Source organism: Paraburkholderia sp. J41 (assembly GCF_905220235.1).
Lineage (GTDB): Bacteria > Pseudomonadota > Gammaproteobacteria > Burkholderiales > Burkholderiaceae > Paraburkholderia.
In genome coordinates, this window is sequence record NZ_CAJMZE010000004.1 from 226,428 (window position 1) to 283,228 (window position 56,801).

Annotated in this window: 49 protein-coding genes and 2 pseudogenes (1 of these 51 only partly in view); 23 read left to right on the top strand and 28 right to left on the bottom strand. The window is 66.7% G+C overall.

Translation table 11 applies throughout. From position 1 onward, the window contains the following. Nucleotides 1-267, top strand: partial view of an MFS transporter gene (locus U5805_RS06115; protein ID WP_322102553.1) — the 3' portion only. Its footprint begins 972 nt before the window's first position; only the last 267 of its 1,239 coding nucleotides appear in the window; its start codon lies off the left edge, out of view; its stop codon occupies nt 265-267. A gap of 99 nt (nt 268-366) precedes the next feature. On the opposite strand, the gene U5805_RS06120 is transcribed toward U5805_RS06115, so the two are convergent. After that, entirely contained in the window at nt 367-1,689 is a 1,323-nt protein-coding gene (locus U5805_RS06120; protein WP_322102554.1) for a diguanylate cyclase, read from the bottom strand. Between the two features lie 297 nt (nt 1,690-1,986). Then, the gene (gene alr / locus U5805_RS06125) at nt 1,987-3,105 is read right to left on the bottom strand and encodes an alanine racemase (RefSeq protein WP_322102555.1); all 1,119 of its coding nucleotides are present in this window, start codon (nt 3,103-3,105) and stop codon (nt 1,987-1,989) included. A gap of 49 nt (nt 3,106-3,154) precedes the next feature. On the opposite strand from alr, the gene U5805_RS06130 reads away from it, so the two are divergent. Further along, nucleotides 3,155-3,337 carry a hypothetical protein gene (locus tag U5805_RS06130; RefSeq protein ID WP_322102556.1) on the top strand — a complete coding sequence of 61 codons (183 nt, stop codon included), beginning with the start codon at nt 3,155-3,157 and terminating at the stop codon, nt 3,335-3,337. A gap of 9 nt (nt 3,338-3,346) precedes the next feature. Here the strand turns inward: U5805_RS06130 and U5805_RS06135 are convergent, their stop codons facing one another. After that, nucleotides 3,347-4,222, bottom strand: a complete 876-nt coding sequence (locus U5805_RS06135) for a LysR substrate-binding domain-containing protein (RefSeq protein WP_322102557.1) — start codon at nt 4,220-4,222, stop codon at nt 3,347-3,349. Between the two features lie 111 nt (nt 4,223-4,333). Between U5805_RS06135 and U5805_RS06140 the strand changes: the two genes are divergently transcribed. After that, nucleotides 4,334-4,759, top strand: a complete 426-nt coding sequence (locus U5805_RS06140) for a VOC family protein (protein WP_322102558.1) — start codon at nt 4,334-4,336, stop codon at nt 4,757-4,759. A 193-nt stretch (nt 4,760-4,952) separates the two neighbouring features. Beyond that, entirely contained in the window at nt 4,953-5,501 is a 549-nt protein-coding gene (locus tag U5805_RS06145; protein WP_322102559.1) for a hypothetical protein, read from the top strand. A 156-nt stretch (nt 5,502-5,657) separates the two neighbouring features. Here the strand turns inward: U5805_RS06145 and U5805_RS06150 are convergent, their stop codons facing one another. The 7 genes from U5805_RS06150 to U5805_RS06180 form a co-directional block, all read right to left on the bottom strand. Continuing rightward, nucleotides 5,658-6,323, bottom strand: a complete 666-nt coding sequence (locus U5805_RS06150; protein ID WP_322102560.1) for a DUF2278 family protein — start codon at nt 6,321-6,323, stop codon at nt 5,658-5,660. A 178-nt stretch (nt 6,324-6,501) separates the two neighbouring features. Continuing rightward, complete coding sequence (locus tag U5805_RS06155) at nt 6,502-6,837, bottom strand: DUF2322 family protein (RefSeq protein WP_322102633.1); 336 nt, start codon at nt 6,835-6,837, stop codon at nt 6,502-6,504. 97 nt (nt 6,838-6,934) lie between these two features. Next, nucleotides 6,935-8,314, bottom strand: a complete 1,380-nt coding sequence (locus tag U5805_RS06160) for an amidase (RefSeq protein WP_322102561.1) — start codon at nt 8,312-8,314, stop codon at nt 6,935-6,937. 39 nt (nt 8,315-8,353) lie between these two features. After that, complete coding sequence (locus U5805_RS06165) at nt 8,354-9,055, bottom strand: DUF2848 domain-containing protein (protein WP_322102562.1); 702 nt, start codon at nt 9,053-9,055, stop codon at nt 8,354-8,356. Between the two features lie 83 nt (nt 9,056-9,138). Then, nucleotides 9,139-10,449, bottom strand: coding sequence for an MFS transporter (locus tag U5805_RS06170; protein WP_415914540.1), 1,311 nt, complete (start codon nt 10,447-10,449; stop codon nt 9,139-9,141). A 68-nt stretch (nt 10,450-10,517) separates the two neighbouring features. Beyond that, the gene (locus tag U5805_RS06175; RefSeq protein ID WP_322102564.1) at nt 10,518-11,171 is read right to left on the bottom strand and encodes a DUF4286 family protein; all 654 of its coding nucleotides are present in this window, start codon (nt 11,169-11,171) and stop codon (nt 10,518-10,520) included. A gap of 108 nt (nt 11,172-11,279) precedes the next feature. Further along, complete coding sequence (locus tag U5805_RS06180) at nt 11,280-12,428, bottom strand: LysR family transcriptional regulator (protein ID WP_322102565.1); 1,149 nt, start codon at nt 12,426-12,428, stop codon at nt 11,280-11,282. A gap of 293 nt (nt 12,429-12,721) precedes the next feature. Here U5805_RS06180 and U5805_RS06185 point away from each other — a divergent pair, with 293 nt between their 5' ends. Further along, entirely contained in the window at nt 12,722-13,894 is a 1,173-nt protein-coding gene (locus U5805_RS06185; protein ID WP_322102566.1) for a porin, read from the top strand. 20 nt (nt 13,895-13,914) lie between these two features. Here the strand turns inward: U5805_RS06185 and U5805_RS06190 are convergent, their stop codons facing one another. Then, nucleotides 13,915-15,375, bottom strand: a complete 1,461-nt coding sequence (locus tag U5805_RS06190) for an MFS transporter (protein WP_322102567.1) — start codon at nt 15,373-15,375, stop codon at nt 13,915-13,917. Nucleotides 15,376-15,643: 268 nt separating this feature from the next. Between U5805_RS06190 and U5805_RS06195 the strand changes: the two genes are divergently transcribed. After that, a complete protein-coding gene (locus tag U5805_RS06195) occupies nt 15,644-17,275 on the top strand; it encodes an EAL domain-containing protein (protein ID WP_322102568.1) in 1,632 nt (543 codons plus the stop codon). 93 nt (nt 17,276-17,368) lie between these two features. Here U5805_RS06195 and U5805_RS06200 read toward each other — a convergent pair whose 3' ends face one another. Further along, nucleotides 17,369-17,860 carry a hypothetical protein gene (locus tag U5805_RS06200; protein WP_322102634.1) on the bottom strand — a complete coding sequence of 164 codons (492 nt, stop codon included), beginning with the start codon at nt 17,858-17,860 and terminating at the stop codon, nt 17,369-17,371. 379 nt (nt 17,861-18,239) lie between these two features. Beyond that, a complete protein-coding gene (locus U5805_RS06205) occupies nt 18,240-21,281 on the bottom strand; it encodes a PAS domain S-box protein (RefSeq protein ID WP_322102569.1) in 3,042 nt (1,013 codons plus the stop codon). Between the two features lie 355 nt (nt 21,282-21,636). On the opposite strand from U5805_RS06205, the gene U5805_RS06210 reads away from it, so the two are divergent. The 8 genes from U5805_RS06210 (at nt 21,637) to U5805_RS06245 (ending at nt 32,910) form a co-directional block, all read left to right on the top strand. Continuing rightward, a complete protein-coding gene (locus U5805_RS06210; RefSeq protein WP_322102570.1) occupies nt 21,637-22,503 on the top strand; it encodes a Ku protein in 867 nt (288 codons plus the stop codon). Between the two features lie 68 nt (nt 22,504-22,571). After that, nucleotides 22,572-25,364, top strand: a complete 2,793-nt coding sequence (gene ligD, locus U5805_RS06215; protein WP_322102571.1) for a DNA ligase D — start codon at nt 22,572-22,574, stop codon at nt 25,362-25,364. A gap of 504 nt (nt 25,365-25,868) precedes the next feature. Further along, nucleotides 25,869-26,897 (top strand): AraC family transcriptional regulator, encoded by a 1,029-nt coding sequence (locus tag U5805_RS06220; RefSeq protein WP_322102572.1) that lies wholly within the window; start codon nt 25,869-25,871, stop codon nt 26,895-26,897. Nucleotides 26,898-27,030: 133 nt separating this feature from the next. Further along, the gene (locus U5805_RS06225; protein WP_322102573.1) at nt 27,031-28,140 is read left to right on the top strand and encodes a sugar ABC transporter substrate-binding protein; all 1,110 of its coding nucleotides are present in this window, start codon (nt 27,031-27,033) and stop codon (nt 28,138-28,140) included. Nucleotides 28,141-28,222: 82 nt separating this feature from the next. Next, nucleotides 28,223-29,038 (top strand): ATP-binding cassette domain-containing protein, encoded by an 816-nt coding sequence (locus tag U5805_RS06230; RefSeq protein WP_322102574.1) that lies wholly within the window; start codon nt 28,223-28,225, stop codon nt 29,036-29,038. An 11-nt stretch (nt 29,039-29,049) separates the two neighbouring features. Next, nucleotides 29,050-30,381, top strand: coding sequence for an ABC transporter permease subunit (locus tag U5805_RS06235; RefSeq protein WP_322102575.1), 1,332 nt, complete (start codon nt 29,050-29,052; stop codon nt 30,379-30,381). Nucleotides 30,382-30,443: 62 nt separating this feature from the next. Then, nucleotides 30,444-31,172 (top strand): SDR family oxidoreductase, encoded by a 729-nt coding sequence (locus tag U5805_RS06240; protein WP_322102576.1) that lies wholly within the window; start codon nt 30,444-30,446, stop codon nt 31,170-31,172. A gap of 112 nt (nt 31,173-31,284) precedes the next feature. Beyond that, on the top strand, nt 31,285-32,910 hold the full coding sequence (locus U5805_RS06245; RefSeq protein WP_322102577.1) for an FGGY-family carbohydrate kinase: 1,626 nt from the start codon (nt 31,285-31,287) through the stop codon (nt 32,908-32,910). A 214-nt stretch (nt 32,911-33,124) separates the two neighbouring features. Here U5805_RS06245 and U5805_RS06250 read toward each other — a convergent pair whose 3' ends face one another. Next, the gene (locus tag U5805_RS06250) at nt 33,125-34,387 is read right to left on the bottom strand and encodes a multidrug effflux MFS transporter (protein ID WP_322102578.1); all 1,263 of its coding nucleotides are present in this window, start codon (nt 34,385-34,387) and stop codon (nt 33,125-33,127) included. Nucleotides 34,388-34,684: 297 nt separating this feature from the next. Here U5805_RS06250 and U5805_RS06255 point away from each other — a divergent pair, with 297 nt between their 5' ends. Beyond that, nucleotides 34,685-34,948, top strand: a complete 264-nt coding sequence (locus tag U5805_RS06255; RefSeq protein ID WP_322102579.1) for a DUF6723 family protein — start codon at nt 34,685-34,687, stop codon at nt 34,946-34,948. 148 nt (nt 34,949-35,096) lie between these two features. On the opposite strand, the gene U5805_RS06260 is transcribed toward U5805_RS06255, so the two are convergent. Then, nucleotides 35,097-35,489 (bottom strand): BON domain-containing protein, encoded by a 393-nt coding sequence (locus tag U5805_RS06260; RefSeq protein ID WP_322102580.1) that lies wholly within the window; start codon nt 35,487-35,489, stop codon nt 35,097-35,099. Nucleotides 35,490-35,732: 243 nt separating this feature from the next. Between U5805_RS06260 and U5805_RS06265 the strand changes: the two are divergent. Together U5805_RS06265 and U5805_RS06270 are read left to right on the top strand one after the other, a co-directional pair. Continuing rightward, a pseudogene (locus tag U5805_RS06265) lies at nt 35,733-36,890 on the top strand (cysteine desulfurase family protein); the annotation flags it as partial. A gap of 49 nt (nt 36,891-36,939) precedes the next feature. Beyond that, on the top strand, nt 36,940-37,746 hold the full coding sequence (locus tag U5805_RS06270; RefSeq protein WP_322102581.1) for a sulfite exporter TauE/SafE family protein: 807 nt from the start codon (nt 36,940-36,942) through the stop codon (nt 37,744-37,746). 39 nt (nt 37,747-37,785) lie between these two features. Here the strand turns inward: U5805_RS06270 and U5805_RS06275 are convergent. From U5805_RS06275 to U5805_RS06290, 4 genes and pseudogenes are all read right to left on the bottom strand, one after another. Beyond that, a pseudogene (locus U5805_RS06275) lies at nt 37,786-38,262 on the bottom strand (SDR family oxidoreductase). A gap of 9 nt (nt 38,263-38,271) precedes the next feature. Then, nucleotides 38,272-38,538, bottom strand: a complete 267-nt coding sequence (locus tag U5805_RS06280; protein ID WP_322102582.1) for a hypothetical protein — start codon at nt 38,536-38,538, stop codon at nt 38,272-38,274. A 41-nt stretch (nt 38,539-38,579) separates the two neighbouring features. Then, a complete protein-coding gene (locus tag U5805_RS06285) occupies nt 38,580-39,038 on the bottom strand; it encodes a PRC-barrel domain-containing protein (RefSeq protein ID WP_322102583.1) in 459 nt (152 codons plus the stop codon). A gap of 34 nt (nt 39,039-39,072) precedes the next feature. Beyond that, entirely contained in the window at nt 39,073-39,300 is a 228-nt protein-coding gene (locus U5805_RS06290) for a hypothetical protein (protein ID WP_322102584.1), read from the bottom strand. Here U5805_RS06290 and U5805_RS06295 point away from each other — a divergent pair. The 3 genes from U5805_RS06295 to U5805_RS06305 all read left to right on the top strand — a co-directional run bounded on the left by U5805_RS06295 (nt 39,295) and on the right by U5805_RS06305 (nt 40,556). After that, nucleotides 39,295-39,534 (top strand): hypothetical protein, encoded by a 240-nt coding sequence (locus U5805_RS06295; protein ID WP_322102585.1) that lies wholly within the window; start codon nt 39,295-39,297, stop codon nt 39,532-39,534. The genes U5805_RS06290 and U5805_RS06295 overlap by 6 nt on opposite strands. 47 nt (nt 39,535-39,581) lie before the next feature. Then, nucleotides 39,582-39,845: a DUF2934 domain-containing protein gene (locus U5805_RS06300; protein WP_322102586.1), complete on the top strand. Its 264-nt coding sequence runs from the start codon at nt 39,582-39,584 to the stop codon at nt 39,843-39,845. Between the two features lie 264 nt (nt 39,846-40,109). Further along, nucleotides 40,110-40,556 (top strand): hypothetical protein, encoded by a 447-nt coding sequence (locus U5805_RS06305; protein WP_322102587.1) that lies wholly within the window; start codon nt 40,110-40,112, stop codon nt 40,554-40,556. 135 nt (nt 40,557-40,691) lie between these two features. Here U5805_RS06305 and U5805_RS06310 read toward each other — a convergent pair whose 3' ends face one another. Next, nucleotides 40,692-41,651 carry a hypothetical protein gene (locus tag U5805_RS06310; RefSeq protein WP_322102588.1) on the bottom strand — a complete coding sequence of 320 codons (960 nt, stop codon included), beginning with the start codon at nt 41,649-41,651 and terminating at the stop codon, nt 40,692-40,694. 337 nt (nt 41,652-41,988) lie between these two features. Between U5805_RS06310 and U5805_RS06315 the strand changes: the two genes are divergently transcribed. After that, on the top strand, nt 41,989-42,663 hold the full coding sequence (locus U5805_RS06315) for a hypothetical protein (RefSeq protein ID WP_322102589.1): 675 nt from the start codon (nt 41,989-41,991) through the stop codon (nt 42,661-42,663). A gap of 15 nt (nt 42,664-42,678) precedes the next feature. Here U5805_RS06315 and U5805_RS06320 read toward each other — a convergent pair whose 3' ends face one another. The 5 genes from U5805_RS06320 to U5805_RS06340 form a co-directional block, all read right to left on the bottom strand. Beyond that, nucleotides 42,679-44,250, bottom strand: a complete 1,572-nt coding sequence (locus U5805_RS06320; protein WP_322102590.1) for a sulfite reductase flavoprotein subunit alpha — start codon at nt 44,248-44,250, stop codon at nt 42,679-42,681. Then, nucleotides 44,247-45,344, bottom strand: a complete 1,098-nt coding sequence (locus tag U5805_RS06325) for an FAD:protein FMN transferase (protein ID WP_322102635.1) — start codon at nt 45,342-45,344, stop codon at nt 44,247-44,249. Before U5805_RS06325 ends, U5805_RS06320 begins: the two co-directional genes overlap by 4 nt. A gap of 72 nt (nt 45,345-45,416) precedes the next feature. Continuing rightward, a complete protein-coding gene (locus U5805_RS06330; protein WP_322102591.1) occupies nt 45,417-46,229 on the bottom strand; it encodes a DUF4198 domain-containing protein in 813 nt (270 codons plus the stop codon). 89 nt (nt 46,230-46,318) lie between these two features. Continuing rightward, nucleotides 46,319-46,843, bottom strand: coding sequence for a DUF2271 domain-containing protein (locus tag U5805_RS06335; protein WP_322102592.1), 525 nt, complete (start codon nt 46,841-46,843; stop codon nt 46,319-46,321). 23 nt (nt 46,844-46,866) lie between these two features. Next, nucleotides 46,867-47,517: a PepSY-associated TM helix domain-containing protein gene (locus U5805_RS06340; RefSeq protein WP_322102593.1), complete on the bottom strand. Its 651-nt coding sequence runs from the start codon at nt 47,515-47,517 to the stop codon at nt 46,867-46,869. Between the two features lie 627 nt (nt 47,518-48,144). On the opposite strand from U5805_RS06340, the gene U5805_RS06345 reads away from it, so the two are divergent. Beyond that, nucleotides 48,145-50,499 (top strand): catecholate siderophore receptor Fiu, encoded by a 2,355-nt coding sequence (locus U5805_RS06345; RefSeq protein ID WP_322102594.1) that lies wholly within the window; start codon nt 48,145-48,147, stop codon nt 50,497-50,499. A gap of 104 nt (nt 50,500-50,603) precedes the next feature. Beyond that, nucleotides 50,604-51,290, top strand: a complete 687-nt coding sequence (locus U5805_RS06350) for a Fe2+-dependent dioxygenase (protein ID WP_322102595.1) — start codon at nt 50,604-50,606, stop codon at nt 51,288-51,290. Nucleotides 51,291-51,419: 129 nt separating this feature from the next. Here U5805_RS06350 and U5805_RS06355 read toward each other — a convergent pair whose 3' ends face one another. The 3 genes from U5805_RS06355 to U5805_RS06365 form a co-directional block, all read right to left on the bottom strand. Further along, on the bottom strand, nt 51,420-52,472 hold the full coding sequence (locus U5805_RS06355; RefSeq protein ID WP_322102596.1) for a porin: 1,053 nt from the start codon (nt 52,470-52,472) through the stop codon (nt 51,420-51,422). 123 nt (nt 52,473-52,595) lie between these two features. Next, nucleotides 52,596-55,253, bottom strand: coding sequence for a glucose/quinate/shikimate family membrane-bound PQQ-dependent dehydrogenase (locus tag U5805_RS06360; RefSeq protein ID WP_322102597.1), 2,658 nt, complete (start codon nt 55,251-55,253; stop codon nt 52,596-52,598). 108 nt (nt 55,254-55,361) lie between these two features. Continuing rightward, nucleotides 55,362-56,465, bottom strand: a complete 1,104-nt coding sequence (locus tag U5805_RS06365; protein ID WP_322102598.1) for a porin — start codon at nt 56,463-56,465, stop codon at nt 55,362-55,364. Between the last annotated feature and the right edge of the window lie 336 nt (nt 56,466-56,801).

The window sequence follows — 56,801 nt, forward strand, 5'->3', positions numbered from 1 at the left end:
GCGTCGCTCACGTTCATGACCGAAACCAGCAGCCTCATGCAGCTTTCGACGGAGCCCGGCATGCGCGGCCGCGTACTTGCGATCCGGCTTGCCGTGGCGTTGGGCGGCACGCCCATCGGCGCGCCCATCGTCGGCTGGATCGCCGATCATTGGGGGCCGCGCTGGGCCTTGCTGGTAGGCGCCGCGGCCGGCTTCGCGGCCGCCGCCGTCGCCATGCGCGCCGTCGCGCGGCGGGCCCATGTCGCGAACGCGAACGTCACGAAATAAGTCGCTAAACCAGCCCTTAAGCAAGCCCCTTAAGCAAGCCGTTAAACAAGCCGCCAAGGCGCAGCGAGCGCGCGCGTCGCCGTGCGTGCCCTCGTGCTCTTACCCGACCTCGACGCGATTGCGGCCCGATTCCTTCGCGCGGTAGAGCGCACGGTCGGCGCGCTTCATCAGCGCGCCCACGTCGCGGTCGTCGGCGTCGCGCGTGACTACGCCGATGCTCACCGTGAACGGGATGGGCTTCACGCGCCATGCGTGTTCGACGTCCTGCTTTTCGATGCGTCCGCGCAGCGTTTCCGCGATCGCTCGCGCGGTATCCGCATCCGCGCCGGGCAGCGCCGCGACGAATTCCTCGCCGCCCCAGCGCGCGAACAACGTGGGCGCATGCGGAATCGACATGCCGACGTTGCCCAGCATGCGCAGCACTTCGTCGCCCGCATCGTGGCCGTGCGTGTCGTTGATGTTCTTGAAGAAGTCGATGTCGAGAATGAACACGGACAGTACGGTGTTCGCGCCGAGCGCCTTGTCGACGAAATCGAGAAATTCGCGGCGATTCGGCAGTCCGGTGAGCGCATCGGTCACGGCCTGCTTCTTGAGCGCCTGCATGAGTTCCGCACGATCGGTGATGTCGCGCACGACCGCCGTGAACTCCGTTGCGCCGTTGACGTCGATCTTCGCGATGGCAATTTCAACGGGAATGATCGAGCCATTGCGATGCAGGCCGTACACGCTGTTGCTGCCGTCCATGCGCGGCGGCGTCATGCGCCGCACCCTGGTTTGCACCGTGTCCGCGAAGGTTTGCACGTTGTGCGGGTGCTTAGCGCGAAACTGCTCGGGCAACAGCATGACGATGGGTTGCCCGAGCACTTCCCCGGCCGTATAGCCGAACAGGTTTTCCGCCGCGTGATTGAAAAGCGTGATGTTGTGCTGCTGATCGATCGTCACGATGGCGTCGTAAGCCGAATCGACCACCGCGTGATAGCGCGCGGCGCTGGCGGCGTCGGGGTAAGGCGCGGCGGGATCGAGGCCGGTGACGAGCACCTGGGTGCCGTGCGCGTGCGGGATGGGGGTGAGCGAGACGCGCGCGCGGCGCGCGCCTTCGGCCGGTGCATCGGTTGACGCCTGGGCCAGATCGAGTTCCTGCGCCGCGCCGGACGCGAGGCACGCCGCGAGTTTGGCCGCGAACGCGGGCCGCACGGCAGCGGGCACCAGCGCGTCGAATGCAATTGGAAAGGCCGGAATTGCCGAAGTTGCCGAGGTTACCGAGGTTGCCGGGAGCGCGTTGCGCGCGCCGCCGGTCATGCGCAGAAAGGCGTCGTTGCAGGCCGTGATGACAAACTCGCCGCGAGCGTCGCGGCCGACGAGGGCCACGCCGGTCGCGGTGCCGTCCTCGACCTCGGGCGCTGGGTTGGGCCAATCGGACATAGTCTCACCTTGCGAGAATGCTCTAGCGTACCAGGCTAGATATCTTTTGAGCCATTGTTGCATAACCTTGCGCAGGTTTTATGCGCGAAGCGTTCGCAGGCGAATTAACGGCAGCAGATCGCGGCAGCAGAGCACGGCAGTAGAGCACGATGGCGTGAGGCCGCGCTCGTTGCGCGGGCAACCATCGGGGAGAGATCGAGGCGTAACGGCCGCGCCGCAAGACGCAACCGTTAGCGTTATTGATAGATCAATGTAGGGCTTGTGAAAGCTCGTGCCGGGCAGGCGCGCGCCATGAAGTTACGCGGGCGAAACGGCGCGCTCGCCGGATTCGGCGGCCACGTGCGCCACTTCTACCGGCACGCGCCGCGCGAGCGCACACATCAACTCGTAGCCGATGGTGCCGGCGGCCTCGGCCACTTCGTCCACGCGAACCTGGTCGCCCCACAGTTCGACGCTCGATCCGACGCCGGCGTGCGGGCACGGCGTGAGATCGACGGTGAGCATGTCCATCGAAACGCGGCCCACCACGCGCGTGCGCACGCCGTCGACGGCAATGGGCGTGCCGCTTTTTGCATGACGCGGATAGCCGTCGGCGTAACCGCACGCGACCACGCCGATACGCATCGGTTGCTCGACCGCGAAGGTGCGTCCATAACCGATGGTTTCGTGCGGCGCAAGCGTTTGCACGCCGATGATGCGGCTCGTGAGCGTCATGGCCGCGCGCAGGCCCACGCCCTCGATATGGCGCGCCACGCCCGTGGGCGAGGCGCCGTAGAGGATCGTGCCCGGCCGCACCCAGTCGCGGTGCGCGCGCGGATGCCAGAGCACGCCCGCCGAGTTCGATACCGAATGCTCGCCGGGCAAATCGCGCACGGCCGCATCGAACGTATCGAGCTGCCAGTCGACATGCCCGTCGTCGGCGTTCGCGAAGTGCGTCATGAGACCGATCTCGCCGATCGACGCGATTGAACGCGCGCGTTCCCACGCGGCGCGATAAGCATGCGGCCGAAAGCCGAGCCGGTTCATGCCGGAGTTCATCTTGAGCTGGATGTCGAGCGGCCGCTGGTTGCGTTCGAGGCGCGCCGCCGCGAGCAGGTCGAGCTGTTCGTCGCAATGCACGGCCACCGTGAGCCGGTGCGCGACGGCGAGCGCGACGTCGGCGGGCTCGAAAATGCCTTCGAGCAGCAGCAGCGGGCGAGTCCAGCCGAGTTCGCGCACGCGCACGGCTTCGTCGAGATCGAGCAGCGCGATGCCGTCGGCGTTTGCCAGCGCGGGATAAATCCGTTCGATGCCGTGCCCGTACGCGTTGGCCTTGATGACCGCGAACGCGCGCGAGTGCGCCGCGCACTGCTTCGCGAGATGCAGGTTGTGACGGATGGCTTCGGGATGAATGCGGGCTAGGATGGGGCGCGGCATAAACGGGTTGGGGCAGGTTGGGTCGCCTTGGGCGGTTCTGGAAAGAGCGTTGCGTGATATTGGCGATGCAAGGCAAGCCAGTGAATTCCGCAATCGTATTGATTTTTGTCCAGTTATTTTTAATGTATTTTTTGCCGATTTTGGTTGTTTCGACCTTGTTTCGACCAACAAGCCGCGCTCGATCCTTCTCCCGGAAGCCTCTGCGCGGGCACGCACGCGCCCGGCGGCGTGACGAACCCGCTCATGCGGCCGGCAGCGCATGGCTTTCGAGCACTTGCACGAGCATGCGCGCCGGTTCGTTCAATGTGCCGGGCGCACGATGCACGAGGCCGATGTCGCGATGAAACGTGTGCGGCCCGAGGTCGATCGCGCGCACTTTCGCGGGCCAGCGCCGCCATGCCGAGGTTTGCGGCACGAGCGCGACGCCCACGCCGTTGGCCACGAGCTTGACGATGGCGTCCAGTTCGTCGAGTTCGCAGAGATCGCGCACGGCGCCGTGCATGCGGCGCAGAAAGCGGTCCACCTGACGCCCGCCGAACGAAGCGCGGTCATAGCGGATAAACGGCTCGCGCGCGAGCAGCGCGGCCCAGTCGTCGCTCTTGATGTCGCGCGGCACGATCAGCCGGAACGGCTCGCGCGCGAGCGTGGTCCAGCGCAAATCGCTTTGGAGTGCGAACGGCGGGCGAATGATCGCGGCCACGTCGATATCGCCGGCATCGACGAGATTCAGCAGATCCATCGAAAGCCCCGGAATCACGCGCGTGCGGCACGCGGGACAGCGCCGGTAAAACGCGGCGAGCGCATCGGGCAGCAGCGAACGCTGCACCGACGCGATCGCGCCCACCGTCACGCGCCCCGATGCGGCCGGTCCGGCGGCGCTCGTGCTGAGGTTTTCATACAGCCGGATCACTTCCTGCGCCTGCGCGAGAATCTGTTCGCCCATGGCGTTGAGGCGCGCGGCGCGGCCTTCGCGATCGAACAGCGCGAAACCGAGTTCCGTTTCGAGGCGCTGCATTTGCGCGCTCACGGCCGCCTGCGTGAGGCCGATTTTTTGCCCCGCGGCGGCGAACGTGCCTTCTTGCGCCACGGCCACCAGCGTTCTCAGCTCGCGTATCATTGATCAATTTTGTTTGTGAATCGGAAAATTATATATTGGTTTTATTTTTGATTCGCCGCGACTAAGATGGCGCGATAGTTCGACCCTTCCCCACGATTCAGGACCACGAAAATGGCGCTTTCACCGTTTCATCTGGCAATTCCCGTCTACGACCTTGCGGCCGCGCGCGACTTTTACGGTCGCGTTTTCGGTCTCGCCGAAGGACGGTCGAGCACGCAATGGGTGGACTTCGACTTCTACGGCCATCAACTCGTGATTCACGAGCATCCGAAAACGGCGTCGCAGGATCATGCGCACACGAATCCTGTCGATGGCCACGACGTGCCGGTGCCGCACTTCGGCATCGTGCTCGGCTGGGATCAGTGGGAAGCGCTGGCCGAACGCCTGCGCGGCTTCGGCGTGCAGTTCGTGATCGAACCGTATGTGCGCTTCAAGGGGCAAGTGGGCGAACAGGCCACGATGTTTCTGCTCGATCCTTGCGGCAACGCGTTGGAATTCAAGGCGTTCAAGGACATCGGGCAACTGTTCGCGAAGTAAGCCGTCGGTGCGGTTCGGTGCGGGTCGGTGCGTCATCGGCGCCGCGTCGATGTGCGATCAGCGCGGCGCGCGAACGTGGCCGCCGCCGTGCGTCGCGAAAGGGCGTTTTTAAGCGACCTTTAAGACTTGCGCGACATATTGATGGATGCCTTCGCGCAGATCGCGCGCGAAGACTCGATCAACGGAGGATGAAATGCGTTTTCGCACTGCTATCGCGGCGGCCGCGCTGGTCATTGCGCCGGCCGTCGCACTGGCGGCCCAGCCGCTGTTCGTCAACGTGGATGGCCACACGGTGCCGGCTCAAGGGGAAACCCGGGTGGTCCAGACCTCGGCGGGACCGGTGAAAGTCAGTACGTGGAGCTGGCATAGCCCGAACGGCGCGAGCCGCGTCGTGGTGCAGTCGAGCAACGGCGGGCCGCCGCCCGACTGGGCGCTCGCGCAAATGCGCGCGATGAACGCGCAGATGCAGGCCATGCAGATCCAGATGCAGCAGTTCCAGCAGGCGGCGTTCAATGGCTCGCTCGCGATGCCCGCGCCAATGCCGGTCTTGCTCGCCGTGCCCGCGTGGGCGATGCCGCAGCCGGTGATCGTCGTGTATCCGGGACCGGCGCGCGGCCGCGCGGCCACGCCCGCGGCGGCGCCCCAGCGCGTGCCGGGCGCTGTGCCCGAAATCGCTCCCGGAATCGCCCCCGAAATCGCTCCCCAAGCGGCCCCGCCGCGCGCGCCGGGCGTTCACGTTTAATGACGTGCGAGTTGGCGTTCGCCGATGCGTAGCAACGCGTGCTCGCAGGTTCTCGCAGGTGCGCAATACGCTCCGGTAAGCGCCGACTCGCGCCATCGCTTCGAAATGAAACCCCCGGTTTGCCGGGTCCGCGCTTGAAACGCGCCGCGCGCCAGGTCACGAAATCGGCTTCGAATCCGCCGTGGGATTGCCCAGATCGTCGGTGGGCAGATACTGCTGGTCGAACGCCGCCGCATACAGCACCCACTGCGGCTGACCGATATCGACGAGCAGCGCGCCGTCTTGCCAGATGTCGTTGTGATCGTTCTTGTCGTTGCCTTGGCGGTGAACGAATTCGCCCTTCGAGCCCTGATTCATGTGAACGTCGTGCAGGCCGTCGCCTTCGCTGTAGAAGCGGCCGAACACGTACACGTCGAACGACGAGTGCTGCGCGTTCAGCAAAAGGCGTTGCAGCGACGAAACCGGTTGCACCGCGTCCGAGCCGTCCATCACGTCGCTGTCGCGCCACGCGCCCGTATTCGCGAGAAAGTCGCTGCGCTGGAAGTCGAGCGCGGGCAGCGCCTGCGTGCCGGTAAGCGTGGTCGAGCCCGCGGGCGCGGCCTTGAGCTGCTCGACGACGGGATGGCGGAAGTCGTAGACGAGCTTGTACTTGAGCAAGTCGTCGGCGTCGGTCGTGCCCACGTTCACGGCGATATCCCACTGCGCGCCGCTCACGCTCACGCCGAAGTGCAGATGGTATTGAACTTCGTGCGGCCGGCGCGTGGACTTGAGTTGCGGCGCGCTCACGATCTTCGTCTTGACGAAACCATACGGCAGGGCCATGCGTAACTCCTCGCGAGGGGGGATCGACGCATTGTGACGCATCCACATGACGAAGCGCTGACGCGGGCGCGGCGCGCCTTCGCGAGCGCGTGGCCGGAACGAAAAAAGGCTCGCGGTTCGATGCGCGAGCCTTTTGCCGGCACGGCGCGCGAGGCGCCGCGCCGTGTTCAAGCGCTCATCAAGCCTTGACGACCTCGATCTTCAACGCCGGGCCGCCCGCCGCGATTTCCAGCAGGCGATCCACGTTCGGATGCGCGCCCGGACGATGACGCGCGTCGGCGGTATGTTCGGCGAACACGGCAAGACCGTGCTCCGCCGCGCGCGCGTCGAGCGAGCCGAACGCTTCGCGCAGATAGTAATAGACCGCGAGCGAGCCTTGCTTGCCGGGCTTGTTCTCGATGCTTGCCAGCACCGCGCCGTGGCCGTCGGCGAGATCGAGGCGCTCGATGCCGTCGATGGCCGGCAGTTGCGCGAGATTTTCCTTGAAGACGTGGCCCGGTTGAATCGGCTGAATCACAGCAGTGCTCCGTTGATCGATGAAATGGGCCGTATCTTAGCCGATCGTGCGCACTACGGCCTTCGTCTTGAGGCGATGCCTTCCGATGGCCGTATCAAGCGCCCTCGAACACGGTTTCGATGGCCGCCGCCACGCGCAGCAGGCTCTCGTCGCTGCCGCCGAGCGCGCCCACGCTCAGGCCAACCGGCGCCGCGCCGCGCGGCATGCACGGCAGCGAGACCGCGCAGCCGTCGAGAAAATTGACCGTCGACGGATTGCGCAGCACGAGCGCATTGGTCGCGGCGAAATGCGCCGCATCGGCTTCGAGCGCGGCGATCGCGGGCGGCACGATGGGGACGGTCGGCATGAGAAAGCCGTCGAAACCGTCGAGCGCGGCGCGCGCCTGAGCGATGGCGGCGGCGCGCGCCGCGATCAGGTCGATATAGTCGGCGGCGAGCGCCGTTTCGCCGATACGGATGCGCGCCAGCACGCGCGGATCGTAGCGTTGCGCGTGCGCGGGCAGGCGGTCGCGGTGCGTCGCGTACGCTTCGATCGGCGAAAAACCGAAGCGGTTGATCGACGGCAGCGCGTCCAGCAGCGGCAGGCGCAACGGCGTGAGTTGCACGCCCGCGCGCGACAGGCGGCCGAGCGCGGCTTCCCAGCTTTCGGCCACGTGCGCGTCCATGCCTTCGGTCACGTAGTGGGTCAGCACTGCGAGGCGCAGGCCGGCGGGCGCGGCGGCGCGCGCCTGCACGGCGGCTTCGTCGAGGCTTGCGCCGCAAAGCACGCGGTCGATCAACGCGCAGCAGGCCACGCTGGGCGCGATCGCGCCGACCGAATCGAGCGTGGTGGAGAGCGGGAAGGCGCCGTGCGTGGGCACGCGCCGCGCGGTGGGCTTGAAGCCCGTGAGGCCGCAGAACGCCGCGGGAATGCGCAGCGAGCCGCCCGTGTCGCTGCCGAGTCCCGCCGCCGCCATGCCGAACGCCACCGACATCGCCGCGCCCGACGACGAGCCGCCCGCCACGCGTTGTTCGCCGTTTTCCGCGCCGGGCCACGGCGAGCGCGGCGTGCCGTACCACGGGTTCACGCCGAGCCCTGAGAACGCAAATTCGCTCATGTTGGTGCGCCCAAGCGGCACCGCGCCCGCGCCGCGCAGCCGCGCCACGGCGCTTGCGTCCCGCGCGGCGGGCGCGGCGTCGTCGAGCACGCGCGAGCCGGCGCGCGTCGGTTCGCCCGCGACATCGAACAGGTCCTTGATGGAAACGGGCAAGCCCGCGAGCGGCGAAAGCTTCACGCCCGCGCGGCGCAGCGCGTCCTGGGCGTCGGCCTCGCGCTGCGCGCGTTCGGCATTCACGGAAATAAAGGCGTGACCGCCGTTGCCGCCTTCGGCGGCGATGCGTTCGAGCGCGGTCTCGACCAGCGCGCGGCTCGTGGTGCGGCCCGCTTCGAGGTCGGCGGCAAGTTGCGACAGCGGCGTGGCAGGAGCGAATGACATGGGGTTCCGGGCGTGAATACTGGAGAAAGAAGCGGGCCGTCAGGCCACCACGGGCAGCGCGCGAATCGCGTAGCGCGCGCGCAGGCTGCGACCGAGCACCGGATCGTGCAGTTCCAGCTCGAACGCGTCGCCCGATTCCATCGCCGCCATTTCGCCCTGCACGGCCAGCGTGCCGCTGTACATCGCGCTGCCGGGCGGCAACGCGCCGTCTTCGGTGTAGCGGCGCCAGAGGTCGGCGGGCGGCAACAGGCCGTCCACGGCGCCGCTCTGGTACGCGCGCGCCGCGCCGCTCGCGCGGATCAGCGTCGCACGCATCGTCAGCGTGTCCCAGTGCGCGGCCACGTCTTCGTAGCGCCACGCTTCGCGGCCGAGCGGCTTCGGGCACACCTGCTTCGAAACGGCCACGCTGTACGCCTCGGCTTTGCGGTCGGTGTGATCGGAGCCGATCGTCACGAGCGTGCCCAGCGGACTCGCGAGCAGCACGCATTCGATTTCGCCGCTCGTGTGCGTGCCGAGCACGTCGACGGTTGCGGCCTGGCTCAGTTGCTCCGCGCCCACGCGGTAAAAGAGCGGCGTGCCCGACGGCGGCGCGACGCCGAGCGCCGCGAGTTCGTCGATGTGATGCTGGATGGCGTGTGCGTCGCGCCCGGCCCAGCCGGCAATCACGAGCGTGTCGATGTCGAGTGTGAGCGGCGTGGCCGCGCCGCCGGCCGGAAGGACGGTGAAGGAAAGCGTCGTCATGATGGGAAGTTCGGGGAAGGTGGAGCGAGCCCGGCGCGCGAAGCCGTTCGGGAACGGCCCGCGCGCCGGGCGCAAGTGCGGGTTCAGTCTTGCAGCGGGCGTCGCGCGGTTTCGCGCGCGCAGAGCAGCGCGATGCCCGTGACGACCAGTGCGCCCGTCACGTAGAGCGACACGGCCGTCGTGCCGTGCGAGGCGCGGAACAGCGCGACGATGATGAGCGGCGCGAAGCCGCCGCCGAGAATGCCTGCGAGCGTGTAGGCGAGCGAGGAGCCGGCGTAGCGCACGCGGGTGGGGAACTGCTCGGTGACGAACGACGCTTGCGGGCCGTACATCACCGCATGGATCACGAGGCCGACGATCACGGCGAGCACGATCAGCGCGGGCTGCGAGGTGTTCATCAGCATGAAGAAGCCGAATGCCCACACGATGGCCGCGACCACGCCGCCGAGATACACGGGGCGGCGCCCGAAGCGGTCGGAAAGCGCGCCGAACAGCGGCACCGTGGCGGCGTTGCAGGCGGTGCCCGCGAGCACGGCGGTGAGCGCGAGCGAGCGCGAGAGGTTGAGCACCGTGGTCACATAAGTGAGCGTAAAGACCACCAGCAGCGCATAGAGCACGTCCGAGCCGATGCGCGCGCCGCCCGCGACGATCAGGCGCCGCCAGTGCTGCTGGAACACTTCGAGCACCGGCACCTTGGCCGTGGCGTGCGCTTCGCTGAGCTTTTCGAACGCGGGCGTCTCGCCCACGCTGCGGCGCACCCACAGGCCGAAGCCCACCAGCAGCAGGCTCGCGAGGAACGGCACGCGCCAGCCCCAGGCGAGGAAGTCGTCGGAAGAAACGGCGAGCGTGATGACGGCGATGAACCCCGTGCCGAGCAGCGTGCCGAACGACGGCCCGACCTGCGCCCACGACGCGTTGAGGCCGCGCTTTTTCTGGTCGCCGTGTTCGACGGCGAGCAGCACCGCGCCCGCCCATTCGCCGCCCAGCGCGATGCCTTGCACGAAGCGCAGCGCGACCAGCAGCATCGGGCTCAGGATGCCGGCGCTGGCGTACGTGGGCAGCACGCCCATGAGCGCCGTGGTCAGGCCCATCAGCACGAGCGTGAGCATGAGCACGGCGCGGCGGCCCACGCGGTCGCCGAGATTGCCGAAGATGAAACCGCCGAGCGGGCGCGACACGTAGCCCACCGCGTAGGTCGAGAACGCGAGCAGCGTGCCCGCGAGCGGATCGACGGAAGGGAAGAACAGGTGATTGAAAACGAGCGCGGCGAGCGTGTTGTAGACGGTGAAGTCATACCATTCGAGCGACGTGCCGATCATGCTGGCCGTGGCGAGCCGGCCGCGTCCGGCGCGCGCGCGGCCGGCCGCCGGGGCTTCTTGTGCGAGAGAGTTCATCGGGTTCTCCATCTGGGTGCTGGCGTCGTTATTCGCTGGCGGGGCTGGCGGGGCTGGCTGCGCGCGCTTCACGCGCCGAGGCGCCAGAGCATGTCGAAACTGCGCACCGCGCCGGGCTCGACGTCGGCGGCCTGGGCGAGCGCTTGCGCGGCGGCGCGCGCCGCGTCGTTCGAACTGGCTTCCACGAACACGACGGCGTCTTCCTGCGCGGCGCGCGGCGCAGCGCCGTCGCCCGTGGCAAGCGGCGCCGAAAGCGCGCCTTCGGTGCGGAACACGCGCACGGCATGCACGCCGGTTTCGCGTGCGGCTTCATGGGCGCGGGCGCACCAGTTCGAGGCGGCGAGCGCGTGCGGCGAAGCGACGAAAATCGCGAGGTGCGCGCCTTCGCCTTCGCCCGCTTCGAACGCGAGTTCGCCCACGCGCCGCTGCGTGTCGCGCATGCGTGCGAAGTTGCGCAGCGACCAGTCGGTTTGCCCGGAGAACGCCTGGCGGTAGGCGTCGCTGCGAAATACGTCGAGCGATTCGGTGACGTAGAGCGCGAGGTAGCGGCGCGCCGCGCCGTCGTTGGCGAGAAAGCGGCGCGCGTGGCGAAAGCCGCGAATGCCCACGCGTTCCTGCATGTGCTCGCGGTCGTACCAGGCGTTGAAGTCGGCTTCGGCTTGCGGGTCGGTGTCGGTCCAGATGCAAAGCTGGCCGGCCGGGGCGTGCGGTGTGAGGCTCATCGGGTCTTCCTGCGCAAAGCGTTGAGTCGTTGAATCGGTCAGCGCAGTTTGGCGAGAGCGGGGCATTTCGGTCCAACAAGAAAAAAAATACGCAGTGAAAGGGTTTTCTTATCGCTTGCGGGCGGCGCGCGGCGCGCGCGGCCGGGCGGGCGCCTGGGCGGGTGTGAGGTTGGCGCTCGCGGTGGCGTTGCGGCCCGCGTTGCGCGCCGCCGTGGCGTTCGACTGGCTGGCCGCTCGGTCCGCCGCTTCGCCGGCGTGTTCCGCCGCGCGCCCGCTCGGGCGCTTCGCGGCCGCGCGCGCGCCGCCGGGCGGTTGGTTTTCGTCGATAACCCTGCCGGCCGGCGCCTTCCCGCCTTCCAGCTCCGGCCCCAAAGCCAGCACGAAAGCGCGCGCCTGCTCGCCCGCGAGTTCGGTGACGCGCGCCGCCATCGGGTGATTCTGCAAGCGGTAGCTCGCGACGAGCGGCAGCGGCACGAAGCCGCTTTCCACGTCGAGCACTTCGAGCGCGCCTTCGCGCAACTCGCGCTGGATGATGGCGGGCGGCAGCACGCTCACGCCGAAACCGTCCGCGACGAGCCGGATCATCGCCGCCACGGAGCTGATGCAATTGATGCGCACGGGCCGCTCGACCGCGCGCGCGAACTCGCGTTCGAGCGCGATATGCGGCCCCGAATGACGCGAAAAGCTGATGACGGGAAATTCGGCGAGGCGCGCCAGATCCACGGCTTGCCCCGAAAGACCGAGCGCCGGACTCGCGACCCAGCGCATGGGGAATTCGCAAAGCGGTTGATCGGCGAACTCGCGGTCGTTGAGCGCGTGCGTTTGCAGGATCAGATCCACGGCGTCGGCGCGCAGCAGTTGCGCGAGATGGATCGTGGTGTCGCTCGTCACCTCCACTTCGAGATGCGGAAAGCGCTCGCGCACGCGCGCCATCAGCGCGGGAAACCAGCTATGCACGATGGACTCCACCACGCCGATGCGGATCAGCCCGCCGTCGCCGCTCGCGTCCTCCACCTCGCGGCGCATTTCCTCGCCGAGATTCACGATGCGCTCGGCGTACGCGAGCATCTTGCGCCCCGCGGGCGTCAGCGTGGCCGAGCGCGAATTGCGGTCGAACAGCCGCACGTCGAAGCTCTCCTCGAGCGACGCGATGCGGCTCGACACGGCCGCCTGCGTCGTATGCAGCTTCTCCGCCGTGAGGCGAAAATTCTGCAAACGCGCGAGCCAGATGAATGTTTCGAGAAACCGGATGTTCATGGTGCGCACGGGCGTGGGACATAGCGAGCCCGCATCATAACGCGCCGTTTTTTTTGTCGATTTGATCGCCGTCCAGTCTCGCCGTCCGGTCGCAATGGCGGCCAGTGTGGCGATCATTGATAGCAAAATCTTTTCAGCGCGAAATTGTTTTCTTGTTGGACCGGGCAGGCCCGAAATCGCAACACTCTCGCATCGACCAGCCCCGCGCTCCGATCGCCGCCGCTCACGTCGTCTCCCGCACGGCTTCGCGCCTGCGCCGACCGATCGGACTGCTAAATAAAACGAGGAATCAATTGAGGAAAGCTTTCGCCCCCACGCGCCCCGTTCTGACCGCTTTCGCGCTCGCCGCTTGCGCCGGCGCCGCGCACGCGCAATCGAGCGTCACGCTCTACGGCACCATCGACACCGCGCTCGTCTACGCGAACAACGCGGGCGGCAAGCATCAGGTGGAAATGAACAGCAGCAACGTGCTCGGCAACCGCTGGGGCCTGCGCGGCTACGAGGATCTCGGCAACGGCGCGGGCGCGCTTTTCCTGCTCGAAAACGGCTATTCGTCGAACACCGGCGGCTTTCAGCAGGGCGGCGATCTGTTCGGACGCCAGGCCTACGTGGGCCTCACGTCGAAGCAGGCGGGCACGCTCACGCTCGGCCGCCAATACGATTCGGTCGTCGATTTCGTGGGGCCGCTGATCGCGGGCACGCAATGGGCGACGTATCTGGGCGGACACCCGGGCGACCTCGACAACACCAACAACGACTATCGCTCGAACAGTTCGGTGAAGTACACGAGCCCCACCTGGAACGGCTTGCGCGTGAGCGGGCTTTACAGTTTCGGCGGCGTGGCGGGGCAGTTCAGCCGCAATGCGATCTGGTCGCTCGGCGCGGGTTATGTCAACGGGCCGCTCACGCTCGGCGCGGCGTTCGTGCATGTCGAAGATCCGAACTTCTCGTACTTCGGCAACAACGCCACGTCCAGCGCGAGCGCGAGCAACATGGCCGCGAGCCGCGTTTATTCGGGCTATGCCTCGGCGGGCAGCGAGCAGATTCTCGCGCTGGGCGGCACCTATCGCGTGGGCGCGGCCACGCTCGGCGCCGTGTACACGAACACGCAGTTCCGCGATCTGGGCGCATTCGCGAGCCTCGATCCGCGCGGCTACAGCGGCGCGGCGAAATTCCATAACGGCGAACTCAACGTGCGCTATCTCGTCACGCCTTCCGTCCTGCTGGGCGCCGCGTACGATTACACGCACGGCTACGGCGTGAACCGCGTGAATTACCAGCAAGGCGATCTGGGCGCGACGTATATCTTTTCCAAGCGCACGCAGGTGTATCTGATCGGCCTTTATCAGCATGCCTCGGGCACGGATTCGACGGGCCAGGCGGCCGTGGCGAACATCAACGGGCTTTCGGCGTCGTCCACGCCCAACCAGCTTGCGGTGCTCGCGGGCATCACGCACAAATTCTAAGGATGCCGAAGTAACACGCGCTATTCGTCGCCGACCGCCGACAACGGCGCGGCGACGTGTTCGAGCGATTTGCGCTCGGCGTCCACGCCCCAGATGGCCGCAACGATCGCCGCGCCGATCATGAGCGCCGACCCCACCAGATAGCCCGTAAACACTTCGCCGCGCTGATGCGTGTCGATCAGGCGCCCGAAAAACGCCGGACCGACGATACCGCCCAGCGCCGTGCCGAACGCGTAAAACACCGCGATGGCGAGCGCGCGAATTTCCAGCGGAAACGATTCGCTCACGGTCAGATAAGCGGAACTCGCCGCCGCCGAAGCGAAGAAAAAGATCACCATCCACGCCATCGTTTGCGTGATGACCGTCAGCATGCCTTGCTCGAACATCCAGCCGCTCGCGGTAAGCAAAATGCCGGAAATCGCGTAGGTGGCCGCGATCATGCGACGCCGGCCGATCACGTCGAACAAGCGTCCGAGCAGGATCGGCCCAAGAAAATTGCCGAGCGCGAAAGGCAGCAGATACCAGCCCACCGCGCCGCCGGGCACGCGATAAAACTCCGTGAGCACCAGCGCATAGGTGAAGAAAATGGCGTTGTAGAAGAACGCCTGCGCGGTCATGAGCGAAAGCCCGACCAGCGCGCGCCGCCGATGCACCACGAAGATCGCGCGCATCACTTCGCGAAGCGGCGTACGACTGCGCGCATGCAGGCGCAGCGGCTTGTGCGAGGGTTCGTCGAGCGTATGGCCTTGCTCGCGAAAACGCGCCTCGATGTCGTCGACGATACGCTTCGCTTCGTCGTGCTCGCCGTGCGTGAGCAGCCAGCGCGGGCTTTCGGGAATCCAGCGGCGCATCGGCAAGATCGCGAGCGCCAGCACCGCGCCGATCAAAAAGCACGCGCGCCAGCCCCAGTCGGCGGGAAGCCGATGCGCGTCGAGCAGCACGAGCGAGCCCGCCGCGCCGATCCCCGCGCCCACCCAGAACGTGCCGTTGATGCTCAGGTCGGTCCAGCCTCGCACGCGCGCCGGCGTGAACTCCTGGATCGTCGAATTGATGGCCGCATATTCGCCGCCGATGCCCGCGCCCGTGAGCGCGCGAAACAGCACGAAGCTCGCGAAACTCCACGAGAGCGAGGTGGCCGCCGTGGCCAGCAGATACACCGCGAGCGTGATGAAGAACAGCTTGCGGCGCCCGAGCCGGTCCGTGAGCCAGCCGAAACCCAGCGCGCCCAGCACCGCACCGCCAATGTAGGCGCTGCCCGCGAGGCCAACCTGCGCGTTGTCGAAATGCAGCACCGGGCTGGCTTTCAGCGCGCTCGCCACGGCGCCCGCAAGCGTGACTTCAAGGCCGTCGAGCAGCCACGTCACGCCCAGCGCCACGACGATCAGCACGTGAAAGCGCCCCCACGGCAAACGGTCGAGTCGCGCGGGCAGCGTGGTTTCGACGATGGCGGGCGCGTCGGTCGACGTGGTGGGCGAATTCATCGGCGCGGAGTCTCCTGGTATTTTCGGCGGATTCGTCGGATATGTCGGCTTCGGCGGATAAGGCCAGGCGAATGGCGAAAGCGGCTCGGGTTGCGGATGCGCATGCTGCATTCCCGGTGCATTTCTCCAACGGATTGCGCCGTAAAAATCGTCAAACAACAGGCGCTGTCGTATCATTTCCGTCATACAAAAAACGGCCGGTTAGACTGCGCGACGAGAGGCACAGGCGACGCGACTGTGTGCGCGGGCCGCACGATACCGTGTACTCATGACATCAAGTGCCGCCTGGTTTCCCATTCGTAAGCGCCCGTTGTCGGGCGTCATGCCCACCTTCGCGCTCGCGGCCACCTGCGTGTGCGCACTGGGCTTGCTGCTGCTCGCCATGATTGCGGGCGTGCGCGAGGGCACCGAGTCGATACGCGCGCGCGAGCGGTTGATCGCAGTCGACATGGTCGCCGCCGTCGAACGCATGCTGGACAGCGTACACACGTCGCAACGCGGCGCGCTGGCAGCGCTGCCCGGCCAGCGCTGCGAAAGCGTGGCGCGCCGCTTCGCGGAGCTGCGCACGCACGTCAACTACGTGCGCGGCGTCAATCTCGTGGCCAACGGAAGGATCTATTGCTCGTCGGCGCTCGGGCCGCTCGACCGGCCGCTCGCGCCGTTTTTCGCCACCGTTCCCGCGCGCACTTCGATCAACCTGATCGGCGGCTCGCCGTGGCAACCCACCGTGCCCGTGATGCCGCTTTACGTGCCCACGCACGACGGGCTCGGCCTGCTCTACGTGATCGAATCGACCTATATCACCGATGCGCTCGCGCACGGCGTGCGCTATGGCGCGTCCCGCGTCACGCTCACGGTTCCCGGCGCGGGCACGCTCGACGACCTCGGTGTCTGGACTTCGGCGCAGGCGGCGCAAGAAGCCGCCGACCATGCGCCAGGCCGTCCGGGCGCGCGCGCCGCCGCGCAGCGCTGGGGTTTCGACGTGAGCGTGGCGTTCGCGCCGGCCGCCTACGACGCGGCGCGCTGGAAATACTGTTTGATGTTCGGCGCGGCGGCGCTGCTCGTCGATCTCCTGATGGGCGCGATCTGGCTCATCGCGTTCGCGCCGCGCCGGCTGCTGCTTTCGGCGGTCGAGCGCGGGCTGCGGCACGGTCAGTTTTACGTCGTCTACCAACCCGTGATCGAACTCGCCACGGGCAGCGTGAACGGCGTGGAAGCGCTGATCCGCTGGAACCATCCCAAGTTCGGCGCGATCAGCCCCGCCGTGTTCATGGCCGATGTCGAGGCGAGCCGGTTGCTGGGCCGCATCACGCGTTTCGTGCTGGAGCGCGCGAGCACGGAAGGCGCGCGCATGAGCGCGCAGGCGAGCGGTTCGCGGCCGTTTCATGTTGCCGTGAACGTGGCGCCCGCCGACTTCGAGCGCAAGAACTTCGTGTCCGACGTGCTCGCGGCCGTCGAGCGCCTGCCGCAAGGCGTCGTGCTGATTCTCGAAGTGACCGAGCGCTTCCTGCTTGAAAAGCGCCCGCATACCGAGGCGATTTTCGAAACGCTGAAGGCGCGCGGCGTGCGTTTCGCCATCGACGACTTCGGCACGCATCACAGCAATCTCGATCTGCTCGCGCGCTTTCCGTTCGACTACGTGAAAATCGACGGGCAGTTCGTGCAGCAGCTCGAGCGGCGCGGCGATCAGTTGATGAAGGGCATCGCGGCGGTGGCGAGTCACTTCGGCATGGAGATCATCGCGGAGGGCGTGGAAACGCAGGCGCAGCATCAGATGCTATGCCGTCTCGGCATTGCCTACGCGCAGGGTTTTTATTACCAGCGCCCCGGCCCGGCCGCGAGCGTCGCGCATCTGCCGTCCGAGAACGGCGGCCTCGCGGTGGCGGTGCGGCCGCTATGAATGCGGTGCTGTGCCGCGCGAGGCGGCAACCTCATGCAACGATTTCGTCGCTCATGAAAAGGAGTGCTAAGGGATTCGGGGCGCGTGCCGAACTTAGAAGCCTTTGCGCACCGTGAGCGTCGCGCCGGTATCGTGCGACTTCAGCACGGCAAGCCGCGCCGTTGCCGAGAATACCCAGTCGTCCACCGTCAACGACAGTCGCCGCTGCGGTTGCGCGCCGAGCGTAAGCGTTTGATTCGGCATTTGCACGATGGAGATTTGCGGCGCCGTGGAAGGGCCGATACGTAGCGCGCTCGCCGTGGCGGCGGGCGCCGTGTCGCGCCGGTTCTTGCTGCCGGCGGGCTTCGCGAACGAGAATTCGTTGGTGTCGAGCGGCGCGCTATAGAAGTTTTCCATTTGCGCGTAAAAAGGATCGGCTTGATGGGACTGGCTTGCCTGATATTGCATTTCGTAGCGATGCAAATAGGCCGTAGTTTCCGGCAACGATGAACCGACTTCCATCGGCACGGTTGCAATATTGGCAACCGTGATGGTTTCGGGCACGTCGGCAGCAGGGCCGTCGGCGAGCGCGTATCCGCTCAGCATAAGCAAGAGAGCGCCGACGATCCTTTCGTTCAGGCACGTCATGCATGCCTCCAGAAGTGGAATAGCGAATGAGTGGATTAGAACCGTGTCATTTCCAACTGCTATTGAACTTCACTGACTGAACTCACTGCCAGGCGGATATCAGGTACACCAATTCATTGTAGTCTCTCCATTGCGAGCCGCCAGCCGAATCTGCGCAGCACGGCGCATACCCGATGCAACGGATGCAGGGTCAATCATTTTCAGTCCGCCGATGAATTCGCGGGCGCGTCGATGAATCGTCATAAGACATTCTGTCATCGCCCCGTCGAATCAAACCGCAGGTTCAGTAACGTGCCGCGACATGCCGCGACATGCCGCGCGCCGGCGAACCGCAGGCTCAATGTGCGATGAGCAAGTCCAGAAGCGTGCGGAAATCGACGGGCTTGGTGAGATGCGAGTCGATGCCGCTCATGCGCGAGCGCAGCCGGTCGGCGTGCTGGCCCCAGCCCGTGAGCGCGACGATGAACACGCCGCCGAAGCGCCGGCTCTGGCGAATGTGCCGCGCAATGGCATAACCGTCCATGCCCGGCATGCCGATGTCGAGCACGATGGCCTGGGGCAGCGCCTGCGGCGCGGCCGCTTCGAGCGCCGCGAGCGCGGACGCGCCGTCGTAGGCCACATGTACGTCCGCGCCTTCGCTTTGCAGCACCATTGCGAGCGAATCGGCGGCGTCGCGGTTGTCGTCCACCACGAGAATGCGCTTGCCCGCGAGCGGCTCGCCGGGGCCGGGCCGGCTCGCGCGCCCGCTTGCCGTTTCGGCGCGCGAGACGCTTTCCTCGCGCAAGAGCGGCAGGCGCACCGTGAATTCGCTGCCCTTGCCGGGTCCGGCGCTCGCGGCCTCGACCGTCCCGCCGTGCATGCGCACGAGGTGGCGCACCATCGTCAGCCCGATGCCCAGGCCGCTCGGGCTGCGCATGGCCGAACGCTGCAACTGCGCGAACATTTCGAATGCCTTGTCGATTTGTTCCGCCGACATGCCGATGCCCGTGTCGCGCAGCGCGATCACGGCCCAGTCGCCGTCGCGCCGCGCGCTCAGGTGAATGCGGCCGGACTTGTCGGTGTAGCGCGCGGCATTGTTGAGCAGATTGGTGAACACCTGGGTGAGCCGCGTGCTGTCGGCGTTGAGCATCAGCGGCGCCTCGGGCATCGACACCGTGAGCGCGTGGCCCGCCTGGTCGATCGCGGGGCGGCTCGTTTCGAGCGCGTTGCCGACGATCTCCGCGAGCGCGACGGGCGCCTTCACGAGCCCGATCTTGCCGCGCGTGATGCGCGACACTTCCATCAAGTCGTCGATGAGCCGCACCATGTGATGCACCTGGCGATCGAGCATCTCCAGGATCGGCCGCGAGTCGGCGGACACGTCGTGGCGGCGCAGCAGATGCATGGCGTTGGCGATCGGCGCGAGCGGATTGCGCAGTTCGTGCGCGAGCGTCGCGAGAAATTCGTCCTTGCGCCGGTCGGCTTCCTTGAGCGCGTCCTCGGCGCGCACCGCCTCCGTGATGTCGATGGAAACGCCCACGTGGCCGCGATATTCGCCGTTCGCCGAAAACCACGGCGCGCAGCCCGTCTCGAACCAATGCCAGCTTTCGTCCTTGACCTTGATGCGAATGCGGCTCTGAAACGCGCTTTGCTCGCGCTGCGCCGCTTGCAGGCTCGCGAGAAAGCTCGGCAGATCGAGCGGATGCACGATCGCATGCCACGCGGTGAGCAGCAGCTCGTCGGGCGTGAGGCCGATGGCGGCCAGATAGCGCTGGTTCAGATAAACGGTGTTGCCGAGCGTGTCGATCTGCCAGATCAGCGCGGGCGAGGCGTCGGCGAGCGCGCGAAACCGCGCTTCGCTTTCGCGCAGCGCTTCCTGCGCGGTATGACGGTCGTCGATGTCGATGTTCATGCCCACCCACTTGCGCACGCTGCCGTCGGCGTTCCAGAGCGGCGCGGCGCGCAGGTTGGTCCAGCGCCAGCCGCCGGTGGCGATTTGCAGGCGGAATTCGGCGTTCACCACACGCTGCGTCGCCACGGATTCCTTCCAGTTTTCCATCGCGAGGGCGCGGTCCTCGGGATGCACCGCGTGGAACCAGCCGTCGCCGAACCATTCGTCGGCGGGCTGGCCTGTGTACGCCGACCAGCTCGCCGAGGGCCTTTCGGCAAGACCTTGCGCGTCGGTTTCCCAAACGGCCTGCGCGAAGCCTTCCACGAGCGCGCGAAAGCGCTCCTCGCTTTCGAGGCATTCGGTTTCCACGCGGCGGCGCTCGGTGATGTCGAGCACGAACTCCGCGCATTTCGACTCCATGCCCGCGCCCGAAAGACGCGTGGGCGCGAAAAGTCCCCACCAGTGCGTGCCGTCCCTGCGCACGAGTTCGCGCTCGTAGGGCTGCGTGCGCCCGGCGGTGGCGAGGTCGTTGACCGCGCGCGTGGTCACGCCCAGCGCGTCGAGCGGCACGCGCGTGCGGCTGCGCGCCTCGCGCTGCGCATCGCGGCCGCGTTCGCGGGCCGGCTGGGCGCGGGCGGCGGCGCGCAAATCGGCGCGGCTATAGCCGCTCATTTGCTCGAAGGCTTCGTTGGCGTCGGCCATCGTGCCGTCGAGGTTGAAAAACAGCACGCCGACGGTGTCGATCGACACCGCCGCCTGCAAGCGCGCCTCGCTTTCGTGCAGCGCGGTTTCGGCCTCGCGCCGATGTTTCGATTCGTCGCGCAGGCGCGCGTTGACGTCTTGCAGCGAACGCGTGCGCGCGGCCACCTGGGCGGCGAGATTTTCGCCCGCGTTCTGCGCGTCGCGCAGCGCGCGTGTCATCCGGTGCGCGGCGCACGCGCACGATGCGAGGTCTTGCAGAAGGCGCGCGTCCTCGGCATCGAAGTGCTTGGCCGGGGCCGGGGCCGCGTCCAGGTCCGCACCCGGCGCCGCCGCGTGGGTGAGCGCCCAGACGGTGCCCGCCACCTCGCCGTCCACGATCCAGGGAACGTGCAGCGCTTCGTCGATGGCGGGCTCGATCGTGTGATAAGGCGCGAAGCAGCGCCCCGGCCGCTCGAACAGCAGCAACGCATTGCGCTCGGCCACCGTTCCGCAGGCGCACGCGTCGCGCGGGAGCGCGCGGTTCAGATGCGCGGCGTACGCGCCCGACACCGCGCACCAGCGCACCACGGGTTCGCCGCCGTCGCGCTCGAACACGCTCACGCCTGCCGAATCGGCGCCGCAGAGCGTGCGCGCGAAGTCGGCGACCTTGTGCAGGACACCTGAAGGATTGCGCGCCATTTCCTGGGCGAGCGCCGCCAGCGCACCGCTTTCGCCCTCGTAGTCGGACAGGCGACTGGGCCGGCTCGCCAGCAGTTCGGTAATGAGGACGTCGTCGACGTTAAGCGCGGATGCGCCATCGTCCGGCATGCTTCAGCCTCCCTTGGCTCTCGCCGTGACACCTGCCGCGCAGTGCGTTGCGGCGCGATGTCTGGCGCTTGACTCCCGCACAGCATTGCTTATTCCCGTTGCCGGTTCCGTCATGCGGTTCGTCAACCGACGCGGCGCGGTCCCGTCGCGGTCCCCTGTTACGCCTGTGTTGCGGCCCTTTTTGGTAACTTCCGTAATGATTTCCAGCCGACGACAAGGCGAGCCCCCGGCTAACGTCGCGCGGTCGTTTGCTCCGGCGCAAGACGAGTCGATACATAAAGCGCAACGCGCGGGCATCGCGATTGCTTGATGAAAGCTTCCCCGACGACCACCTCACCTGCGAGGAGAACCCCTCATGCCGCGCGCGATCTGGAAGGGCGCCATCAGCTTCGGGCTGGTGTACGTGCCTATCGAAGTCTTTCCGGCCACGCAGAGCGAACACACGGGCTTCAATCTGCTCGACAAGCGTTCGCTCGACCCCGTTGGTTATCAGCAGATCAACAAGCGCACGGGCAAGCCGATCAAGCGCGAGGACATCGTGCGCGGCTACGAGTATGAAAAGGGCGCTTACGTGGTGATGTCCGACGAGGAAATCGACGCGGCCAGTCCCGAGCAGACGCAAACGGTCGACATTCTCGGTTTTGTCGAAGCCGCCCAGGTATCGTTTCTCTATCTCGACACGCCTTATTGGCTCGCGCCCGACAAGCGCGCCGGCAAAACCTACGCACTCCTGCGCGATGCGCTCGCGGCGAGCGGCAAGATCGGCATTGCGAACGTCGTGCTGCATAGCCGCCAGCATCTCGCAGCGCTGGTGGCGGCCGGTCCCGCGCTGGCCTTGCAAACGCTGCGCTGGTCCACCGAGGTGCGCGACATCGACGAAATCCAGGGTTTGCCGAAAAGCGCGAAGGCGGCGGGCGTGAGCGCGGGCGAACTGAACATGGCGAAGAAGCTCATCGACGACATGAGCACGACGTGGGACCCCGCGTCTTATCACGACACTTACCGCGACGCCATTCTGGCGCTCGCCGATCGCAAGGTGCGCGAGGGCAAGGCGCACGAAATCATGCCGGTCGAGCACGCCGAAGCGCCGAGCCGCAGCGCCGATATCGTCGATCTTTCCGAACTGCTCAAACGCAGTCTCGGTCAGCGCAAGGGCGGCGCGGGCGAGGAGGAAGCGCCGCGTGCGAAACCCGCGGCGAAGCGCGGCCGCAAGGCGGCGTGAGCGATGTGACGAATGCCGCGACGACAGCCTCGACGAAAGCCGCGTGCGCGCCATGAAGGGGAACTGCGATGAAGCACAAGCTCGAAGTCTACGAATCGAAACGGCGCTTCGACGCCACGCCGGAGCCGCGCGGCGGCACACCGCCGGGCCGTCGACGCGGCAAACGGGCCGCCAGGGACGAGGCCTCGTTCGTGATCCAGCGGCATGACGCGAGCCATCTGCACTACGATTTCCGGCTCGAACTCGACGGCACGCTCAAGTCGTGGGCCGTGCCGAAAGGGCCGAGCCTCGATCCCACGGTCAAGCGCCTCGCGGTGCAGGTGGAAGATCATCCGGTGGAGTACGGCTCGTTCGAAGGGCGCATTCCCGAGGGCAGTTACGGCGCGGGCATCGTCGACATATGGGACCGCGGCGTGTGGCACCCCGAGGGCGGCATGCGCGCGGCGCGCGAAGGCTATGCACAGGGCAAGCTCAAGTTCACGCTCGAGGGCGGCAAGCTGCACGGCGGCTGGACGCTCGTGCGCAGTCCCATGCATCGCGGCAAGCAGGAAAGCTGGTTGCTCATCAAGCAGCGCGACGAGGAGGCGGTTGCCGAGGACGAATTCAAGGTGATCGACGACGAAGCGGGCGCGCCGCCCAAGCGCGCGGCGGCGAAGAAACGCGCGGCGAAAAGCGCGGCCAGGGTATCGTCGACGAAAGCCGAAGCGTCGACGAAAGCCGAAGCGCGCGTGGCCCAGGCTGCCGCGCCGGCGCGCACCGGCGCTCGCAAAACCGCGCGCAAAGCCGCCAGCAAGACCGACGATAACACTGCCGATAAAGTCGCCGATAAAAACGCCGCCGGTAAAGCAGCCCACGACAAAGCCGCCGACACCGCCGCCGACCAAGCCGCGATGAAACCCGAAGGCGCCGTGCGCAGAAAGTTGCCCGCGACGCTCGCGCCCGAACTCGCCACACCCGCCGAAACGCCGCCGCAAGGCGATGCCTGGCTCTACGAAATGAAATTCGACGGCTACCGCGTGCTGGCGCGCATCGAGCGCAACGCGCGCGCCGACGCCGATGTGCGCATCTACACGCGCACCGGCAACGACTGGACCGCGAAGTTTCCGCGCCAGGTGGAAGCGCTGCGCGCGCTCGACGTCGAATCGGCGTGGCTGGACGGCGAGGCGGTCGTGCTCGACGCGCAGGGCGTGCCGGACTTCCAGGCGCTGCAAAATGCCTTCGACGAAGGCCGCGCGGAACGCATCGCGTTCTGGCTGTTCGATCTGCCCTGGCTCAACGGCATGGACTTGCGCGCGTGCTCGCTCGAAGCGCGGCGCAAGGCGCTGGAAGCCGTGCTGGCGAACCACGACGACGAGGCGCTGCGCTTTTCCGAAGCCTTCGAGGGCGACCCGCAAACCTTGCTCGCCGCCGCATGCGAGGCCAAACTCGAAGGCCTTGTCGCCAAACGGCGCGACAGTCATTACACGTCCACGCGCAGTTCGGCGTGGCTCAAGCTGCGCTGCTCGCAGCGCCAGGAATTCGTGATCGGCGGTTATACCGATCCGACGGGCAGCCGCGAAGGCTTCGGCGCGCTGCTGCTCGGCGTGTATGAAGGCGATGGCAAGTTGCGCTACGCAGGCAAGGTCGGCACGGGCTTCGACAACGCACGGCTGAAGTCCATCGCCAAGGCACTCAAGTCGCGCGCGAGCACGACTTCGCCGTTTGCCGCCGTGCCCGCCGTCGAAACGCGTGCGCGCGTGCATTGGGTCAAGCCCGAACTCGTGGGCGAAGTGCGCTTCAAGTCGTGGACGAGCGCGGGCGTGGTGCGCCAGGCGTCGTTCATCGGCTTGCGCACGGATAAGCCAGCGGAGGATATCGTGCAGGAAAAACAATCGGTGCCGGTCAGCAAGACGAAACAGTCGGCCGCGCGGCGTGCGCCGTCCGCATCCAATGATTCGGAATCCAGAACAACGGGCGGCGCGGCGAACGCGGCAACCCAGGTGAGCGGCGTGCGCATCTCCAACCCCGATCGCGTGATCGACGCGCAAAGCGGCCTGCGCAAGCTCGATCTCGTCCGCTATTTCGAATGGATCGCGCCGTGGCTGCTGCCGCATCTGAAGCAGCGGCCCGTGGCGCTCGCGCGCGCGCCCAAGGGCGTGGGCGGCGAACTTTTCTTCCAGAAGCACGCCACGAGGCTGGGCATTCCCCACGCCACCCAGCATGCCGATCTCGATCCCGGCCACGAGCCGCTATTGACGCTCGATTCGGTGCAGGCGCTGGTCGGCGCGGCGCAGATGGACACCATCGAACTGCACACCTGGAACGCGCTCACGACGAGCATCGAAAAGCCCGATCGCATCGTGTTCGATCTCGACCCCGACCCCGCGCTGGACTGGGCGCGCATGATCGAGGCGGCGCGGCTCACGCGCGAGCTGCTGGAGGCGCTGGGCTTGCGTTCGTGGTGCAAGACGAGCGGCGGCAAGGGCCTTCACGTGGTCGTGCCGCTCGCACGCCATGCAAGCTGGGACGAATCGAAGGATTTCGCGCATGCCGTGGCGAGCCACATGGCCGCCACGCTGCCCGATCGCTTCAGCGCCAAAGCGGGGCCGCAGAACCGCAAGGGCCGCATTTTCGTCGATTACCTGCGCAACGGGCGCGGTGCGAGCACGATCGCCGCGTTCGCACCGCGCGCGCGGCCGGGGCTGGGCGTTTCCGTGCCGATCGACTGGGACGAACTCGACTCCGTCACGCGCGGCGACCAATGGAACGTGGCGAATCTGCACGAACGGCTCGACGCGCTGCACGACGATCCGTGGCGCGATTACGACAAGGCGCGCCAGCGGCTCACGGCGAAGATGTGGCGCAATCTCGGCGTGGAGTAAGCCGCCCTTTTTTTGCGCGGCAACGCGCATGGCCGCCTGTCGCGCCTTCGGCCATCGCCTTCGGCGCCAATTTGCCGCGCGTGCCGCACGCCATGCCGCCCGACGATTTTCGATGCGCAGGCTTTCGACGTGCATTGTCCGCATCGCGCCGCGCAGCATTTGAAGGGCGAGCGGCCTTCGTGTGCTGCCCACGCGGTACGCGCGCTGGCCGGAACGCCACGAGCCTGGCACGCCCGCTCGCGGTGGCGAGAACCGATGCGCGAACGATGGTTCGCCGCGCGCCACCTGGCTGCGCTGGCCTGCTGCCTTGCACAAAAGTTGACACTTAAGCCCGCCAGGGCTTACCCGAATGCAAGAAAGTATCAGTCTGCGGTCTGATTTTCAGTGGCGACGCAGGTGCGCCGCGGGTAATTTTCGGTTATGGCGATTGGCGGCCGAGGTGCCGCCGGTTCAGCGTACAGGGCGTCGCACAAGAACAAGAGCGGTGCGGGAGGAGGACGGAACATGCAGACGATCGAGACCGGGCAGGGCGCGCGCCCGGACGAGAAGCCAGGCGCGAAGCCGGGCGCCGCGCCTACCGAGGCGCCCGGCGCCCGCCGCGCGCGGCTCTCGCCTCCGGACCTCGAACTCGTGGCCGTGCCGCGCGACGAGTCGTTCAAGGTGTGGTCGCATGGTTATCCGTATCGTACGGTGCGCTGGCATTTTCATCCGGAGTACGAAATTCATCTGATCACGGCTACCACGGGGAAATATTTCGTCGGCGATTTCATCGGCAGCTTCGCGCCCGGCAATCTCGTGATGATCGGCTCGAATCTGCCGCATAACTGGGTGAGCAACGTCGCGCCCGGAGAGCAGGTGGACGAGCGCTGCCTCGTGCTGCAATTCGATTCGGCGTTCATCGCGCGCGCCACGGAGGTGTTTCCCGAGTTCCGCCGCGTGGCGCCGCTGCTCGACGCCTCGCGCTGGGGTTTGCTGTTCACGCCCGAAACCGGCGCGGCCGCCGAGCCCATTTTGCGCGAGATGCTGCACGCGCAAGGCATGCGTCGCATCACGCTCTTTATCGCGCTGCTCGAATTGCTCGTGCAAAGCGCGGAGCCCGCGATGCTCGCGAGCGTGGCTTATCGAGCCGATCCCGCGCGCTATGCGGGCACGCGCATCAATCACGTGCTGGGGTTCATCGGCAAGAATCTCTCGCAGGAGTTGCGCGAAACCGAACTCGCGGCGCTCGCGGGGCAAAGCGTGAGCGCGTTTTCGCGCTATTTCCGGCGCCATACGGGCGTGTCGTTCGTGCGCTACGTGAACCGGCTGCGCATCAATCTCGCGTGCCAGTTGCTGATGTCGGGCGAGCACAGCATTACCGACATCTGCTATCAGGTCGGCTTCAACAATCTCTCCAACTTCAATCGGCAGTTCCTGTTGCTCAAGGAGATGTCGCCGTCGCGATGGCGTGCGTATCAGCGGCTCAACGCCGCGAGCGCAAACCCGGCCCGCGCGCCGGACGACGCCATGCACGGCGCGCAGGCTTTCGGCTGAGGCCGCTTGGTTCGAGGTCGATTCACACGCAGTGCCTGTAGCAAGTACGGCGCAAGATGCGCTCATCCGTGCGATGCGCCGGCCGTTCCAACCCGCCTTCATCGTCACATCAATCAATAAACGGAGACACTCGATGAACACACTCATGACGCAAGCGCGCACGCCGGCGCGCAAGACGATGCGCACGAAAGCCCGCAGGAAAGCGCGCCTGCAACTCCTGGCCGCCGCGTTAGGCCTTGCCGGCGCGAGCGCCGCCTATGCCGCGCCCAGCGGCACGGTGGCGTTCCTGATGCCCGATCAGGCGTCCACGCGTTACGAGCAGCACGATTTTCCGGGCTTCAAGGCCGAAATGGGCAAGCTCTGCCCCGACTGCAAGGTGCTCTACCAGAACGCCAACGCCGACGCCTCGCAACAGCAGCAACAGTTCAATTCGGTGATCGCGCAGGGCGCGAAGGTGATCGTGCTCGATCCGGTCGATTCGACCGCCGCCGCTTCGCTCGTGCATATGGCGCAGGGGCGCGGCGTGAAGGTGATCGCCTACGACCGCCCGGTTCCTTCCACGCCGGCCGACTACTACGTCTCGTTCGACAACGAGGACATCGGTAAGTCGATCGCGCAGTCGCTCGTGCAGCACCTGAAGGAAAGCGGCGTGGCGGCAAGCAAGGGGGGCGTGCTCGAAGTCAACGGCTCGCCCACGGATGCGGCGGCCGGGCTCATCAAGAAGGGCATTCACGAAGGGCTCCAAGGCAGCGGCTACAAGACGCTCGCAGAATACGACACGCCCGAATGGGCGCCGCCGAAAGCGCAGCAATGGGTGAGCGGCCAGATCACGCGCTTTTCCACGCAGATCGTGGGCGTGGTGGCCGCCAACGACGGCACGGCCGGCGGCACCATCGCGGCCTTCAAGGCGGCGGGCGTGAACCCGGTGCCGCCCGTGACCGGCAACGACGCCACCACGGCGGGGCTGCAACTCATCATCGCGGGCGACCAGTACAACACGATCCTCAAACCCAGCGAGATCGTCGCGGGCGCGGCCGCGAAAGTGGCCGTGGGCTTTCTCAACGGCCAGCCGGTCAAGGGCGAGACCACGCTGTTCAAGACGCCCACGCAACTCTTCAAGCCGGCCGTGATCACGCAGAAAAACCTCAAGGCCGAAGTGATCGACAAGGGTTTCGCGAGCGCGAAGGATCTCTGCACCGGACGCTATGCGGACGGTTGCAAGAAGCTTGGCATCGCTAACTAAAGCCGGGAATTCGCGTCCGGCGCGCGCGACGATGCGCGCCGGACGCGAAGCGCCACGATGACGACGAAGAGGTATTCCTTTCATGTCTGAGCCCTCCACCACGCAGTCCACCCGTGCGAAGCGCGGCGAACTGGTGCTGAGCCTGCGCGGCATCTCCAAACACTTCGGCGCGGTTTCGGCGCTCACCGATATCGAGCTTGACGTGCACGCGGGCGAAGTGGTCGCGCTCGTGGGCGACAACGGCGCGGGCAAGTCCACGCTCGTGAAGGTGCTCGCGGGCGTGCATCAGCCGAGCGCGGGCACCATCACGTTCGGCGGCCGCAGCGTGACGCTCTCCGACCCCGGCGCGGCGCTCGACCTGGGCATTGCCACGGTGTTTCAGGATCTCGCGCTGTGCGAGAACCTCGACGTGGTCGCCAACATCTTTCTGGGCCGCGAGCTGAGCCCGTACCGGCTCGACGAAGTGACGATGGAAGTGAAAGCGTGGACGCTCCTCAACGAGCTTTCCGCGCGCATTCCCAGCGTGCGCGACGTGGTGGCTTCGCTGTCGGGCGGCCAGCGTCAGACCGTGGCCATCGCGCGCTCGCTGCTGCTCGATCCTAAGCTCATCATGCTCGACGAGCCGACCGCCGCGCTCGGCGTAGCGCAAACCGCCGAAGTGCTGAACCTGATCGAGCGCGTGCGCGAGCGCGGGCACGCCGTCATCATGATCAGCCACAACATGGAAGACGTGCGTGCCGTGGCCGACCGCATCGTCGTGCTGCGGCTCGGGCGCAACAACGGCGTGTTCTACCCCGATTCGTCGAACGCGGACCTCGTGGCCGCGATCACGGGCGCGACCGAAAACGCCGTGTCGCGGCGCGCGGACCGCCGCCAGGCGCAACAGGACGTTCAATGAAAGGCAGCATCATGAGCAATCCTAATCAGCCCGTTTCCGGGCAGCCCACGCAGCCCACGCACGCCGCGCCATCGGCACCATCAGCACCGTCGACACCATCGGCACCGTCGGCGCAAGCCGCGCTGCTCGACCGCAGCGACGTGCGCGTGAAGCACGCGAGCGGCATCGGCGAAACGGTGTCGGCGTTCGTCGATCGCGTGCGTTCGGGCGATCTCGGCTCGCTGCCGGTCATCGCCGGGCTCGTCATCATCTGGACGGTCTTCACGAGTCTGAACCCCGTGTTTCTTTCCGCCGACAATCTCGTCAACATGCTGTTCGACTGCTCGACGGTGGGCGTCATTTCGCTCGGCATCGTGTGCGTGCTGCTGGTCGGGCAGATTGATCTTTCGGTCGGCTCGATGAGCGGCTTTGCTTCGGCGATGGTGGGCACGCTCTGGGTCAACGAAGGCTGGCCGGTGCTGCTCGCCATTGTCGCGGCGCTGGTGGTGGGCGCGGTCATCGGCGCGCTCTATGCGCTGCTGCTCAACTGGATCGGCATGCCGAGTTTCGTGTCCACGCTCGCGGGCCTGCTCGCCATTCTCGGCCTGCAACTCTACGTGCTGGGCGCGACCGGCTCGATCAATCTGCCGTACGGTTCGACCATCGTGAACTTCGGGCAGTTGATGGTGATTCCCGCCATGGTCTCGCACGTCATTGCGCTCTTGCCCGGCGCGGTGCTGTTGCTGCTCGGCATGCGCACGCGCGCGCGCCGTCACGCGGCGCGGCTTTCGGCGCCTTCGGTCGCGAGCCTCGTCACGCGCGCGGCCGCCATCACCGTGTTTCTCGAACTGGTGGTCGCGTACCTCAATCGCGGGCGCGGCGTGCCGCTCATGTTCGGCCTCTTTCTCGCGCTCGCCGTCGTCATGCAATACGCGCTCACGCGCACGCGCTGGGGCCGCTCCATGAACGCCGTGGGCGGCAACCACGAAGCCGCGCGGCGCGCGGGCATCAAGGTCGGCGCGATCTATACGAGCGCGTTCGTGCTGTGCGCGGGCTTCGCCGCATTGGGCGGCGTGCTCACGGCGGCGCGGCTCGCCTCGGCCAGCCAGCAAGCCGGCACGGGCGACGTCAATCTCAACGCCATCGCGGCGGCCGTGATCGGCGGCACGAGCCTGTTCGGCGGACGCGGCAGCGCGTGGTCGGCGGTGCTCGGCATCATCGTGATCCAGTCGATCGCAAGCGGTCTTACCTTGCTGAACCTGTCGTCGTCGCTGCGCTTCATGATTACGGGCGCCGTGCTGGCGATTGCCGTGATCGTCGATTCGCTCGCGCGCCAGTCGCGCGTTTCGCACGGCCGCGCGTAAGCGACGACGCATAACGCGCGCGCCTGCGAGCCCGCGCCTGAAACCTCTGAGGAGAGTCGTTCATGTCTGTATCCATCAACGGAAAAGTGGCCGCCATAACGGGCGCGGCCTCGGGTATCGGCTTCGCCTGCGCGCGCGCGCTGATCGACGAAGGCGCGAAGGTCGTGCTGATCGACCGCGCCGAGGACCGCCTCGCGCAGTGCTGCGGCGAACTCGGGCCGAACGCGTTCGCGCTCGCCATGGACCTGCTCCGGCCCGCCGATTTCGCCACCATGCTGCCGCGCATTCTCGACCTCGCGGGCGGTCTCGACATCTTTCACGCGAACGCGGGCGCCTATATCGGCGGCGAAGTGGTCAACGGCAATCCCGACGACTGGGACCGCATGCTGAACCTGAACATCAACGCGGCGTTCCGCTCGGTGCAGGCCGTGTTGCCGCACATGGTCGCGCAGAAGTCGGGCGACATCCTGTTCACGAGTTCGGTGGCGGGCGTGGTGCCGGTGGTGTGGGAGCCGGTTTATACGGCTTCGAAGTTCGCGGTGCAGGCGTTCATGCACACCATGCGCCGCCAGGTGGCCAAACACGGCGTGCGCGTGGGCGCGGTGCTGCCGGGACCCGTGGTGACCGCGTTGCTCGACGACTGGCCGAAGGCGAAGATGGACGAAGCGCTCGCGCAAGGCAGCCTGATGCAGCCGCAGGAAGTGGCCGAGGCCGTGGTGTTCATGCTCACGCGCCCGCGCAACGTGACCATTCGCGATCTCGTGATTCTGCCCAATAGCGTCGATCTGTGAACGCGATTACCCTGTACGCGCCTTTCGCGACGCCGAAGGGCGAGCCATTTGAATCCGTTTGAACCTGTTTGAATCCGCTTGAACCGCGGCGCGAACCACACACCGGGAAGTCATGACCACTCAACAGCAAGCGGGCGAACGCTACGCGATCGGCGTCGATGTCGGCACCGGCAGCGCGCGCGCCGGCATTTTCGATTCGCGCGGCCGCATGGTCGGCGCGGCCAAACGCGACATCACCGTATTCCACGAAAGCGGCGCCATCGTCGAGCAATCGAGCACGGAAATCTGGCGTGCCGTATGCGATTCGGTGAAGGACGCGCTCGCGCAGGCGGGCGTGGCGGCGGAGCAGGTGGCGGGCATCGGCTTCGACGCCACCTGTTCGCTGGTCGTGCTGGGCGAGGGCGGCCGGCCGCTGCCCGTCGGGCCTTCGGAAAACGCGGAACGCGACATCATCGTGTGGATGGATCACCGCGCGCTCGCGCAAGCCGAACGCATCAACGCGACGAATCACGACGTGCTGCGCTTTGTCGGCGGAAAAATCTCGCCCGAGATGGAGACGCCCAAGCTGCTCTGGTTGCTCGAACATCGCCCGGCGGTGTTCGCCGCGGCGTGGCAATTCTTCGATCTCGCCGATTACCTCACCTGGCGCGCCACCGGCGACCTCGCGCGCTCGACCTGCACGGTCACCTGCAAGTGGACGTATCTCGCGCACGAACGGCGCTGGGACGAAAGCTACTTTCGCACCGTGGGGCTGGGCGTGCTCGCCGACGAGCAATTCGCGCGCATCGGCCAGAACATCGTGGAGCCGGGCACGCCGCTCGGCCAGGGCCTGACGCCGCAAGCCGCCGGGCAACTGGGCTTGCGCGCGGGCACGCCGGTCGCCACGGGCGTGATCGACGCGCACGCGGGCGGCATCGGCACGGTGGGCGCGCAAGGGCGGCCGGAGGCGTGCCTCGCGTATGTGTTCGGCACCTCGTCCTGCACGATGACGACCACGCGCGATCCCGTGTTCGTGCCCGGCGTCTGGGGCCCGTATTTTTCGGCGATGGTGCCCGAGGCGTGGCTCAACGAAGGCGGGCAGTCGGTGGCGGGCGCCGCCATCGAGCGGCTCGTGGCGATGCATCCTCACGCGCACGAAGCGGCGCGGCGCGCGGCGCGCGAGGGGCAGCCGCTGCCTGCGATGCTGGCCGCGCTCGCCGCGCAAACCGCCGGCGGCGAGGGGCTGTCGGGCGCGATACGGCTTGCGGAGGGGCTGCACGTGGTGCCCGAATTTCTCGGCAACCGCGCGCCGTTCGCCGACCCGCACGCGCGGGCCGTGATCGCGGGCCTGAGCATGGAAACCGGCGTCGAAAGCCTGGTTGCGCTTTACGTGGCGGGCATCGCGAGCATCGGTTACGGGCTGCGGCAGATCATCGAGGTGCAGGCGCGCTCGGGTGCGCCCATCGAGCAGATCGTGATTAGCGGCGGCGCGGGGCGCCAGGATCTCGTGCGCCAGCTTCTTGCCGACGCCACCGGCAAGCCGGTGCTCGCCACCGCGGCCGAGGAGCCCGTGCTGCTGGGCGCGGCGATGCTGGGCGGCGTGGCCGGCGGGCTGTACGTGGACGTGCGCACGGCCATGGCGGCGATGTCGCAGATCGAGAAGGTCTACGCGCCCGCCTCGGGCGAGATCGCCGCGCGGCACGAGGCGCGTTATCGCGCGTTCACGCAGTTGCAGGACGTGGCGCGCGCGATTCGCTGATTGGGGCGACGGGGCCGATCCGCCGGGCTAACTCGTTGTTAGTTCGGCGAGTCGATTCGGTGAGTCGATCCATCGGATTGCCTGGCCGATTCGACTTGTCGCGCCGGTTTACTTGATTTATTCGATTCGCCCGGTTCGCCCGATTCGCGCAGTTCCGGTTCCGGCGCGTCCAGATTCGACGCGCTCACGCCGCATCAGATCGCATCATGCCGCATCACGCCGCCTCGCCGTTGCAGGGCGCGACGGCGGCGGCTTCGGCTTCCATCTGCGCGAGATGGCGCAATAGCTTCGTCGTCATCGTCACCACGGTCAAGGCGAGCAGCACGAAGAACACGGCGAGCGGCGTGAGCACGTGAACGGAGACGAAGCCCGCCAGCCCCATCATCGCCGAGGAAACCAGCAGCAGCGCGCAACCGAGAATCGCGCTCGTGAGCCCCGCGATGTGCGGAAACAGCGAGTTGCCCTTCGCCATGAAGGTCGGGTACATCGCGCCCGCGCACAGCCCCATCACCAGCACCGGCGCGGCCAGCGTCCACACGCGCAAGCCCACCGTGAGGCCCAGCGCCAGCATGACGACGGCCGCGCCCGCCATCACGCGCGAACCCCAGCGCAGGCGCTGCTCGGGCGACGGATAGCGCGGCCCCTGCACGCGGTTCGACAGTCCGCCGAGAAAATACATGAGCCCAATGCCGAGCGCGAGATACCCGAAGAAAGTCGGCGGCTTGTGCAGCGTGTTGAGCACCATGAACGGCCCGACCACGTTGAAGACGAGCAGGATCGCGTAGCACAGCCCCTGGGCGAGAAAGCAGCTTTGGAACACCGGGCTGGACAGCACCTTGCCGGTATTCGCGATCAACGTGCGCAGTTCGAGATGCACCGGCTGACGCAAGGTTTCCTGATAGCGCCACAGGATCGCCCACATGGCGATCGAGTAGATCAGCAGGAAAACGAGGCACGCCTGCCAGTCGAACCACTCCTGCAAATGCGCGCCGATCACGGGCGCGACGATCGGCGCGAGTCCCCACGTGATCGACATATAAGTGAACGCGTGTACGACGGCGACGCCCGTGAACGAATCGGTGATGATCGCCTTCGCGAGCAGATTGGTCGCCGCAATGCCGAAGCCTTGCAGGCAGCGCGCGAACACGAACACTTCCAGGTTGGGCGCGCACAGCGAAAGCACGCAGCCGACCGTGTAGACGATCAGCCCGAACGCGAGCACGCGCTTGCGGCCGAACGCGTCGGAGACCGGCCCGAACACGAGCTGGCCGAGCGAATACGCAGCGAGATAAACGGAGACGCTCGACTGGATGGCTTGCGGCGACGTGGAGAAATAGCGCGCCATGGCGGGCAGCGCGGGCACGTAAATGTCGATTGCAAGCTGGCCCGCCGACGCGAACAGGCAGATCAAAAACAGCAGGAAGCGCGGCGAATTCGCTGCGGCGGGCGCAACGGCGGCGCGAGGGTGGTCGTTCATGTGAGGCGCAGGGGGCGGATTAGCGGCGTCGCGGGCCAGGTGCGCTCCTTTCGCTGGCGAACGGGCTTGCGAGTGCAGGGGCGAGGGCGACGCTTTTTCGTGGCGAACGCGTATTTTGCCCGGGATTGGGCGCGGCCGTGCAAAGTCCGTCGCGGGCGAGGGGGCGCGCGCTCGCGAACGCGGCTTGCGTCCGCGCCCCGGCACCTCGCTGCAACGCACGCGGCGCGGGGATTCCAGCGAGCAGGCCCGACACTTGCGGTCGCTTGCGCATATCCCACGGTCATTGCGGAGTTGCCCATGTCAGGTAAAAGGCCGCAGCCGGTTGGGCGACGCCCGACCACGGCTGACGACTATGACGTTTTTTGCGGCGAGCAAATCGACAGCGCGGGCCGCTACTTCGGCCTGCTGCGCATACGCCGCAAGTTCGACGGACGGATCATCTATCCGTTCGAGGGCTGTTCGCGCCCCGGCCCCTGCGCAACCGGTCCGGACGCACGCCGCGCGGCGCTCGCGCTGGCCGACCAGCTGATCCGCGCCGATATCGCCACGCCCGAGCCGTAAGCGCGGGTTTCCAGGCGTTCGTGCGGCGCGGTGCGCGCGCCTCGTTTCGCGCATTACGCGTAACCCGCCTGAAGCCTGAAGCCTGAAGCCTGACGACTGACCACCGCGGCAAACGACTGCGTAACTACCGCGGAAACACAGAAACGAACTACTGCGGCGCTTCGTCGACCGCGAGCGTATTGCGCACGCCCACCACGTTGTCGATCTGCTTGACGGTGCGCTCGGCTTGCTCCTTCTGCGCGCGACGCGGTACCGCGCCGCTCAAGGTCACGACACCGGCGTCCGTCGTTACGTGGATGTTGCCCGAATCGAGGCCCGAGGCCGCGAGCAGCGCGGCCTTCGCCTTCGCGGTGATGAGCGCGTCGCCGCTTTGCTGGCCCATGCCCTGACCGCTGTTGCTGAGCGCATACGGCGGCGTGGACGCATTGGCCGGCCGCGCAGGCGTCTGGGTTTGCGCGAGCGCGGTTTGCACACCGGGCGCGGCGCACGCCAGCGCAAGCGTTGCCGTAAGCGCGGCGCGCGTGAATGCCGGAATGGCCATCGAAACTCTCCTTCGAAATGTCAATCGTCGCGCAACGCGCGTGCCGATCGCTCGTGTGATTGCTCGTGTGATTGCGCAGCGGCCGTTCGGGCCGCGCAAAACTGATTTCTCGTCAGGTGCGCATAACGGAGAAAATCGTTCTACGTCCATCCCGATATCGGCAGCTATTTTGGAAGCCGTTTTCCCGCGTCGACGCGTAGCATTGCCCGCATTCCATTCAGCGCAAAACACGGAAAACACGCCATGACGCACACGGGCCAGCAGCACTATTTCGATTACGCCGCCACCACGCCCGCCGATCCACGCGTCATCACGGCGATGGCGGGCTGTCTCGGCATCGAGGGCGACTTCGGCAATCCGGCTTCGAGTTCGCACGACGCGGGCCAGCGCGCGCGGCAACTCGTGGAAACGGCGCGCCGGCAGGTGGCCGCGCTCATCAACGCCCACGCGCAGGACATCGTGTGGACCTCGGGCGCCACGGAATCGAACAATCTCGCGCTCAAGGGCTATGCGGAACGCGCCGGCCAGGCGGCGCATCTCGTCACCAGCGAACTGGAGCACAAGGCCGTGCTCGACACGGCGGCGTATCTCGAACGGCACGGCATGCGCGTCACGCGCCTCGCGCCCGCGGCCAACGGCGCGATCACGGCCGAAAGCGTGGCTGCCGCGTTGCGCCCCGACACCGGCCTCGTTTCGCTGATGCTCGTGAACAACGAGATCGGCACGCTCACCGATATCGCCTCCATCGCGCGCGTCGTGCATGCGGCCGGCGCGCTGCTGCACGTGGATGCGGCGCAGGCGCTCGGCAAGACGCCCATCGACGTGCAAGCGCTGGGTATCGACCTGATGTCGATGTCGGCGCACAAGGTGTACGGGCCGAAGGGCATCGGCGCGCTCTACGTGAGCCCCGCGGCGTTCGAGCGCATCGCTCCGCAGATGCACGGCGGCGGCCACGAGCGCGGGCTGCGCTCGGGCACGCTCGCGACGCATCAGATCGTCGGCATGGGCGTGGCGTGCGAACTCGCGCGCACGCACCTGCACGACGACCACGCGCGCATCGAGCGGCTCGCGCAGCGGCTGCTCGCGGGCGTGCTCGCGCTGCCCGGCGTCTCGCACAACGCGAGCCGCGCGCCGCGCATTCCCAACACCTTGAGCCTCACGATCGATCTGCCCGGCTTCTTTCCGTTCCTGCTGACCGGCGACATGGCGATTTCGTCCACCTCGGCGTGCAATTCGGCGGCGGGCACGCCTTCGCACGTGCTCACGGCGATCGGTCTGAGCGCCGAAGCCGCAAGCCGCACGGTGCGCCTGAGCCTCGGCCGCTTCACCACCGACGACGACGTGACGTTCGCCATCGAATCCATCGCGCGCGTGGCGGCGCAATGCCAGCCGGAGCAAGCACGGCGCCAATCGCTCGACGCCACGGTTTGAACCTTCGTTCGGAGTCCCGATGATCGTCTCACTCGCACTCGGCGCGATGATCGGCGCGTTGCTCGGGCTCACGGGCGCGGGCGGCGGCATACTCGCCGTGCCCGCGATCGTGGTCGGCATGGGCTGGCCGATGCAGCAGGCCACGCCGGTCGCGCTGATCGCGGTCGCGTGCAGCGCGGCCATCGGTGCGATCGAGGCGTTCCGGCGGCGGCTCGTTCGCTATCGCGCGGCGTGCTGCATGGCGCTCGCGGGCGTGCCCGCCACCTGGCTCGGCGTGCAGCTCGCGCAGCGTCTTTCGCAGCGCGTGCTGCTCGCGCTGTTCGCCGTGGTGATGCTCGTGGTTGCCGTGCGGCTGCTCTGGCAAACCGTTGCGCGCCGCGAGACGCCGCCCGAAGCGTCGCGGCTGTGTGTCGCGCGCATCAATCCCGACACGGGGCGGCTCGCGTGGTCGGCGCGCACGGCGTTCGCGCTCGCTTCCACCGGCGCGCTCACCGGCCTGATGACGGGCCTGCTCGGCGTGGGCGGCGGCTTCATCATCGTGCCGATGCTGCGCAAGCTCACGAATATCTCGATGCACGGCATCGTCGCGACATCGCTCATGGTCATCGCGCTCGTGGGCAGCGGCGGCGTGGCCGCGACCGTGCTGCACGGCGTGCCGCTGCGCCCCGGCGTGACGTTGTGGTTCACGCTCGCGACCGTCGCGGGCATGGTGCTCGGGCGCCGGGCGTCGCGGCGCGTGGGCGCGCGCCCGACGCAGATCGGCTTCGCGAGCGTGCTCGTGTGCGTCGCGTGCGGGTTGCTGGCGAAGGCGGCAGCGGGTTTCTGAGCGCCGCCTGCGCGATTTCCTCCGGCCGCTCCCCGCGCATCAAGCCGCGAAATTCGTTGACGCCGGCACCGCGCGCCACGTTTTCATTTCCTGCGCCACGAAGGCGTTTTTCGCCTCGATTTCGCCTCGATGGCCGCGAGCGTGTCCGTGCCCAACGGCAAGCGCAGCGGCGGGTTCGGCGCATTCACCAGCGTGATTATGGCGGCGGTCAGCTTGACCGGATCGCCAGGCTGATTGTGGTTCGACTCCCGCGCGCGGCGGCGCACGTCCCGGTCCGGCGACGGCTTCGACCGCGCCGAGCAAACCGAAGCCCGCGTTGTTGACGAGCACGTCGATACGGCCGAAGCGCGCGATGGCGGCGTTGACGGCCGCGCGCGCCTGCGCTTCGTCGGTGACGTCGAGCGCGACGCTCGGGGCGAAGGCGAGCGGCGCGCGCGAGTGAGCCCGGCGTCCGCGCTTTGCATGGTCTTTGCGTTTGCCTTTGCGCCTGCCGTTCGCGTTCAACTTCGCGTTCAACTTTCGCGTTTAACTTTGCCCCGAGCCGCGCAGCCGCTTGAGCACCAGCACGCACAGCGCGGGCAGATGCACCACGCCAAGGCCGCACGCGATCACGGCCCACGGCGGCGCGACGGTGCCGGCCAGCATCGCGCCGATCACGCCGAACATCAGACCCACGACGAGCAGCAGGGCATGCGCGATCACGCGTTTGCGCCCCGGCGCGGTGAAGCGCGGCAAACTGGTATGCACATAGCCGACGATCAGCAAGGCAACGGTGGTGACGGCGGCGAACATGGATTCCGGTTCCTTCTCATTGGGTCGGGCGGGGCGCGCACTCAGGGCTCCACGCCGCGCCCGGGGCCGGGCATGTTGGACGAGCCGGAGGGCAGGGCGCCCACGCGGCCGTCCTCCACGCCCCAGTACGGCGCGCTGCCGTAATACTCGCAGATGCCGCGCTCCCAGTCCGGGTCGGCCATGGCGGGCCAGTGCGCCTTGTCGAAGCCGGGCGCGTCCTTGAGTCGGTCCGACGGCACGTCCAGCAGCACGTGATTATGCTGCACGTCAAGCATCACGGCGCGCCACGGCACCGCGAACAGCTTGCTGCCGAGACCCGCGATGCCGCCCACGGAAATCACCGCGTAGGCAATGCGGCCGCGCCGCACGTCGAGCATGACATGTTCGAGCTTGCCCGCGTGCTTGCCGTCCGAGGCGATCACGCGTGCGCCGCTGAGCGTGGCGGTGCCGACGAGACCGACGTCGGCGGCATCGGTTTGCGGGGAAATGGCGATACCCATGGCTGGCTCCTTGTTGTGTCGATGACGCCATTGCTCAAGCAACGTCCGCGCCCGGCAGCGGCACGGCCTTTGCGGAAAATGCGTCCGGCGATGTCGCGTTTGGCGAGGTCGCGATGTCGTTGACGATGTCGCGATGTCGATTCGTCGATTTATCTGTCGATTCGTCGATTTGATTCGTCGATTTTGTCGATTTGATTCGTCGATATCGAATCCCGAGCGCGCCGCCGAACCCTCCACCCGTTGAATGGAGTCCGCCATGCATCCCGATCCGCAGCCGAACAGTGCCCCCGATTCGAACCGCTCCCGCGGCGAGGACGGCCGGCCCGTACACGACGACCGCACGACCACGCCTCCCGCGCACACCCCCGCGCACACCCATCAAACCGACAAGGACACCGCCGAGCAGCGCCGGCACACGCCCTCGGAAAACGCGTTGCCGACGACGCAGGATAAAAACCCGATTCCGCCCGGCACCACGCGCTCGGCCGAAAGTTAGCGGGCACCGCGCTTGCGCTCGGCATGTGGATAACCGGAGAAATCGTCATGAATGTCGAACGCGAAGAACGCATCCGCCGCCGCGCCTATCAGCTATGGGAAGACGACGGCGCGCCCGAGGGCAAGGCCGACGAATACTGGGGCCGGGCGGAAAAGCAGATCTCCGCCGAATATGCCGCCGATAACGGGACCGAAGGCGTGCCGAGCGACCAGGCAGGCAAGCGCCGCAACGCCGGCGAGCCGCTCCAGGAGCGCGACGCCGTGCCGCCCGCCGAACTTTCGCGCGACAAGCGGCGCGGCCGCGCGGCGTAAAGGCTCGACGCGTGAACGCCGATGGTCGGGCTTTGACGGCACACGTTCCTTGACCAGTCTGTTCGATGAACGTAGGTGACGTTTTGTGATGCACGAAAAATGTCGATAATTTATGTTATGTAAAATAATATCGACATAGCTTGACAATCCACCGGCCCGCCCGATCCGCGAATACCGCAAATAGCCAACCGGGCAAATCGGCAAACTCGAGCGAACAGCGCACGCCACGAAACCGCCAACGTCCACTAACTAGGCGCGCCAACCATGATCCCTGCACCCACTCCCCAGCCCACCGATACGCTCGCGGCTGCGAGCGCCGGCGTCGAACCCACGCGCGCGCAGCGCACGGCCATCTGGCTCGGCGTGGTGGCTACGCCGTTGATCTGGCTCGTGCATCTCACGATCGGCGTGGTGCTCGTCTCGCGCATTTGCGGCGACGCCGTCGCGCACGCGGTGCCATCGTGGGAAGCGATTCGCTGGATCATCGGCGTGAGTTCCGCGCTTGCGTTCGTGGCGGCGCTCGGCATTGCGTGGGCGGCCGGGCGCGCGTGGCGGCAGATTCTCTCCGTCTCGACCGGCAAACGCGACGCGCATCGCTTCGTCGCCTGGTGCGGCGCGGCGGCCTCGGTCGCGTTCACGTTCGGCATTGCGTTTTCGAGCTGCATTCTGGTCGCCGCGCCGATCGAACGACTATGCGCGCCGTTCCAGTAATCGCACTGCTTCGTCACGAAAAATCGGGCGCTCGCAAGCGCCCGATTTTTATTACCGCATCCCCGCCAGTCCGGCCCGTTCAGCCAGTCCAGCCCGTCAAGGCGATAGGCCGGCACCGAGCCAGCCACGCCGCCATCAGCTTCCGAGCAGCGACTCGAAGTCCGAAAGCTGCTCCGTGTACGTGCCCGTCTTGCCGTTCGACGTGACCGTGACGCCGAGCGTGCTGCCGCCCTGCACGGCCAGCGTTTCGGTGGCATTGTCGCTCGTGAGCGTGACCGTGCCGCTCTTGAGCGCGCCGTTAGCGATTGCGATGGGCGTGGGCGTCGCAATGTCGAACGTCATCGTCACGTCGCTGGCGGCAATGCCGAGCGATGCCGATGCCGTGATCGTCTGCGTTTGCGCCGGCGCGTTTTGCGCGCGCGTGAACGCGAGCGACGCCACCGTGATCGTGCCGGTGATATTCGATGCCGGCAGCGTGCGCGCGATCGTGACGGACGGCGCGCTGGCCGTGGTCGTCGTGGTGCCGGTCGCGGCGTCGAAGCTGGTGGTGTAGGTTACGCTGCCGTTGAGCGTGGTCGTGCCGTTGGACGAAGTGAGCACGACGTTGTTCGCGCTTGCAAGCGCCGTGTACGACCAGTTCGTGCCGGTCGCGCCCACGGTGCCCTGCACGCTTTGCACTTGCACCGACATCGAACCGGCCACCGAATCCTGCGCCGACACGCCCGGCGCGTCGATCACGCCCACGCAGCCGGCGAACGCGACGTTGGCGTTCTCGCCCGCCACGATGCCCGTGGTCGCGGCCGGCACGCTCACCGTATACGTGCCGCCGCCCGCGCACGAAGTGCTGCCGCTCGCGATGCCCGCGAGCGACTTGTTGAGGAAGGTCTGCGCCACCGACGCGTAGATCGCGCCCACGCCGGGACCGCCGATCAAGCCGAACGCGCCCGCGTAACGCGCAACGTGTTCGCTTTGAACCGCCGACGATAATTTGAGCTCGTTGCCCGACGCGCTCGCGGGCGCGCTCGAACCGCCTCCGCATGCAGTCAAACTTACCGTTGCCGCGACGATCGTTGCGACCGCAACCGACTGCGCCATTCTTTTTCCAGACATCCCTGCTCCGCTTGGTTTCAATCGGCGACCCTTCGCCATGCGTGAATTATTGATTTGAAAAAAGCGCCGCAATTGAGCGATCAGCCCTTGAAACACGGTCTAATCCGCGCATTCGAAACCTCATACGAAAGCACTGCCCATGAATTGACGAGGCATAAAAGAAGGGTCGAATTGAAGTTTGCGAACCTTGCGATTTGAGGCCGCAACACCCCGCAACTCGCTCGATTGAAGCGCATGCAACGAACGTAAAGTCTCCTCCGTCGGCCAAGGCAGCGAGTGGTTTTCGCCGGCTTCAGCGAGCCGGCTTCAGGGAGATAAAGCAGTGAATTCGATCAGCAAGACAATGTATCGGGCAACGCGCGCGGTGGCATGTGCGGCGGCGCTGCTTGGCGCGGCAAGCGCCGCGCACGCGCAGGAAATCTATGTGACCGGCGGCACGCTGGGCGCGGGCCTGGGCGGCGCGCTCAATCTCGGACCGCATTTCGGCGTTCATGCCGATGCCGAAGGCCTGGGCTTCAGCCACGACTTCACCGCGGGCGACAATCGCTATAGCGGGCACCTGACGCTCGCGCAAGGCGGCCTTTATCTGGACGTGTTCCCGTTCGCGTCGAGCGCGTTCCGCTTCACGGGCGGCGCGCTCATCAACGGCGACACGCTCACGGCCACGGCCATTCCCAACGCCGACGGCAACTACAAGATCGGCAACGACTTCGTGCCGGCGGTGGGCGGCGCGCCCACCGCGAAAGCGACCATGCCGCGCGTGATGCCGTATTTCGGCGTGGGCTACGGGCACAAGAAACCGGTGCGCGGCATCGGCGTGACGTTCGATCTGGGCGTGGCGTACGGCCGCCCGCACGTGACCTACAGCGTGCCGCAGATTTATCAGCTTTTCGTTTCGCAGCAGGACATCAACGACGAAGAACAGGATCTCACTTCGAAGATCCAGAAATACCGCTGGTATCCGGTGGTTCAGCTTGCGCTGACCTATCGCTTCTGAGGCCGCCGGCAGCCACTAGTAGACGTCGCGCCGGTAACGGCCTTCGCTCATGAGCGCGTCCACGCGCGCCGCGCCCAGCATGTCGATGAGCGACTGGTGGACGCCTGACGCCATGCCGTTGCGGCTGCCGCAAACGTAGATCGCCGCGCCGTCGTCGATCCACTCGCGCAAGGTTGCTTTTGCGGCGAGCAACGCATCCTGCACGTAACGTAGCAGGCCGCCGTCGCGCGACCAGGCGTGATCGACGCGTTCGATCATGCCTTGCGCACGCCAACGCGCGATGTCGTCGCGCCAGAACGCGTCGTGCGCGGCGTTGCGTTCGCCGAAGATCAGCCAGTTGCGCGCGTGGCCCGCGTGCGCGCGCGCTTTGAGGTGTGCGCGCAAACCGGCGAGTCCCGTGCCGTTGCCGACGAGAATGAGCGGACGAGGGTCGGCGGGCGCGTGAAAACCGCGATTCGTGCGCACGTGCAGCGTGATTTCGCTGCCTGCTTGCGCGTGTTTCGTGAGCCAACCGGAAGCCACGCCGAATCCGCATGCTTCGCCGTGCCGCAAAGTCTCGCGCACGAGCAATTCGAGCCGCCCGTCGCGAGGCAAGGACGCGATCGAATAACTGCGCCGCGCCAGCGGAGCGAGCCGTTCGATCCACGCTTGCGGCGCTAGCGTGATGCTTTCGTCGCGGTCGAGTTCGCGCGTGGCGAGCGCATCGGCAAAACGCATGCGCGTGCCGTCGCATTTCACTTTCGTCGCGCCGTTCAGCCCGCGCACGGCAAGCCAGCGCTCGATCGAACACGATGCGTGACGCGGCGCGATCTCGGCGATATCGCCTGCGTTCCAGTCGAGCGCCGTGCGATCGCGCGGACTCAGTACGAGGTGATACGCGCCGGCGCCCGTGCTGCCGGGATTCATCAGCGTGCGCGCCTCCAGTGTCCAGAGGCTGTCGCGCGGCGCGCTCCAGGGCGTGTCGGCGCCGCCTTCACAGAGCGTCGAAAGCGCGGTTTGCCAGCGCCGCAGCGCATGGGCGTCGCCGTTATCGACTTCGATCGTTTCGAACAGAAGCTGGGCGCCGCATTCGATTAGCCATCCTGACAGTTTCTTGCCGAATGCGCAGAACTGGCGATAGTTCCGGTCGCCCGTCGCAAGGACGCCGCAACGCAGCGGCGCGAGCGTTGCCGAAGCGGCCATCGCCCGGCGCACGAACGGCAGCGCCGCATCCGGCGGCTCGCCCTCGCCCGTCGTGCTGACGATGAACAAGGCATGCGTATAAGCGCGAAGCTCCGCGAGCGTGAGTGTGCCGAGCGACGCCATGCGCACCCGCGCCCCGTTGGCTTCGAGCCATGCCGCGCTTTGGGCGGCGAGTTGTTCGGCGGTGCCGGTCTGGCTTGCGTAGGCAACGAGAATGCGTTCGCCGTCGTGCAGCGAAACGCTCGCGCGCCCGCGTTGCCGATGCCGCGCGACGATCGCCGCGCACGCGCAGCCATAGGCCAGCGCAACACACGCGGCGCTCGCCGTGCGTTGCGGGCACCACCACGCGAGCGCCGCGCTCGCGAAAGCGAGCAGCCACGCCACGCGCGAAATGCCATGCTTCATGCGAGCATCTCCGCATAGGCGGGGCTCACGCGCTCGCGAAAACCCTCGGGCGTGCGCACGAGAAAGCGCGCCGCGAGCCCTTTGCGCCGAGCGAGGTCCATGCCGGCTTCGGGGCCGAGCACGGTCAACGCGGTCGACCACGCGTCCGCGAGCATGCATTCGCGATGCAGCACCGTGACGCTTGCCAGCGCGTGGCTCGCCGGGTAGCCGGTGCGCGGGTCGATGGTGTGCGCACGGCGCACCGCGCCCGCGTCGAGGTAATAGCGCCGGTAGTCGCCCGAGGTTGCCACAGCCAGGCCATGCAACGCGATCAGATCGACCGACGGTTGCGATGCGGCCGTTGCGCACACGCCTTCGAGCGGCGGCGTTTCCAGTTCGACCCACCACGGCATGCCGTCGGGTTTCACGCCCTCGCCGCGCAGTTCGCCGCCGATTTCCACGAGCATATGCGCCACGCCCTGTGCCGCGAGCGCGTCGCGCACGGCGTCGACGGCATAGCCCTTGGCGATCGCGCAGAGATCGAGCGCACTGCCGCCAGGCTGTTGCACGCGCAACGAATCGCGATCGGCGCGAATGCGGCGAAAACCGCAGCGCGCCCGCGCGGCGTCGATGAGCGCGGCGCCGGGAGGCCCGGTGCGACGCGGCGTGGGACCGAAGCCCCACAGATCGACGAGCGGCCCCGCGCTCGGATCGTAGGCGCCGCCGCTTTCGCGTGCAACCTCGAGCGCGGCGCTCACGACGTCGAAGCACGCGCGCGGCAGCGTCATCCATGCGCCCGCGGGAGCGCGGTTGTAGCGGCTGATGGCGGAATCGGCGCGCCAGTTGCTCATCTGCGTGACGATGTCGTCGAGCACGGCGCGTATCGTGCCAGGTAGCGCGTCGGACAATGCATCGGGCGACGCGTCGGACACCGCATCGGACAACGCGTTAGATAACGCCGCATCGCGCGCGTCCCCGCCTGAAGCGCGCGGGCGCACGCACAACACCGACCACGTCGTGCCCATCGTCTCGCCCGAATACGACGCGATGCGCCCGTCGCGCAGCGGCGCGAGCGCCCCTGCGTCGAGACGAGCGGGAACGAGCACGCGCCGCACCTGGGCCCCGCACGCCGCGTCTTTCATGAAGGCCGGATGCGTCCGCCGCGCCGAAAAGCTCATGCCGCGCGCTTATTGCGGCAGCACTTCGAGCGTGGCCGCGTAAGAGGCGCGGCGGCTTTTCGCCTGCTCGATCGACGTGTGGTTGTCGCGAACTTCGGCTTCGACGTAATACATGCCGGCATTCGGCCACTTCACGTCGAACTTGCCCTCGGCGTCGGTGGTGAGCGTCGTGTCGCCCGGCTGATCGCGATAACGGCCGCCGCCCGGCACCACGCTCACTTTCACGTTGGCGGCCGGCTTGCCGTCGAGCAGCAGTCGAAAGCCCGCGTTCGAACCCGCGACGAGATCGTTCGGATGCGTCACCGGCACGAGTTCGAGCCCATGGCCCGCAGGCTTGAGCGCGCCCACGCTCGGCTTGCCGCGCGTGACGAACGACTCCACGCGCGCCTCGCTTTCCGTCACTTCCACGTCCTGCGCGTTGGCGGGCAACGTCCTCGCGAGCGCGTCCGCGTCGCCGCGCCAGCGTTTCGTTTCGCCGTTCACCTTGTACGAGGCGAACACGGCGCGATTGTCCACGGCAAGGCGATACGTGCCGTCCTGGGTGAGATGCACGTCGAACACGCTGCGGTAGCGGCCCGTGCTCTCGTTTTCGGGCTTCACGGCCGAACCGTCGGGCGCGGTCACCACGAGGCCGTCGAGGCGCAACGGAAAATGATCGGCATAGAACAGATCATTCGATACGGCCGCGTCGACCGTCACCCACGGATCGTTGCCCGACAGCACCGTGGCCGAAGGCAGCATCCACAGACGATGCGCGTGCGCCGCGAGCGGCATGAGCGCAGCAAGCGCGAGCGCCGAAACCTTGAGTGCGTTGATTTTCATGTGCGTTGTTCCAGCGTGATTCGACTCGATTCGACTCGATTCGATTCGATTAACGGATGATGGATTCGATTAATACGGATAACGAAGCATTACGGCTTCACGTTCACGGTGACGTTCGCCAGTTCGTGTTCGCCCTTCGCCTGCGTGGTTTTCGCCGCGGCCGGCGGCCACGCGAACGGCACGCGCACGAGTTCGCGGCCGCCCACTTCGCGCGCGGTTTCCACCACGAGCTGATAGTCGCCGGCGGGCAGCTTGCCGAGCGGCGCCTTGCCGTCGACGAAGGTGACGGCCTGCTGCCCCGGCGCGCGCGTCGCGCCCGACACGCCGTCGGCGGGAAACTGCATGTCGCGGCCCGCCTTGCGCCAGAACTGGCGCATGTCCTTGAGCCACTTCGTGCCCTCGCCGTTCTTCTTGTTCTGGTCGTACCAGACCGCGAGCGTGGTGACGGGCGTCTGGTCGGCGCGCTCGATCCACATCGAAACATAAGGGCGGTGATATTCGGCGACGTCGAGACGCGGAATCTCCACGTTGACGGTCAATTCGGCGGCAACGGCCTGGCCCGCGAGCGGGGCGGCGGCCATGCCGGTCAGCGTGACGGCGATCAGTCGGCGCATGGGAGAACGGTTCCTCACAAAAGTCAGTGGATGAAAAGCATCGCGAGCAGCAGCGGCGCAACGAGTCCGAAGCCGACGAGCGGCCACGTGGCAACGCGCCCGCGCGCATGCAGTTTGAGCAGCAACAGGCCCGTGATGCTGAAAATCGCGCAAGCGGCGGCGAACACGTCGATAAACACATTCCACGCGGCGCCCGCGTTGCGGCCTTTATGCAGGTCGTTGAGATACGCAATGACGCCGCGCGTCGTTAATTCGTACTGCGAAACGCCGCTCGCGAGATCGACGCTTACCCAGGCGTCGCCGCCGGGCCGGGGCAAGGCCACGTACACGTCGTCGCCGGACCATTCGGCCACGCGGTCGTTAGCGTCGATGCGCCACGTGCGTTCCAGCCACGCCGCCAGGACGGGCGGCACCGGGTCTTTGTCGCCGTGCTTCGCGCGCCTGAGTTCCGCGAGCAAAACGGCGGGCGCCGTTGCGCTGTGCCGCTCCACCTGAGGATGCGCCTCGATCTGCGCCGCGTGATTGAGCGTGAAGCCGGTAAACGCGAACGCCAACATGCCGACGAGGCACAGCGCGGAGCTGATCCAGTGCCATTGGCGCAAATGGCGCAGCCAGAACGCGCGCTGGCGTTGCTGCGCGCCGAGCGCTGCGGTTTCCCCTGTCGTCGCTTTCATCGTTGTCGTTTCGCGTTTTACGCGGTGCTTTCTTTACAAATAGTGAATGATACTCGTTTTCATTTGAAAGAATAAGACCCCGCCAGCATTACACTTTGTTTCGACCGATTCGACGATGAGTACACGTCTGCGAGTGCGGACGAGATGCTGGATGAATAGCAAGATGCCCAATTTGCAAGGGGTTGAGTACCGTAATAGATAAGAGACGAAACCCAACTTTCGTTTGACACGCAAATGAGAATTGTTTACATTCACGTCAAAATTATTACCGGATGTAATCTAACGGATCATCGTGAAGCCTGAACCTTACAACCGTAGCGCCGCGCCGCCCGCCTGTTCCGCGTCGATCCGGCCGAGCCGGTAGCCGTTACGCCCTCTTCTTCCGGCGCGCCTGCCGCGTGCCGGATAGCCAGCCACGTCCCGCTTGCGGACCCAAGCCAGCTTCTTCCTGCGTTCGTGAATCGCGCCGCTTCGCGGGTTTCGTGCCGTCGGCACCAAACCGCGCCCGCCGACATCGTCCGCCGCTCGCCCGGAACGCGCCTGCGCTCGCCATGAGCCCGGCCCGCTTCGGCCTCATCACGACAATGCAATCCTGATTCGACAGGATTCCTAACCAGCACGCACAAGATGGCCTATATCCGAAGCCGCAAGACCACGCCCTGTTCCCATTCGGGCAGCGCACACGCACCGACCGCTTTTACCGGCACCGCCGCTGCCACGGCGACCGCCACGGCCACGCTGCTCGCCGGCATCACGCTGGGCTGCCCGCTGCCCGCTTTGGCGCAAGCCGCCACGTCGATCGCCGAAACCACGCTGCCCGCGATGCACGTGAACGCCACGGCGAGCGCCGATCCGTACAAGCCGGAAACGCTGGCTTCGCCGAAATTCACGCAGTCGATCAAGGACACCACGCAAACGGTGATCGTCGTGCCCGAGCAGGTGATGAAGGATCAGCAGGCCACCACGCTTACCGAGGCGCTGCGCAACGTGCCCGGCGCGGGCACCTTCTACGCGGGAGAAAACGGCAGCACGAGCACGGGCGACGCGATCTACATGCGCGGCATCGACACGTCGAACAGCATTTATATCGACGGCATTCGCGACATCAACACGACTTACCGCGACATGTTCAACACGGAACAGGTCGAAGTGATCAAAGGGCCGTCGGGCTCGGATTACGGCCGCAGCGCGCCGAGCGGCTCGATCAATCTCGTGACCAAACAACCCGGCCTCAAGAACAGCTTCGACGCGAGCCTGAGCGGCGGCACTTCGAATTACGCGCGCTCGACGATCGACTGGAACCAGAAGCTCAACGACACGTCGGCGTTCCGCCTCAACATGATGGGCCACAAGGCCGACGTGGCCGGCCGCGACCAGGCCGACAACCAGCGCTGGGGCATCGCGCCTTCGCTCGCGTTCGGCCTGAATTCGCCGACCACGGTGTATATCGACTATATGCACGTCAAGCAGGACAACACGCCCGACGGCGGCGTGCCGACCATCGGTTTGCCCGGCTACAAGGCGCCGGGCAGCGCGTTTTCCGCGCTCAACACCGCGCCGAAGGTGGACAGCCACAACTACTACGGCACGGCCTCCGATCACGACGATTCGACGACGGACATGGCGACGATTCGCGTCGAGCACAAGTTCGGCGACAACACCGTGCTGCGCAACACGACGCGCTGGGAAGAGGTCAAGCAGAACTACATGCTCTCGTCGTTCATGCTGGCCGCGACCAATCTCGCGGCCAGCAACCCGGCGGACCTTTCCACCTACACGATGACGCGCACGCCGAATCTGCGCGACAGCAACAACCGCATCGTCACGAACCAGACCAACGTCACGACCACGTTCAACACCGGTCCGGTCAAGCATGACGTGAGCGCCGGTTTCGAACTCACGCGCGAGGAGCAGACGATCTACGGGCACACCACGCCCACGGCGCCCGCCGTCAACATCTATGCGCCCAACAGCGACGTGTTCCTCAGCAACTACGGCCGCAACGGCGCCAACGCCACGGGCAGCACCGACACGGTGGCCGCGTACGCGTTCGACACCATCGACGTGGGGGACCGCTGGCAGTTCAACGGCGGCCTGCGCTGGGACTACTACCACTCCGACTACACGAGCGCGACGGCGTGCGGCGGCACAGGCCGCAACGTGGTGGCCTGCCCCACCGGCGTGGCCGCGGGCACGCCCGTGCAGACGGTGGACGCGAGCAAGTCCGGCAACCTGATCGACTGGAAGCTCGGCGCGCTGTACCGGATCACGCGCAACGGCAACGTCTACTTCAACTACGGCGTTTCGCAGCAGCCGCCGGGCGGCTCGAACTTCGCGCTCGCGTCGGCCGGCAGCGGCAACAGCTCGGGCCGCATCGACTTCGCCCCGGAGCGCGCGAAAACCGCCGAACTCGGCACGAAGTGGGAGCTGTTCGGCAAGCGCATGCTCGCCACCGCCGCCCTCTTTCGCACCGACATCACCAACGAAGTGCAGCAACTCGACGACGGCACCTACGGCCAGACCGGCAAGAAGCGCGTGCAGGGCATCGAACTCAGCGCGGCGGGCCAGATCACGCCGAACTGGTCGGTGATGGCGGGCTACACGCTCCAGGACGCGCGCGTGCAAGCGGGCACGGCCGTTTCGCAGGACGGCTCGGCGCTGCTCACCTACACGCCGCGCAACGCGTTCTCGCTGTGGACCACCTACCAGTTGCCGTACGGCTTCACCGTGGGCGGCGGCGCACGCTACGTGAGCGGCCTGCAAAGAGGCACGGACGGCGCGGTGGGCACGCCCGATCACACCGACCCGTACTGGGTCGTGGACGCCATGGCGAGCTACAAGGCCACGCGCAATCTGAGCATCCAGCTCAACGTCTACAATCTGTTCGACAAGAGCTATGTTTCGTCGATCAACAAGAGCGGCTATCGCTACTTCCCCGGCGCGCCGCGCACGGCGGTCGTGACCGCCAACCTCGCGTTCTGACGACGCGTCGCCGGCCGCCGAAAGCGAGGCAACCGGCGACTCGAAGCGGCGCGCGCGGGCTTGCGCGAAGTCCGGCGCGCCGCGCTTTCCACGAGCCTCACATCATGATGCTGCACATTCCCGGCGTGCTGAGCGCCGACGAAGTTCGCCACCTGCGCGCGCAACTCGACGCCGCCGCGTGGACCGACGGGCGCGCCACGGTCGGCGCGGCGGGCGCTCACGTCAAGCGCAACGAACAGTTGCCCGAGGACGCGCCGCTCGCGCGCGAACTCGCCCAATACGTTCAGCAGGCGCTCAATCGCAACGGCCTGTTCTTTTCCGCGGCGTTGCCGTTGCGCATGTCGCAGCCGCTGTTCAACCGCTACGACGCGGCCAACGCCGGGCATTACGGCTTTCACGTCGACGGAGCGGTGCGCGCGCATGCGCAGGGGCCAGGCTGGCTGCGCACCGACCTCTCGGCCACGCTGTTCCTCTGCAATCCTGACGATTACGACGGCGGCGACCTCACCGTGCGCGACACCTACGGCGAACACGAAGTGAAGCTGCCCGCGGGCGACCTCGTGCTGTATCCGTCGACGAGCGTGCATTGCGTCACGCCCGTCACGCGCGGCGTGCGCGTCTGCTCGTTCATGTGGATTCAGAGCATGATCCGCAACGACGGCCGCCGCACGATGCTGTTCGAACTCGATCAGGCCATTCAGACGCTGCGCGCGCGCCACGGCGAAAGCGCCGAACTCGTCGCGCTCACGAGCCACTACCACAACCTGCTGCGCGAGTGGTCCGAAATCTGACGCACCGCACGGCAAGCGGGCCGTAGACCGGCGCCGCGAACGCGAATGCAAACGCGAACGCGAAACCGGGGAACGGATCGAACGTCGCGAAAATCGCTCGAATCCGGCTAGAACCAGGCGGGAACCGGGCTAGAACCGGTCGATCATGCCGAACTGCACGCCGCGCACGCCCGCGCCGGGCCACGACGGCGGCAGCCCGGTGACGTTCACGCCGCGCAGCGTGAAGGTGGCGTCGCCGCGATTGCGCAGCCAGCCCGCGCTCGCATAGAGCAGCACGGTTTTCGAGAGATCGTATTCGCAGGCGGCGCTGAACTGATCGGCGTCGTTGTCGCCGCCCGAGCGGTCGCTCACGTAGGCGTAGCCGAGCGAAGCGCGAAAGCGCGGCGTCACCGCATAGCGCGCGGACACGGCAACGCCCGCGTCGTGATAACGCGGCGTGCCGCCGTCGCCGTTGAAATACGAGAGAAAGCCCGTGACGGGGCCGAACGCGTACGACACGCCGCCGAGGTTCGCGCGCAGCGCGCCGTCGCCGTTTTGCTGCTGATGCGCGTACGAAATGCGAAACGGGCCGTGACGCCACGCGAAGGTTTCGATGGTGCCGTCGAGTCCGTTGGCGTCCTCGGAAGCGTCGCGCAGCGAGACCATCAGCGTGGTCGAAAAGCCGTGGAATTCGGGCGAGATATACGTGATCGCGTTGCTTTCGTAGGGCGTGATCTTCGAGAGATTGTTGAGGCCGGAGGCGATCGTGCCCGCGCCGAACGCGTCGAGCCCGCCCTTGAACGGAATGTAGATCGGCGAATACTGGCGGCCCACGCGCACCGTGCCCCAGGGCGAGTCCAGGCCCACCCACGCCTGGCGATTGAAGATCGTGTTCGCCACGGCCAGCGTGCCGTCGCTGGAACCGAATCCGTTCTCGATATCGAACAAAATGCGGTAGCCGTTGCCGATGTCTTCCGCGCCTCGCAAGCCCACGCGCGAACCGCGATACGCGCCGGAATCCATGCGCGCGACCCAGCCGCCGCCGGGGTTCGTCACTTCCAGGCTCGTGTCGATCACGCCATATAGCGTGACCGAGCTTTGCGCATGCGCGCAGGAACTGTGCGCCGCGAGCAGCGAGACAAAAAAAGGCGCAAAAAAAGGCGCGAAGGCCAACGCGCGCGGCGCGCGCAAGGTCTGTTTCATGAAGTGAACGGGCGATGAAAAACGGCAGGCGTGCCGCGCAAGCGCGCGCTGCCGCGTTTTCGGGTGGAGTCGATCGGGCGTGCGCCGCGCGGCCGGGAAACGCCCGGGCGCGGCGCGCGCGCTTTACTGCTGCGGCAGCGCGTAAGCGATCACGTAATCGCCGAGCTTGGTGCCGAACGAGCCGTGCCCGCCCGCCGCGATCACGACGTACTGGCGGCCGTTGATCGAATAGCTCATCGGCGTGGCCTGACCGCCCGCGGGCAAGCGCGCTTCCCAAAGCTGCGAGCCGTTGTTCACGTCGAACGCGCGGATATAGTTGTCCGCCGTCGCGCCGATGAACGCCACGCCGCCCGCCGTGACGATCGGGCCGCCCAGCATCGGCATGCCCATCTTGAACGGCAGCGGGATTGGCGAGCTGTCGCGCACGGTGCCGATGCGCTTCTTCCACACGATCTGGTTGGTCTTGAGATCGATCGCCGAGATATAGCCCCACGCGGGCTGCTTGCACGGCAGGCCGAGCGGCGACAGGAACGCGTTGATCGTCACGCCGAACGGAATGCCGTACTGCGGCTGGATGCCCGCTTCCGTGCCGCTGCCCTTCGCGTTCGAAGCCGGTTCCTCGGGATTGCCGGGGCCGCGCGGAACCAGCTTCGAGACGAACGGCAGCGCGATGGGGTTGGCGATGGCGATCTCGCGGTCGGTGTCGACGGCAATGCCGCCCCACTCGAACATGCCCAGATTGCCGGGGAACACGAGCGTGCCCTGCTCGGAAGGCGGCGTGAACGTGCCTTCGTAGCGCAGCTTGTGGAACATCACGCGGCACATCAACTGGTCGTACATCGTCGCGCCCCACATGTCCTTGTCGGTGAGATTCTTCGACGGACGGAACGTGAGCTGCGAGAACGGCTGCGTGGGCGAAACGTGATCGCCCGCCGCCGCGCCTTGCGGCACCGGCATTTCGGGCGCGGGCACGACGAGTTGGCCGGTGCGCCGGTCGAGTACGAACAGGTTGCCGGTTTTCGCGGGCGCGTAGACCACGGGCACGCTCTTGCCGTCCTTGTCGGTGATGTCGGCGAGCGTGGGCTGCGAAGGCTGGTCCATGTCCCACAGATCGTGGTGCGCGCTCTGATAGAACCACGCGAGCTTGCCCGTCGACGCATGCAGCGCGAGCAGGCCGCTCGCGAAGCGCTCCTGTTCGGGCGTGCGGTTGCCGCCCCAGATGTCGGGCGTGGTCACGCCCATCGGCAGATACACCATGTCGAGCTTCGCATCGTAGGCCGAGGGCGCCCACGAGTTCGGCGAATTCCACGTGTAATGCTCGCCGGGGCCCGGAATGTGATTGGGGTCCTTCGCGCCCGGATCGAACGCCCACAGCAGTTGGCCCGTGCGCACGTCGAAGCCGCGAATCACGCCCGAAGGCTCGCGCGTCGAAAAGTTGTCCTCGACCGAACCGGCGACGATGATGACCTTCGGCGTGACGATGGGCGGCGACGTGGGCTCGTACATGCCCGCGGTGGTGACCGGCTGCGCGTGCTGGAGATCGAGGTCGCCGTTGTTGGCGAAGTCGGCGCAGCGCTGGCCCGTTATCGCGTCGAGCGCGTAGAGATGGCCGTCGTTGACGGGCAGATAGATGCGGCGCGTGCAGGCGGCGCCGGCGTCGAGCGGCGCGGCGGTGGGCGTCGTGCCCGGCACGCCGCTCGCGGCGGCTTGCGCGGTGGCGGCGGCGGCCTGGGCATTCGACGCGTCGAGCGCGGCATTGGCGGCGGCGGCGCTGGCCTCCGATGCCGCCGCGGACTTCGCCGCGACGATGGCCGCGATCGGGTCGCTCGCGCTCGCGGCGGCGGCAATCGCGTTCGACGCGGCGTCGCTTGCGCTCGCGGCGGCTTGCGCGCCCGAAGCGGCGGCGGCATCCGATGCAGCAGCGTCCGATGCGGCAGCGGGCGCAGCGGTATTCGCGCTCGCCGAAAGGTCGATATACGAGACGCCGCGGCAGGTCACGTGCTGGAACGACGGATCGTTCTTGAGCCGCGGATCGAACTTCCACTTGAGCTGGCCGGTTTGCGCGTCGAGCGCGAACAGGATCTGGTGCGGCGAGCACAGATACAGCAGGTTGCCGATCTTGATCGGCGTCACCTCGTTGGTGATTTCGACCGGATCGTTCGGGCCTTTCATGTCGCCGGTGCGAAACGTCCACGCGACTTGCAGGTTCTTCACGTTTTCAGGCGTGATCTGTTGCAGCGGCGAATAGCGCGTGCCTTCCTGCGTGCGCCCATACGCGGGCCAGTCGGAAGGATCGATGCCGGGGATGTTCGCGCCCGGCGAACCCGTTGCGCCCGCGATCGTCCCGTTGATCTGCTGCGGATCGTTGAAGTTCGCGTAGACGAGCACGCCCGCCCACACGAGCAGCGAGATCACGAGCGAGACCACGCCCGCCTGGCGCGGCCGTTCGAGCCGCCAGCTCACGAGCAGCAACAGCCATACGCCGAATATGACCAGCACGCCCGAGCGCGGCGCGAGCGCCCAGAAGTCGGGCCCCGACTCCCAGAGCGCCCAGATCGCCGTGCCCACCAGCACGATCGCGTAGAGCACGAACGAAGCGGGATTGCGCCGCCACAGGAGAAACGCGAACACGAGCAGCAGGATGCCCGTGACGACGTAATACGGCGAGCCGCCGAGCGAGATCAGCCATGCCCCGCCGATCAGCAGATAAAGCGCGGTAAGCACCGCGAACACGAGAGAGATGACGCCAACGGCGCCCAGCGATTTCGACGATGTGGTCATGATGTGCTCAACCTTCTTCGAAGCATGCCGTGTGCATGGCGGAAAAAATACGGAAAGCGCGGAAAGCGCGAACTGAAACGGAACGAACTGAGACGGAACGAACTTGCATCAGAAAACGTGCATCATGCCCACGTAGGCGCCCGTCTGCGATTCGCCTGCCATCGGGCTGGTCGGCGAAGTCGAATCGCGCGGCGTGGCGAACACGCTGAAGGTGCCGTTGCGGCTGTTGTCGACATACGCGAGCGTGCCGTAAAGGAACGTGCGCGCGCTCAGGTTATAGGTGGTGCCGAGCGCATAAAGCGTGGCGTGGCTACCGGGGTCGTGCTCGACGTCGCCCGAGCCCTGGTTGACGTGAATGTAGAAGCCGGCCGCCGTGACGGCCCATTTCGGCGTGGCCTGATAGGTTGCGCCGAGCCAGTAGTGATCGGCGCTGTCGGCCATGCCGGCGGGCGTGTCGGGCGCGGCGTAGTGCGTGTATGCCGCCTGGATCTTGAACTTCTGCACGCGCAGGTTGCCTCCCACGAAGTATTCGCGCGAAGCCGTGAAGATGTTTGAAAGGCGCCCGTTCGAATCGCGCAGCTCGTCGTAGATGCCGCGCACGTCGAAGAGGTGCGAGTGATACGAAAGCATGATGCCGTCCGAGCGGCCGAAGTCGCCATCGGGACCGTTGTTGAAGCCGCTCGCCTGATTGCCGAATGCGTACTGACCTTGCACGTCGAAGCCATGCCATACGGGGCTGTGGTATTCGACGTTGTTGTTCGTCTGCTGCCAGTTGCGCCCGCGCACGAGCGACGCCGACGACACCGCCTGCTGCACGAACGGGTCGAATTCCCATATGCCGTCGCTGTCGATGAACAGATTGCGGCCCGCCTGAATTTGGCCCCACGTCTCGTTCTTCAGGCCCACGTATGCGCGCCGCGAAAAGAGCCGCCCGCCGCCCGTGGTGCCGTTCATGATCTGCAACGCGGTTTCGAGGTCGAAGATCGCGGCCGAGCCGCCGCCCAGATCTTCGGTGCCTTTGAAGCCGAGCATGCTGGTGCCCCAGTCGCCGCCTTCGGCACTCCATCGGCTCGACACGCCGCCGCTGCCGTTGGCGACGTGGTTGAGATATTCGATGCCGCCATCCACGCGGCCGTACAGCGTGACACTTGTTTGCGCCGACGCCGCCGAACCGGCGGCGAACAGCACGACAGCGCCCAGAGTGGTTTTCACGTCAGCTCCCTGATGGAGTCTTTTGTCGTAGTCCGGCCTGATAGCCGGGTCGTAAGAATCGCCGCTGTCTTTGCAAACGTGTTGCCGGAAAGTGTGCAAAAAAGCATAGCGCTTCGCGCGAAACGACGCTTTCTGGGAGCGCCGCAGCCGGGCGAAGCGGTGCGAGGAAGGCCCGTTTTACGGCCGGTTCGGCCGCCGGTTTGAACGCTGGCTCGCGTCAACGCGAAGCGCAGCGACGCTCACTTGAAGCACATAGCGTGCCGCGATTTTCAGGCGGCTGTCACGGAGATTGTCATGTTGTGATGCAAGTGCCCGGCGTCGCGCGGGCGAGCGCTA

Bases quoted from the DNA above. Each gene is read 5' to 3' on its own strand.
- U5805_RS06120 (WP_322102554.1), bottom strand. From the start codon at position 1,689: ATGTCCGATTGGCCCAACCCAGCGCCCGAGGTCGAGGACGGCACCGCG.
- alr (WP_322102555.1), bottom strand. From the start codon at position 3,105: ATGCCGCGCCCCATCCTAGCCCGCATTCATCCCGAAGCCATCCGTCAC.
- U5805_RS06135 (WP_322102557.1), bottom strand. From the start codon at position 4,222: ATGATACGCGAGCTGAGAACGCTGGTGGCCGTGGCGCAAGAAGGCACG.
- U5805_RS06140 (WP_322102558.1), top strand. From the start codon at position 4,334: ATGGCGCTTTCACCGTTTCATCTGGCAATTCCCGTCTACGACCTTGCG.
- U5805_RS06145 (WP_322102559.1), top strand. From the start codon at position 4,953: ATGCGTTTTCGCACTGCTATCGCGGCGGCCGCGCTGGTCATTGCGCCG.
- U5805_RS06150 (WP_322102560.1), bottom strand. From the start codon at position 6,323: ATGGCCCTGCCGTATGGTTTCGTCAAGACGAAGATCGTGAGCGCGCCG.
- U5805_RS06160 (WP_322102561.1), bottom strand. From the start codon at position 8,314: ATGTCATTCGCTCCTGCCACGCCGCTGTCGCAACTTGCCGCCGACCTC.
- U5805_RS06165 (WP_322102562.1), bottom strand. From the start codon at position 9,055: ATGACGACGCTTTCCTTCACCGTCCTTCCGGCCGGCGGCGCGGCCACG.
- U5805_RS06170 (WP_415914540.1), bottom strand. From the start codon at position 10,449: ATGAACTCTCTCGCACAAGAAGCCCCGGCGGCCGGCCGCGCGCGCGCC.
- U5805_RS06175 (WP_322102564.1), bottom strand. From the start codon at position 11,171: ATGAGCCTCACACCGCACGCCCCGGCCGGCCAGCTTTGCATCTGGACC.
- U5805_RS06180 (WP_322102565.1), bottom strand. From the start codon at position 12,428: ATGAACATCCGGTTTCTCGAAACATTCATCTGGCTCGCGCGTTTGCAG.
- U5805_RS06190 (WP_322102567.1), bottom strand. From the start codon at position 15,375: ATGAATTCGCCCACCACGTCGACCGACGCGCCCGCCATCGTCGAAACC.
- U5805_RS06195 (WP_322102568.1), top strand. From the start codon at position 15,644: ATGACATCAAGTGCCGCCTGGTTTCCCATTCGTAAGCGCCCGTTGTCG.
- U5805_RS06200 (WP_322102634.1), bottom strand. From the start codon at position 17,860: ATGCTGAGCGGATACGCGCTCGCCGACGGCCCTGCTGCCGACGTGCCC.
- U5805_RS06205 (WP_322102569.1), bottom strand. From the start codon at position 21,281: ATGCCGGACGATGGCGCATCCGCGCTTAACGTCGACGACGTCCTCATT.
- U5805_RS06210 (WP_322102570.1), top strand. From the start codon at position 21,637: ATGCCGCGCGCGATCTGGAAGGGCGCCATCAGCTTCGGGCTGGTGTAC.
- ligD (WP_322102571.1), top strand. From the start codon at position 22,572: ATGAAGCACAAGCTCGAAGTCTACGAATCGAAACGGCGCTTCGACGCC.
- U5805_RS06220 (WP_322102572.1), top strand. From the start codon at position 25,869: ATGCAGACGATCGAGACCGGGCAGGGCGCGCGCCCGGACGAGAAGCCA.
- U5805_RS06225 (WP_322102573.1), top strand. From the start codon at position 27,031: ATGAACACACTCATGACGCAAGCGCGCACGCCGGCGCGCAAGACGATG.
- U5805_RS06230 (WP_322102574.1), top strand. From the start codon at position 28,223: ATGTCTGAGCCCTCCACCACGCAGTCCACCCGTGCGAAGCGCGGCGAA.
- U5805_RS06235 (WP_322102575.1), top strand. From the start codon at position 29,050: ATGAGCAATCCTAATCAGCCCGTTTCCGGGCAGCCCACGCAGCCCACG.
- U5805_RS06240 (WP_322102576.1), top strand. From the start codon at position 30,444: ATGTCTGTATCCATCAACGGAAAAGTGGCCGCCATAACGGGCGCGGCC.
- U5805_RS06245 (WP_322102577.1), top strand. From the start codon at position 31,285: ATGACCACTCAACAGCAAGCGGGCGAACGCTACGCGATCGGCGTCGAT.
- U5805_RS06250 (WP_322102578.1), bottom strand. From the start codon at position 34,387: ATGAACGACCACCCTCGCGCCGCCGTTGCGCCCGCCGCAGCGAATTCG.
- U5805_RS06255 (WP_322102579.1), top strand. From the start codon at position 34,685: ATGTCAGGTAAAAGGCCGCAGCCGGTTGGGCGACGCCCGACCACGGCT.
- U5805_RS06260 (WP_322102580.1), bottom strand. From the start codon at position 35,489: ATGGCCATTCCGGCATTCACGCGCGCCGCGCTTACGGCAACGCTTGCG.
- U5805_RS06270 (WP_322102581.1), top strand. From the start codon at position 36,940: ATGATCGTCTCACTCGCACTCGGCGCGATGATCGGCGCGTTGCTCGGG.
- U5805_RS06280 (WP_322102582.1), bottom strand. From the start codon at position 38,538: ATGTTCGCCGCCGTCACCACCGTTGCCTTGCTGATCGTCGGCTATGTG.
- U5805_RS06285 (WP_322102583.1), bottom strand. From the start codon at position 39,038: ATGGGTATCGCCATTTCCCCGCAAACCGATGCCGCCGACGTCGGTCTC.
- U5805_RS06295 (WP_322102585.1), top strand. From the start codon at position 39,295: ATGCATCCCGATCCGCAGCCGAACAGTGCCCCCGATTCGAACCGCTCC.
- U5805_RS06290 (WP_322102584.1), bottom strand. From the start codon at position 39,300: ATGCATGGCGGACTCCATTCAACGGGTGGAGGGTTCGGCGGCGCGCTC.
- U5805_RS06300 (WP_322102586.1), top strand. From the start codon at position 39,582: ATGAATGTCGAACGCGAAGAACGCATCCGCCGCCGCGCCTATCAGCTA.
- U5805_RS06305 (WP_322102587.1), top strand. From the start codon at position 40,110: ATGATCCCTGCACCCACTCCCCAGCCCACCGATACGCTCGCGGCTGCG.
- U5805_RS06310 (WP_322102588.1), bottom strand. From the start codon at position 41,651: ATGGCGCAGTCGGTTGCGGTCGCAACGATCGTCGCGGCAACGGTAAGT.
- U5805_RS06320 (WP_322102590.1), bottom strand. From the start codon at position 44,250: ATGAAGCATGGCATTTCGCGCGTGGCGTGGCTGCTCGCTTTCGCGAGC.
- U5805_RS06330 (WP_322102591.1), bottom strand. From the start codon at position 46,229: ATGAAAATCAACGCACTCAAGGTTTCGGCGCTCGCGCTTGCTGCGCTC.
- U5805_RS06335 (WP_322102592.1), bottom strand. From the start codon at position 46,843: ATGCGCCGACTGATCGCCGTCACGCTGACCGGCATGGCCGCCGCCCCG.
- U5805_RS06340 (WP_322102593.1), bottom strand. From the start codon at position 47,517: ATGAAAGCGACGACAGGGGAAACCGCAGCGCTCGGCGCGCAGCAACGC.
- U5805_RS06345 (WP_322102594.1), top strand. From the start codon at position 48,145: ATGGCCTATATCCGAAGCCGCAAGACCACGCCCTGTTCCCATTCGGGC.
- U5805_RS06350 (WP_322102595.1), top strand. From the start codon at position 50,604: ATGATGCTGCACATTCCCGGCGTGCTGAGCGCCGACGAAGTTCGCCAC.
- U5805_RS06355 (WP_322102596.1), bottom strand. From the start codon at position 52,472: ATGAAACAGACCTTGCGCGCGCCGCGCGCGTTGGCCTTCGCGCCTTTT.
- U5805_RS06360 (WP_322102597.1), bottom strand. From the start codon at position 55,253: ATGACCACATCGTCGAAATCGCTGGGCGCCGTTGGCGTCATCTCTCTC.